52 protein-coding genes (2 of these 52 running past the window's edge) are annotated in these 57,671 nt (G+C 38.3%); 47 read left to right on the top strand and 5 right to left on the bottom strand.

Annotation, left to right across the window (positions count from 1 at the left end):
• The 4 genes in view from HR060_RS08765 to dtd are tightly spaced (at most 49 nt apart) and all read left to right on the top strand, a layout consistent with a single transcriptional unit that may run on beyond the window.
• Positions 1–699, top strand: partial view of a Dyp-type peroxidase gene (locus HR060_RS08765; RefSeq protein WP_174199932.1) — the 3' portion only. It extends 237 nt beyond the left edge of the window; only the last 699 of its 936 coding nucleotides appear in the window; its start codon lies beyond the left edge, outside the window; the stop codon is at positions 697–699.
• The gene (locus HR060_RS08760) at positions 696–1,862 is read left to right on the top strand and encodes a GGDEF domain-containing protein (RefSeq protein WP_174199921.1); all 1,167 of its coding nucleotides are present in this window, start codon (positions 696–698) and stop codon (positions 1,860–1,862) included. Before HR060_RS08765 ends, HR060_RS08760 begins: the two co-directional genes overlap by 4 nt.
• On the top strand, positions 1,859–2,815 hold the full coding sequence (gene pip, locus HR060_RS08755; RefSeq protein WP_174199920.1) for a prolyl aminopeptidase: 957 nt from the start codon (positions 1,859–1,861) through the stop codon (positions 2,813–2,815). The genes HR060_RS08760 and pip overlap by 4 nt, the downstream gene beginning before the upstream one ends.
• Positions 2,816–2,864: 49 nt before the next feature.
• Positions 2,865–3,302 (top strand): D-aminoacyl-tRNA deacylase, encoded by a 438-nt coding sequence (gene dtd / locus HR060_RS08750; protein ID WP_174199919.1) that lies wholly within the window; start codon positions 2,865–2,867, stop codon positions 3,300–3,302.
• Here dtd and HR060_RS08745 read toward each other — a convergent pair.
• On the bottom strand, positions 3,299–4,213 hold the full coding sequence (locus HR060_RS08745; RefSeq protein WP_174199918.1) for a hypothetical protein: 915 nt from the start codon (positions 4,211–4,213) through the stop codon (positions 3,299–3,301). The two genes, dtd and HR060_RS08745, sit on opposite strands and share 4 nt — an antisense overlap.
• A gap of 151 nt (positions 4,214–4,364) precedes the next feature.
• On the opposite strand from HR060_RS08745, the gene tatA reads away from it, so the two are divergent.
• The 6 genes from tatA (at position 4,365) to hemB (ending at position 9,077) form a co-directional block, all read left to right on the top strand.
• Positions 4,365–4,601 carry a twin-arginine translocase TatA/TatE family subunit gene (gene tatA, locus HR060_RS08740; RefSeq protein WP_174199917.1) on the top strand — a complete coding sequence of 79 codons (237 nt, stop codon included), beginning with the start codon at positions 4,365–4,367 and terminating at the stop codon, positions 4,599–4,601.
• 6 nt (positions 4,602–4,607) lie between these two features.
• On the top strand, positions 4,608–4,925 hold the full coding sequence (gene tatB / locus HR060_RS08735) for a Sec-independent protein translocase protein TatB (RefSeq protein WP_174199916.1): 318 nt from the start codon (positions 4,608–4,610) through the stop codon (positions 4,923–4,925).
• Between the two features lie 6 nt (positions 4,926–4,931).
• Positions 4,932–5,717 carry a twin-arginine translocase subunit TatC gene (gene tatC / locus HR060_RS08730; RefSeq protein WP_174199915.1) on the top strand — a complete coding sequence of 262 codons (786 nt, stop codon included), beginning with the start codon at positions 4,932–4,934 and terminating at the stop codon, positions 5,715–5,717.
• A 74-nt stretch (positions 5,718–5,791) separates the two neighbouring features.
• Positions 5,792–6,589 (top strand): TatD family hydrolase, encoded by a 798-nt coding sequence (locus HR060_RS08725; protein WP_174199914.1) that lies wholly within the window; start codon positions 5,792–5,794, stop codon positions 6,587–6,589.
• Position 6,590: 1 nt separating this feature from the next.
• Entirely contained in the window at positions 6,591–8,033 is a 1,443-nt protein-coding gene (locus HR060_RS08720) for a sensor domain-containing diguanylate cyclase (protein ID WP_174199913.1), read from the top strand.
• A 33-nt stretch (positions 8,034–8,066) separates the two neighbouring features.
• Positions 8,067–9,077: a porphobilinogen synthase gene (gene hemB / locus HR060_RS08715; protein WP_343044197.1), complete on the top strand. Its 1,011-nt coding sequence runs from the start codon at positions 8,067–8,069 to the stop codon at positions 9,075–9,077.
• A 50-nt stretch (positions 9,078–9,127) separates the two neighbouring features.
• Here the strand turns inward: hemB and HR060_RS08710 are convergent, their stop codons facing one another.
• Complete coding sequence (locus tag HR060_RS08710) at positions 9,128–10,072, bottom strand: bifunctional GNAT family N-acetyltransferase/hotdog fold thioesterase (RefSeq protein WP_174199912.1); 945 nt, start codon at positions 10,070–10,072, stop codon at positions 9,128–9,130.
• 104 nt (positions 10,073–10,176) lie between these two features.
• On the opposite strand from HR060_RS08710, the gene HR060_RS08705 reads away from it, so the two are divergent.
• Both HR060_RS08705 and HR060_RS08700 read left to right on the top strand, forming a co-directional pair.
• On the top strand, positions 10,177–10,797 hold the full coding sequence (locus HR060_RS08705) for a spermidine synthase (protein WP_174199911.1): 621 nt from the start codon (positions 10,177–10,179) through the stop codon (positions 10,795–10,797).
• Between the two features lie 90 nt (positions 10,798–10,887).
• Positions 10,888–16,080: an ATP-binding protein gene (locus HR060_RS08700; protein ID WP_174199910.1), complete on the top strand. Its 5,193-nt coding sequence runs from the start codon at positions 10,888–10,890 to the stop codon at positions 16,078–16,080.
• A gap of 46 nt (positions 16,081–16,126) precedes the next feature.
• Here HR060_RS08700 and HR060_RS08695 read toward each other — a convergent pair whose 3' ends face one another.
• On the bottom strand, positions 16,127–17,173 hold the full coding sequence (locus HR060_RS08695; RefSeq protein ID WP_174199909.1) for a DcaP family trimeric outer membrane transporter: 1,047 nt from the start codon (positions 17,171–17,173) through the stop codon (positions 16,127–16,129).
• A gap of 351 nt (positions 17,174–17,524) precedes the next feature.
• Here HR060_RS08695 and HR060_RS08690 point away from each other — a divergent pair, with 351 nt between their 5' ends.
• Positions 17,525–18,172 carry a response regulator transcription factor gene (locus HR060_RS08690; protein WP_174199908.1) on the top strand — a complete coding sequence of 216 codons (648 nt, stop codon included), beginning with the start codon at positions 17,525–17,527 and terminating at the stop codon, positions 18,170–18,172.
• Between the two features lie 37 nt (positions 18,173–18,209).
• Here HR060_RS08690 and HR060_RS08685 read toward each other — a convergent pair whose 3' ends face one another.
• Entirely contained in the window at positions 18,210–21,653 is a 3,444-nt protein-coding gene (locus HR060_RS08685; protein WP_174199930.1) for a hybrid sensor histidine kinase/response regulator, read from the bottom strand.
• Between the two features lie 278 nt (positions 21,654–21,931).
• Here HR060_RS08685 and HR060_RS08680 point away from each other — a divergent pair, with 278 nt between their 5' ends.
• The 4 genes from HR060_RS08680 to HR060_RS08665 all read left to right on the top strand — a co-directional run bounded on the left by HR060_RS08680 (position 21,932) and on the right by HR060_RS08665 (position 26,496).
• Entirely contained in the window at positions 21,932–22,198 is a 267-nt protein-coding gene (locus HR060_RS08680; RefSeq protein ID WP_174199907.1) for a DUF4212 domain-containing protein, read from the top strand.
• A gap of 4 nt (positions 22,199–22,202) precedes the next feature.
• Positions 22,203–23,906 (top strand): sodium:solute symporter family protein, encoded by a 1,704-nt coding sequence (locus tag HR060_RS08675; protein WP_174199906.1) that lies wholly within the window; start codon positions 22,203–22,205, stop codon positions 23,904–23,906.
• A gap of 106 nt (positions 23,907–24,012) precedes the next feature.
• Complete coding sequence (locus HR060_RS08670; protein ID WP_174199905.1) at positions 24,013–25,851, top strand: DUF294 nucleotidyltransferase-like domain-containing protein; 1,839 nt, start codon at positions 24,013–24,015, stop codon at positions 25,849–25,851.
• Complete coding sequence (locus tag HR060_RS08665) at positions 25,852–26,496, top strand: 3'-5' exonuclease (RefSeq protein ID WP_174199904.1); 645 nt, start codon at positions 25,852–25,854, stop codon at positions 26,494–26,496.
• Between the two features lie 20 nt (positions 26,497–26,516).
• Here HR060_RS08665 and HR060_RS08660 read toward each other — a convergent pair whose 3' ends face one another.
• On the bottom strand, positions 26,517–28,340 hold the full coding sequence (locus tag HR060_RS08660; protein WP_174199903.1) for a GGDEF domain-containing protein: 1,824 nt from the start codon (positions 28,338–28,340) through the stop codon (positions 26,517–26,519).
• 135 nt (positions 28,341–28,475) lie between these two features.
• Here HR060_RS08660 and HR060_RS08655 point away from each other — a divergent pair, with 135 nt between their 5' ends.
• The 30 genes from HR060_RS08655 to HR060_RS08510 all read left to right on the top strand — a co-directional run.
• Complete coding sequence (locus HR060_RS08655; RefSeq protein ID WP_174199902.1) at positions 28,476–28,670, top strand: DUF1289 domain-containing protein; 195 nt, start codon at positions 28,476–28,478, stop codon at positions 28,668–28,670.
• A 53-nt stretch (positions 28,671–28,723) separates the two neighbouring features.
• Complete coding sequence (locus tag HR060_RS08650; RefSeq protein WP_174199901.1) at positions 28,724–29,602, top strand: phosphoribulokinase; 879 nt, start codon at positions 28,724–28,726, stop codon at positions 29,600–29,602.
• A gap of 139 nt (positions 29,603–29,741) precedes the next feature.
• Positions 29,742–30,134 carry a MaoP family protein gene (locus HR060_RS08645; RefSeq protein WP_174199900.1) on the top strand — a complete coding sequence of 131 codons (393 nt, stop codon included), beginning with the start codon at positions 29,742–29,744 and terminating at the stop codon, positions 30,132–30,134.
• A gap of 181 nt (positions 30,135–30,315) precedes the next feature.
• Positions 30,316–33,027 carry an SLBB domain-containing protein gene (locus HR060_RS08640; RefSeq protein ID WP_174199899.1) on the top strand — a complete coding sequence of 904 codons (2,712 nt, stop codon included), beginning with the start codon at positions 30,316–30,318 and terminating at the stop codon, positions 33,025–33,027.
• A 20-nt stretch (positions 33,028–33,047) separates the two neighbouring features.
• The gene (locus HR060_RS08635; protein WP_174199898.1) at positions 33,048–34,817 is read left to right on the top strand and encodes a tetratricopeptide repeat protein; all 1,770 of its coding nucleotides are present in this window, start codon (positions 33,048–33,050) and stop codon (positions 34,815–34,817) included.
• Positions 34,818–35,104: 287 nt separating this feature from the next.
• Positions 35,105–35,740, top strand: coding sequence for a PI-PLC domain-containing protein (locus HR060_RS08630; RefSeq protein WP_174199897.1), 636 nt, complete (start codon positions 35,105–35,107; stop codon positions 35,738–35,740).
• Positions 35,730–36,365, top strand: coding sequence for an HAD family hydrolase (locus HR060_RS08625; protein WP_174199896.1), 636 nt, complete (start codon positions 35,730–35,732; stop codon positions 36,363–36,365). The genes HR060_RS08630 and HR060_RS08625 overlap by 11 nt, the downstream gene beginning before the upstream one ends.
• On the top strand, positions 36,355–37,443 hold the full coding sequence (locus HR060_RS19650) for a nuclear transport factor 2 family protein (RefSeq protein WP_174199895.1): 1,089 nt from the start codon (positions 36,355–36,357) through the stop codon (positions 37,441–37,443). Before HR060_RS08625 ends, HR060_RS19650 begins: the two co-directional genes overlap by 11 nt.
• A complete protein-coding gene (locus tag HR060_RS08615) occupies positions 37,436–37,774 on the top strand; it encodes a cupin domain-containing protein (RefSeq protein ID WP_174199894.1) in 339 nt (112 codons plus the stop codon). The genes HR060_RS19650 and HR060_RS08615 overlap by 8 nt, the downstream gene beginning before the upstream one ends.
• Positions 37,767–38,519 carry a glycosyltransferase family 2 protein gene (locus tag HR060_RS08610; protein ID WP_174199893.1) on the top strand — a complete coding sequence of 251 codons (753 nt, stop codon included), beginning with the start codon at positions 37,767–37,769 and terminating at the stop codon, positions 38,517–38,519. Before HR060_RS08615 ends, HR060_RS08610 begins: the two co-directional genes overlap by 8 nt.
• Before the next feature lies 1 nt (position 38,520).
• Positions 38,521–39,303, top strand: a complete 783-nt coding sequence (locus HR060_RS08605) for an ABC transporter permease (RefSeq protein WP_174199892.1) — start codon at positions 38,521–38,523, stop codon at positions 39,301–39,303.
• Positions 39,304–40,572 carry an ABC transporter ATP-binding protein gene (locus HR060_RS08600; protein WP_174199891.1) on the top strand — a complete coding sequence of 423 codons (1,269 nt, stop codon included), beginning with the start codon at positions 39,304–39,306 and terminating at the stop codon, positions 40,570–40,572.
• Complete coding sequence (locus HR060_RS08595; protein ID WP_174199890.1) at positions 40,569–41,516, top strand: class I SAM-dependent methyltransferase; 948 nt, start codon at positions 40,569–40,571, stop codon at positions 41,514–41,516. Before HR060_RS08600 ends, HR060_RS08595 begins: the two co-directional genes overlap by 4 nt.
• Positions 41,510–42,805 (top strand): hypothetical protein, encoded by a 1,296-nt coding sequence (locus HR060_RS08590; RefSeq protein ID WP_174199889.1) that lies wholly within the window; start codon positions 41,510–41,512, stop codon positions 42,803–42,805. The genes HR060_RS08595 and HR060_RS08590 overlap by 7 nt, the downstream gene beginning before the upstream one ends.
• A 1-nt stretch (position 42,806) precedes the next feature.
• Positions 42,807–43,961 (top strand): glycosyltransferase, encoded by a 1,155-nt coding sequence (locus HR060_RS08585; protein WP_174199888.1) that lies wholly within the window; start codon positions 42,807–42,809, stop codon positions 43,959–43,961.
• A 17-nt stretch (positions 43,962–43,978) separates the two neighbouring features.
• Entirely contained in the window at positions 43,979–45,250 is a 1,272-nt protein-coding gene (locus HR060_RS08580) for a glycosyltransferase family 4 protein (RefSeq protein ID WP_174199887.1), read from the top strand.
• On the top strand, positions 45,247–46,398 hold the full coding sequence (locus HR060_RS08575) for a glycosyltransferase (RefSeq protein WP_174199886.1): 1,152 nt from the start codon (positions 45,247–45,249) through the stop codon (positions 46,396–46,398). The genes HR060_RS08580 and HR060_RS08575 overlap by 4 nt, the downstream gene beginning before the upstream one ends.
• 215 nt (positions 46,399–46,613) lie before the next feature.
• Positions 46,614–47,342: a glycosyltransferase family 2 protein gene (locus HR060_RS08570; protein ID WP_246283124.1), complete on the top strand. Its 729-nt coding sequence runs from the start codon at positions 46,614–46,616 to the stop codon at positions 47,340–47,342.
• A gap of 2 nt (positions 47,343–47,344) precedes the next feature.
• Positions 47,345–47,683: a DUF2304 family protein gene (locus HR060_RS08565; protein ID WP_174199885.1), complete on the top strand. Its 339-nt coding sequence runs from the start codon at positions 47,345–47,347 to the stop codon at positions 47,681–47,683.
• A gap of 146 nt (positions 47,684–47,829) precedes the next feature.
• Entirely contained in the window at positions 47,830–48,225 is a 396-nt protein-coding gene (gene gspG / locus HR060_RS08560; protein WP_174199884.1) for a type II secretion system major pseudopilin GspG, read from the top strand.
• Positions 48,226–48,230: 5 nt separating this feature from the next.
• On the top strand, positions 48,231–49,883 hold the full coding sequence (locus tag HR060_RS08555) for a GspE/PulE family protein (RefSeq protein ID WP_425487457.1): 1,653 nt from the start codon (positions 48,231–48,233) through the stop codon (positions 49,881–49,883).
• Positions 49,883–51,082, top strand: a complete 1,200-nt coding sequence (locus tag HR060_RS08550) for a type II secretion system F family protein (protein WP_174199882.1) — start codon at positions 49,883–49,885, stop codon at positions 51,080–51,082. Before HR060_RS08555 ends, HR060_RS08550 begins: the two co-directional genes overlap by 1 nt.
• Entirely contained in the window at positions 51,083–51,502 is a 420-nt protein-coding gene (locus tag HR060_RS08545; protein WP_174199881.1) for a type II secretion system protein, read from the top strand. It abuts the gene before it with no gap.
• Positions 51,489–51,908: a PulJ/GspJ family protein gene (locus HR060_RS08540; RefSeq protein WP_174199880.1), complete on the top strand. Its 420-nt coding sequence runs from the start codon at positions 51,489–51,491 to the stop codon at positions 51,906–51,908. The genes HR060_RS08545 and HR060_RS08540 overlap by 14 nt, the downstream gene beginning before the upstream one ends.
• Positions 51,899–52,600, top strand: coding sequence for a pilus assembly FimT family protein (locus HR060_RS08535; RefSeq protein ID WP_174199879.1), 702 nt, complete (start codon positions 51,899–51,901; stop codon positions 52,598–52,600). The genes HR060_RS08540 and HR060_RS08535 overlap by 10 nt, the downstream gene beginning before the upstream one ends.
• Positions 52,597–53,457, top strand: coding sequence for a type II secretion system minor pseudopilin (locus HR060_RS08530; RefSeq protein ID WP_174199878.1), 861 nt, complete (start codon positions 52,597–52,599; stop codon positions 53,455–53,457). Before HR060_RS08535 ends, HR060_RS08530 begins: the two co-directional genes overlap by 4 nt.
• 3 nt (positions 53,458–53,460) lie before the next feature.
• Positions 53,461–54,582: a hypothetical protein gene (locus tag HR060_RS08525; protein ID WP_174199877.1), complete on the top strand. Its 1,122-nt coding sequence runs from the start codon at positions 53,461–53,463 to the stop codon at positions 54,580–54,582.
• Positions 54,575–55,132, top strand: a complete 558-nt coding sequence (locus HR060_RS08520) for a hypothetical protein (protein ID WP_174199876.1) — start codon at positions 54,575–54,577, stop codon at positions 55,130–55,132. The genes HR060_RS08525 and HR060_RS08520 overlap by 8 nt, the downstream gene beginning before the upstream one ends.
• Positions 55,133–55,660, top strand: coding sequence for a hypothetical protein (locus HR060_RS08515; RefSeq protein WP_174199875.1), 528 nt, complete (start codon positions 55,133–55,135; stop codon positions 55,658–55,660).
• Between the two features lie 24 nt (positions 55,661–55,684).
• Positions 55,685–57,671, top strand: partial view of a secretin N-terminal domain-containing protein gene (locus HR060_RS08510; protein WP_174199874.1) — the 5' portion only. Its footprint extends 47 nt past the window's final position; the window shows 1,987 of its 2,034 coding nt (coding positions 1–1,987); it begins with the start codon at positions 55,685–55,687; its stop codon lies beyond the right edge, outside the window.

Raw genomic sequence — 57,671 nt, 5'->3', positions numbered from 1 at the left:
AGGGAATTAATGGCTTTTCCACAATTTGAAAATGCTAAATATCCCGTCCCAGATACCCCCGCCGATTTATTTGTTCACATTCGCTCAGATAGAGCCGACGTTAATCACCTCGTTGGCACACATGTCTGTGAGCTATTTGCCGATAAGGTCATGTTAGTTGAACAAGTAAAGGGGTTTCGCTATCTCGATGGCCGAGATCTAACGGGCTTTGTTGACGGTACTGAAAATCCACATGGGGAACACCGCCGCGCTGTCGCTTTGGTATCTCGTGAGCAAGATGAGGTTTTTGCTGGTGGTAGTTATATTCATACCCAGAGGTATCGCCATAGCATGCACATGTGGAATGAACTTCCCACTAAGCAGCAAGAGGATATTGTTGGTCGCACCAAAGTCGAGAACATCGAATATAAATCTGCAGACAAACCGCCTTGTGCTCATATTAAACGAGCCAACATTAAAGATGAACAAGGTAAGAGCATTGAAATTTTAAGGCAATCTATGCCTTACGGCACAATGCGTCACCAAGGTTTGTTTTTTATCTCTTGTGCAAATACACCTACTGCGTTTAACAAAATGTTAGAAAGGATGGTTTGTGTTGATGAACAAGGGCACTATGATCAATTATTAGATTATACTCAAGCCGAGACTGGGGCTGCCTTTTTCGCTCCTTCGATTGACTTTCTAAGACAGTATTTATGACGTATTCGACATTAGGCAGTTTTATGGCCATTGCCGGCATGTTTTTTTTGCTAGCTGGTGCCATTCATCTTTTAAATTCAAACTTCGTTAAAGATAAAGCATCTACCTATTTTAAATATTACTTTATAGGCTTGATGCTTTTTTGGTTTTTACGTGCCTCTGAAAATATGGCTTTGCAATATTCAGGCGCGATGACGTCTCTGATTGCTATGGTCTTTTTAACCTTAGGTGTGTATTCAAGAGAAGGTAAGGCCATCAATCAATGGTTATTGTGGGGCACGGCAACGTTTAGCGCTGCATTCATGGCATTGCACTTTATTATTCCAATAGACGCTTTTTGGGTCTTGTGCTCTGGTGCTGTTTTTTTTGTGCCAATTCCATTACTCACCGCTTATCGAGCTTGGCACCGCAAGCCAAATAATAACTTTGCCGATAAAGGCTTAGCCTTTTTTATTTTTGCCTTTGTTGTTGCCTACTTATTCAGGCTTATTTTGTCTTATCACTCAGACGACTTTAATCAATTTTCTTGGGCTTTTTGGCAGTTCTTTATGCCTCTAATTTCTATGGGCGTGGGCATTAATATCTTAGTGAGTTACCTATTAGAAGCGCAGCAAAAACTGCAACAAGCCGTTATTCGCGACCCTTTAACTGGGTTACTCAACCGTCGTGGTTTTGAGGAAGCGACGCGTTCTCAACTGGCATTATTGTCTCGTAAAAGTCTTGATGGGGCGTTGATTGTTTTAGATATTGATCACTTTAAACGTTTAAATGACACTTTTGGTCATGCTGCGGGGGATCGGGCTCTGATTGATTTATCCAACATTTTAGTTGAGCAAACGCGAGAAAATGACGTTGTTGTTCGAAATGGTGGAGAGGAATTTGTTATCTTTTTACCTGAGCTTGATGAGCTGCAAGCTGCAAATGTTGCTGAGCGAATTCGTTTAGCAATTGCTGCGCATCAAGTGGTATTTCAGCAGAAAGTCATTAACATGACGGCCAGTTTTGGTGTACTGAGCGACAAAGCTGAAAACATCGATATTAAGCTAAGCTTAGATCAGGTTGATCAGGCCTTGTATCAAGCTAAAAGAACAGGGCGAGATCGGGTTATTAAAGTATCTGAGCTCGCTATTGAAACCGCCCCCAATGTAGAGAAAATTAGATGATTTACCCTGAGATTCAGCCTTTTAATATCGAGTGGTTAACGGTATCAGGGGGGCATTCAATTTATCTCGAACAAAGTGGTAACCCAGATGGTATCCCGGTCGTTTACTTACACGGTGGGCCAGGTGGAGCTAGCTCTCCTTTTGTAAGACGTATGTTTGACCCCGAAAAGTATCACATAGTACTTTTTGATCAACGAGGCTGTGGTCAATCTCAACCTTTTTGCCAGCTAACTGATAATACCACTGACGATTTAATTGCTGACATCGAGCTGATTCGTCAGCATTTAAACATAAAAAGCTGGTTGGTTACTGGCGGGTCATGGGGTACAACCTTAGCACTGCTTTATGCGCAAGCTTACCCTCAGTATGTTAAGGCGCTATTGTTAAGAGGCATTTTCTTATCTAGACAGCAAGACTATGACTGGCTTTATCACCCAGAAGGTGGCGCAGCTAGGCTATTTCCTGACTTTTACCAAGACTTTATTAAAACCATTGGCCAGCCCTCATCGACTCAAAACTTGTTGAGTCAGTACCTCGAATTGTTGACGAGTAAAAATGAGCTGGCGCAGATGCAAGCCGCGCGCAGTTGGTGCTTATGGGAAACAAGAATATCTAAGTTAAATCCGTCGCCACAAGCTGAGCAAGAAGTTGCAGATAGGCATATTTGTTTACCTATGGCTTTACTTGAAGCGCATTACTTTGCAAATGACAGCTTTATTTTAGCTAATCAGATCATGAGTAATATGGATAAAATTGCGGATATTCCAGCCACAATTATTCACGGTCGCTATGATGCCGTTTGTGATGTCTCTCAGGCCTTTACATTATCCCAAGCGTGGCCTGCGAGTCAGTTGTATATTGTGCCATCAGCAGGACACTCTTTTGGTGAATTACCTATTGCTCAAGCCTTTGTAAAAGGCGCTCAGGCTTTCGCTGAATTTCTCACTGAATAGCTTTATAATCTTCAGCTTTTTTGTGTTAATTCAGTTTGAGGCTTGATAAATGAAAGCATTATTACAGCGTGTAACTCATGCTAATGTTGTCGTCAATGGAGAAACTATCTCTGAAATCAACCAAGGTATTCTCGTTTTATTAGGCGTTGAAAAGGGCGATGATGATGCCAAAGCAAAGCGTTTAGCTGAGCGGGTAGTTGGCTATCGAATGTTCGAAGATGATGCTGGCAAGACAAACCTAAGTGTTGAAGATATCAAAGGTGACATTTTAGTTGTATCACAGTTTACACTGGCTGCTGATACTAAAAAGGGACGTCGCCCTAGCTTTTCTAACGCGGCGTTACCCGAAGAAGCCGATCGTTTATACCAAGTTTTTGTTGAAAAGGTTAAAGAGCTTGGTATTCCCGCCCAGACAGGCCAATTTCAAGCAGATATGAAGGTCAATTTGTTAAACGATGGCCCAATGACGTTTTGGTTAGAAATTTAACGTTTGAATTTGCCTTCTATCCTAAAAGCAATACCAAATGTTTGGTCGAAGTCATTTTTTTCTGGGTAATGTACAAAAGGCTCTACCTCTACAAATAACCATTTTCTCATTGTTTGCCAACGAAAACGCATAAATGCACCTTTGTCTTGTAAATGATAGTTAGACTCAGTAATACCGTTGGCATAAATGCCGTAAATAACGGCATGTTTATCGTTGTATTGGTGGTAGTGTAAAAGGCTGTGACGCCATTTAGTATCTTCTTTATCTTGGATATAACCCCAACTGTTATTGAACTGGAATAAGTTCTCCGCATCATAGCTATATTCGAAGTTACCTGAAAATCGCCATCCCCAGCCTTGGTCAGCGTAGTAATAAAGTGAAGGTTGAAATACGACGTTGGTGTTTTGGGTTGTTTCTATGATGCGTCTATACATCAGTTTCGAGTAGATATCTGGCTCGCTTGCCAAGCCTATGCGCGAGGAAAAGTACTCTTTTTTATTAGATTTATGAACCCAGCGCAATGCAACATTAAAGTCATCTTCGTTTTGTTTGTTGCGATCGTCAATAACTTCATCAGTGATACCTTCTTCTCGATTTTCGTCATAGTCACTGAAAATTAAGTCGACTTTGCGCTCTAAATTAGGCAGGCGAACCCGCAAGCGCACACGTGATTTTATTCGCTCTAAATTCGTTTCTTCAGGTTCCCAAGCTAAGCGGATTTTTGCGTGAACTTTGGTTTTTTCATCATAGATATCGTTTTCATCGAAAAAATCATCAAACCAAAGTGCACTGTTATATAGGCTGTTACTGATGCCTGAATGTAAGTCGTCTAGCCACGAGTATTCAGGCTGCTCTTCTTGTGCAGAAACGGGGAAAACAACAAATGCGAGACAAAGCAGAATCGTGCGCATAAAACCCTTATAGCTATATCAGTTAACAATAAAATCAAAGTATCTAGTGCTAATTTTCAAAATCCTTACCTTTAAGCATACCTTAGGTTAATATGTTTGCTACAATGCGAATGAAAATTAAAGCAAAATTTCGACATCAAGGAGTCCGCTAGTGGGTGGTATCAGTATTTGGCAATTATTAATTATTTTATTAATCGTAGTGCTGGTTTTTGGTTCAAAAAAACTCAGTAGTTTAGGTAAAGATCTTGGCGGTGCTGTTAAGGGCTTCAAAGATGAGCTTGGCAAAGAAGGCGCCGGTGCTGAAAAAAAAGAAGCGGATGCTTTAGAAGAAAAAAGTGCTGAGCAAAAAGACGCTAACTTTAAGCAAGAAAAAGAAAAGGTAGAGTAACCCTCTATGTTTGATATTGGTTTTTGGGAGCTCATGTTTATAGCCATTATTGGCTTGTTGGTACTTGGGCCTGAAAAGCTACCCGGTGCAATACGCTCTGTGACTAGTACTTTTCGCTCGGTAAAGCAAACAGCTAACGCCCTTAAAAGTGAACTGAATCATGAATTAAGGGTTCAAGAGCTGCACAAAAACCTGAAGCAAGCCGAAGAAAAAGGCATGCAAAATCTCACGTCACAAGAATCAAAAGCCATTGCTGAACTAGAAGAAGCAGCTAAATCTGTGACCAACAGCTACAAAAATCCAACGGACTCTGAAAAGCCTTAACCATCTATGACGGCAGAACAACAACCGCTAATTAGTCACCTTATTGAATTAAGAAGTCGTCTGCTACGCATTGTCAGTGCAGTACTCATCATTTTTGTCTGTTTGGTTTATTTTGCCAATGACATTTATCATTGGGTGTCTAAACCACTTCTAGACGTACTGCCTGATTCAACCAGTATGATAGCGACAGGCGTTGCAGCGCCTTTCTTAACGCCTTTTAAACTCACCATGGTGTTGTCATTTTTCATTGCGATCCCTGTTGTCTTACATCAAATATGGGGCTTTACTGCACCTGGCTTATACAAGCATGAAAAACGTTTAATCGCCCCCTTATTAATTTCCTCTTCGTTGCTATTTTATGCCGGTATTGCTTTTGCCTATTTTGTGGTTTTTCCTTTGGCATTTATGTTCTTCACTCAAGTTGCACCAGAAGGTGTAACCATAGCAACTGATATTAGTAGTTACTTAGATTTTGTCCTCAAACTGTTTTTTGCCTTCGGTATCGCTTTTGAAATTCCAGTCGCCATTATTTTGATGGTCTGGGCTGGTATTACCACTACAGATAAACTGGTACAAAAGCGTCCTTATGTTATTGTGGGCGTGTTTGTTGTGGGGATGTTATTAACGCCACCCGATGTTATTTCTCAAACATTACTTGCTCTACCTATGTGGTTCTTGTTCGAGGTTGGGGTGATATGCTCTAAATTCTATCGACCTAGAGAAGAGAATGAGCAGGAAAATACTATACAAGCTGAAGGTGATTCTGCTAATTCAAATGAGCGCGCAGATTAAATAACGCGCTTGTGAACCAAGATTTTTAGCTAACCTTCTAATGAGCATTTTGGAAGGATTCAAGAGTTAATACAGTGAATAAACTTGTTGATATTGGTGTTAATTTAACAAACAGTCGTTTTGATAAAGACCGCCAAGCAGTTATCGAGCAATGCAAGGTAAGTGGCGTTGAAAAAGTTATCGTCACAGGTACCGATCTTACTGAGTCTGTTGCAGCTCAAGCGTTAGCTGCTCAGTACCCCCATCAATTATATAGTACGGCTGGTGTTCACCCGCACGATGCAAAAAGTATCGATGTGGTTGATGATATGTTAGCTCAATTAACCGATTTATACCGACGTGAAGAAGTGGTTGCTATTGGTGAATGTGGTTTGGATTTTAATCGCGACTTTTCACCAAGACCACAGCAACAAGCTATCTTTAAAGCTCAAGTTGAGCTTGCTTGTCAGTTAAACGCACCATTATTTATGCATCAGCGAGATGCTCACGATACTTTTATTGAAATTGTTAAGCCTTTTCGAGAGCAAATTCGCGCCGGGGTGGTACATTGTTTCACTGGAACAGAAACTGAATTAAACGACTATTTAGAGCTTGGCTTTTATATTGGGTTTACTGGTTGGGTTTGTGATGAACGACGCGGACAAGACGTATTAGCGTTAACGCGTCTCGTACCTCAAGATAGGTTGCTGATTGAAACTGATGCACCTTATCTATTACCCCGTAGTTTACGACCTAAACCTAAATCGAGTCGGAATCTTCCGCAATTTTTACCTCACATCCTAGAGACCATCGCGAATCAACGCAATGAATCTATTGATGAACTCGCCGAAGCAACTTGGCATAATAGCCACAGATTATTTGGGTTGGTTTAATATGACGATAAATTTAAGTGCGATGCGCCTTTTGTCCCTAATGGCTATGTTCGTGCCTTTTTTCAGCTTGGCTGAACCTCTCAGTGCTAATCAGCAATTTTTTAGCTCAGGTGTCAATTACGGTTTGTTTTTCGGCTTTATGTTGGCGGTGTTACTGTCTAATACCGTACTGTATTTGATGACAAAGAGTCGCACCTTTATCTATTACACGGGAGTGTTAGCAACGGCATTATTGTTAATTCTTAGCTGGGAGCCTAATCATTCAGGCTATTTGAGTAATAACTGGAGCTGGCTTAAGCAAGATGCCGCACCTAGCTTATTAATGGCGATGTTAGCTTTTACTTTACTTTTTTCCAATCGCTTACTGCATTTTAAAGCAACTGCAATGCTATTTCACAAAGGAGCCCTACTAGGGGTCCTTATACTGACTGTACTTGCAATTTTAGTAACTGTTTTACCCCACACAATCGCATTAAATATTGCTTTTGTAGGTGCTGTGATTTCAGCTCTTTGGTTAGTTGCGGGTATGCTTTATCAAATCAGAACCTTGCAACCTTCATTTAGGCTCTTGATCAGTAAGTTCTATTTAGTGGCTGTACTCTCTAGTAGTTTAGTTTTTGGTTATGTTTATTTAACAGCTGAAAAGCTACCTATGTTATCGGCTTTAATTTCTGGGGTATTCATTCATAGCTTAACTTTGATGATTATCTTAGGTTACGGTTATGGACGTGATAAGCGTATTAAAATTGAAGCGCAAACAGAGGCATTAGAACAAGCAAAACAAGCATCGCAAGCACAGCAGGCTCTACTTGAACTACAACAGTCACAACAAGAAGAGCTTGAAGCGAGTGTACAAGAGCGCACTTTCGAGCTTGAAGTGACTTTGCGTGAGTTGGAAGATAAGAATCGCGAGTTGGAAGAAAAAAATACGCTAGATTCATTAACCGGGCTTCGCAATCGCAGCTACTTTGATAAAAAGTTACTCGCTGAATACCGCCGCTCGCGCCGAGAACAAACTGTGCTGAGCTTAGTAATGTTTGATATTGATCACTTTAAAAACGTTAACGACACATACGGTCACCCAGCAGGTGATGACGTAATTCGAGTCGTGGCTAGCCTTGCCTCACAAGTTGCAAAAAGGCCAACTGATATTGTTTGTCGTTACGGCGGTGAAGAATTTTCGATGATCTTACCTTGTACTGATAGCCCGGGTGCTTATACCATCGCTGAAAAATTAAGAGCTAAGTTGGCAAGCCAACCTATCCACACTTGCGCAGGGCCGATTGATATTACCGTCAGTTTTGGTGTCGCGAGTATGCTAGGCAATCGTCAGCAAAGTGAAGCGAGTCTTCTACAATATGCTGATGATGCATTATATCAGGCCAAAAAGAATGGCCGTGATCAAGTTTGGCTGAGCGAAGAAGCCAACTTAGAAGCTAGCTAACCGTTTTTTTATAATATTCATAGGAGCAAACTTGTGACTTCAAGTATTTTTGCTAACTTTCCTGCGTCTCGAAAACGTCGTATGCGAACTGATGACTTCTCAAGACGCCTAATGGCTGAAAATAAGTTAACGGTTGATGATTTGATTTATCCGGTTTTTGTTTTAGAGGGTAAAAACAAAATCGAGACGGTTGATTCTATGCCAGGTGTTGAAAGAAAATCTATCGACTTGTTACTCAAAGAATGTGAAGAGCTATGCAAACTTGGTATCCCTGCATTGGCTTTATTCCCTGTTACTTCTGCGGATAAAAAATCTCTCAATGCTGAAGCCGCTTATGCTGATGATGGCCTAGCCCAACAGGCAGTACGAGAAATCAAAGCCGCTTTTCCTGAGTTAGGCGTGATTACTGATGTCGCACTAGATCCTTTCACGTCACATGGGCAGGATGGCTTAATTGATGAAAATGGCTATGTACTTAATGATGAAACAACTGACGTTTTAGTGCGTCAGGCTTTATCTCACGCAGAGGCTGGTGCTGATGTTATTGCGCCATCAGATATGATGGACGGTCGCATTGGCGCTATTCGCCAAGCGTTAGAAGCACAAGGTCATATCAAAGCCAAAATTCTCGCGTATTCAGCTAAATATGCTTCAAGTTACTACGGCCCATTCAGAGACGCAGTCGGCTCTGCTGGTAACTTAAAAGGCGGTAATAAATTTAGCTATCAGATGGACCCAGCTAACTTAGATGAAGCAATTCATGAAGTAGCACAAGATATCAGTGAAGGTGCTGACATGGTGATGGTTAAGCCTGGTATGCCTTATCTTGATGTGGTTAGACGTGTTAAAGATACCTTTGCTGTCCCAACTTTTGCTTATCAAGTGTCTGGTGAGTATGCGATGCACAAGGCCGCAATTAATAATGGTTGGCTTGCAGAACAAGCATGTGTGCTTGAATCACTATTAGCATTTAAGCGTGCAGGTGCCGATGGCATTTTAACTTACTTTGCCAAAGATGCGGCTAAGTGGTTAAAGCAAGGCTAATTAACCAAAACAGTAAAAAGGCGAACACTTAAGTTCGCCTTTTTTATCGATTATCCTTCAGTGGTTTCTTGCTCTAGCTCAGTGAGTAAAGATTGTTGTTTACTCGGTAACACAACGTAAATACCTTCGAACTCTGCTACGGGTAGATCGCCATCTAATATATTCACCAACAGCTTGATACGTGTTTTGCGCCCTTTTCTCAACGCTTGTAATTTCCCTATTACTGAAGCACTGTGGCAGATAGCTTTTGGCTCACTCGTAATCGGCTTGTGATAATGTATGTTGCCATCACCAAGGACGATTTCACCTTCCAAGCCATTTTCTTTTAGCATTAAGAAAATCATCCCCCAACCAGTTAGCGTGGCTTGTGAGTAAATAGAACCTGCAAACATGGTTCCGTGCAAGTTTAAGTTGGCGTTTAAGGCTGCGCGTGTTTCAAATAAATGTCCGGTGTATTGGTGTACCTTGATCCCCATTAAATGGGCAACGGGAATTTCATCATCCCAGGTTTTTTGTAACTGCTGACACCACTTCGGGTGGCGTAAAAAATGTGAACAGACTTCAATAGGTTTAATCATTTGGCAGCGGGCAATACCACCTTCTTCATCAGGCGCTTCACCTGTCATATTGTAGCCGCACTTTTCGTAAAAGCCTATGGAATCTTCTCTGGCAAAAAGAACTGCGCGTTTGACCCGCATTTGATGAGCAGCTTCCTCTAAAGCCGACATCAACAGCGACCCTAAGCCTTGTCCACGGTAGTCAGGTAACACAGCGGTATGCCTGATTTGAACTTCATCTGCATTACTCAGATGCATGCGCGCAACAGCTAAGATAGCGCCATCATCGTTACAAATCATTCTATGCTCAGAAAGGCTGTCGTACTCGTCTTTTTCTGAGCCTAGAGGAAGGTTTAAAGGTGCGCGTAATAATTGCCATCTAAATTGGTAGTAAGCAGCAAACTCTTGCTCTGTTTTTGGTTTTATTATTCGATACATAAGCAAATACGTGCTTTAATCAACTCAAAGATATCCAGAGATTAACTGCAAATATAGTGCTTGTCGACCTGAAAAAAAGCTTAGCAAATGGCCAACTTGTGGCCATGTCTAAAGAAAATGATGCGCGTTGGCAAGTGTACGAAAATGAGAATTACCTCTGGCTTACGCTCAATTCCACTGTTCAATCTGTGATGGATAAAACGCAACATGCAGCGTTGACCTTTCCCCACCAAGCCTATTTAGCCAGTGCGCTAATTGATTTACCAGCTAAAGCTGAGATCCTGGAGTTAGGTTTGGGTGGTGGTACAAACGCAAGGTTTTTACAGTCGCGCTTTACTGATGCTCATATCAAAATTATCGAAAAAAGTGGTAAGGTGATTGAGCTGTTTGAGCGTTATTTTAACCCCGAGCGGCAGACGTTTACTCTAATTCACCAAGATGGTCCGTTTTACCTCGCACATACAAAGCTGCAGTTTGATTTAATATTAAGTGACTTATACAGCCACCAAGCTTCAGCAATGAACTTTTTGACTGAAACCTACCTCAATCACTTAATTGATAGGCTTAATAACCAAGGGTATTTATATATCAATATGATGCCTGAAACCCTATTTGACGTTGAGTTGGTTAAAGCCATGCTTTGCAACTTTGAACTTGAACTTTTACACGTCAGCAAAATAAAAGGCTATCGCAATCACATTTTGTTGGCGCAAAAAATGGCTTAGTGCTAGTAAACTGCTGCTGGAATATCACTTTTATAAACAAGAATTTGGACTAGTATTGAACAGGTAGACTGACCAATCGGATAGTGCTTAATGAATGTTGTTGTAACAACAAATCGCGCCTGCTTCATCTTTTTACTGTTTTTTTTACTTCTCTTTTCCCATTCAAGTTGGGGCAATAAGCCTTTATCCGACGAACTCTATCAATGGACAGCTCAAAACCCAGTGATAACAGTCGGGTCTGATCATGCTTTTCCGCCATACGATTACAACGATGAAAATGGCTTCCCGACAGGGTTTGGTTATGACGTATTGCAAGAATTAAATGGCGTTTTACCATTTAAGCTAGAAGCTAAAAGGCAGGCCTCACTCTCTTACTTACTCAATGACATGCAGGCAGGCTTGTTGAATACGGTAAACATTTGTTCCCCCTCTGAAGCGAGAAGCAAACACATGTTATTTTCCGATACTATTGTCAGCTTCACTTCTATTTTAATTGCTCATCAAAGTGTGCCCGATATAAACAGCCTTGAGAACTTACCTGACAATATCACAGGAGGAGTGGTGCCTGGTTATATTGAATATGAATTTATGAAAGACCTTGTCGGTAAGAAAAACTTAGTTCATCTCGAATCTGTGGAGCAGGGCTATGAGAAAATTGAAAAGGGTGAGATTGATGTTTTCCTTACCTTTTTAGGCGTCAGTAATTATTTAAAGCAGACGAAAGGCTATCAAAACTACAAACATTTTGAGCTAGGTGGCTTACCGGTTATTCAAGCCGGTTTTTGTATTAATAAGGACCTCCCTGAGTTAAAAGCTTGGTTAGACTGGGGGCTTAACGAAGTGGGTTCTGAAACGTTAGTCAATCTTCAATATAAATGGGCGCATAGGAAAGTCACTGAGGACGATGTTGAGCAAGGCATTGATAATCGTTACCTATTTGTATTTATCAGTATCAGCTTTTTTGCCTTGGTTTATTTGTTAATTCGCTATGTCGGTGTTGATGATTTGGCTAAAAAATTCGGCACGACTGCTTTTAAATTTACCTACAGCTTAGTGTTATTAAGCTTAGTGCTGGCTGGTTTTTTGTTTATTCAATATTGGTTAAACGGTTTTGAAAAAAGCTTGGTTACTCAGCAAAAAGCAAACTTAACCCTGAATCAAAATAATGTCGATACTAAGTTAAATGAATGGTACCAAGAGCAAATCGATAGAATAAAGCCGATGGTTTTTAGTGATGACTTTGAACAGCTGATTGCCCAAATTATCGACCAGTATACCGATGATAGCGTGCGAAAAGAGCTAGATGAAAAGCTAGAGAATATCCTCAATGCTAAAGGTTTTCCCTCATATTACTTGATTGCAGTTAATGGCCAGAGTCTATCTAGCAGTTGGGCTTTTGCAAACGAGCAGCTAAATCGCATTGTTGAAGCTAAACCAGAAACGTTTCAGGCTGTTTTACGTGGCACTGATCAGTTTATATCGCCTTTGTGGCTTGAAATGGATTCAAACGAATCCGAAGCGGCGCGAGCCGGTATTTTTATCATGCATCCGATTTATCAAGACAATAAAGTGATTGCGGTGCTTGCCATTTACTTTGACCCTATGGGCAATTTTAGTCGGATTTTGACTTCCGCCTCAACTGGGCATACTGGGGAGACTTATGCGGTTGATAGTGAAGGGCTGATGGTTTCTGCCAGTCGTTTTGCCAATGAATTAATTGAGCTTGGTATGATTGCTCAGGGGCAAAGCAGTGTATTGAATATCGAAATGCCAAAAACGAAAACGGATGAGCTAGGGGTGCTCGATTCTGCCGAGTTTGGTGTTGATAGTGAAGGTTTTGTTGAATATACCAACTATCGCGATAAACCTGTATTGGCGACATGGCGCTGGCTGGCTAACTTCCAATTACTGATCGTGTCTGAAATACCGCTTTCCGAGGTGATGAACCCTCACCAAAAAGCCGAACAAATTATGTCGTGGATGTTACTCATCGTTGCCTGTGTATTAACGGCAATATCCGGCTTTTTGATGCTCATCAGTCAAAGAGCGCATGCTATTTTAGTTCGCTCGCAAGATGAACTGACGAGTTTAGTTGATGCTAAAACGACCGAGTTAAAGGACTCAGAGACCCGCAATCGATTAATTCTTGCTTCTGTTGGTGAAGGTTTATTTGGTTTGAATGTCAAAGGTGAGTGTATTTTTATTAATGATGCCGCTTGCCAGTTACTGCAATTAAACAAAGAAGATACCATTGATACGGATTTACTGGCTTTAATTTGTAATAGACCTGAGCAAATTACCAAAATGATGTCAGTGCTGGACTCTGCTGAGGGGTATAACAACCCAAATGCCAAGTTCAAGTCAGCCGATGAACAATTGTTTGATGTCGAATATAACGTTAGCCCCATTATTGATGATGACGAAAACGTCGATGGTTTGGTGGTGGCATTTCGCGATATCTCGCGTCGCCTAAAAGACGAGATCAGAATCAGAGAAAGTGAAGATCGCCTCGATACCGCATCGGATGGTGCAAAAGTGGGTATTTGGGAATACAACCGGCAAACTGATGCAGTGATTGCCAATCAAACTTTTTTCTCTTTGTTTCAAGGTGAATTAATACAGTCAAGCGATACCAAGTGGTCTCATATCGAAGGTGGTCACAGCGCATTTTTGGCCCTCATTCACCCCGAAGATAACGCGGATAACTCGGATATTAATCCAGACGATCTGACTTTTAGCGTGTTCAAACGTTATTTAATTCATGGGCAATACCGTTGGATGAATACAGTTGGTCGTGTACTGGAATTAGATGAAAATGGAAAGCCGCTTATCTCTGCTGGTGTGGTGATTGATGTCGATGACATCAAAAAACTGGAATCAGAACTCGCTGAATCAAAAGAAGTTGCGGAGCAAGCCAATCAGGCTAAATCGAGCTTCTTAGCTAATATGTCCCATGAAATTAGGACCCCGATGAATGCCATAATTGGTATGTCTAACTTGGCGTTAAAACAAAAGCTCTCCAGTAAAGTCAGAAACTATGTGACTAAGGTCAATTTTGCCGCTGAATCTTTACTCGGTATTATTAACGATATTTTAGACTTTTCTAAAATTGAGGCTAACAAGCTGACCATTGAACATGTCGCTTTTAATCTGAGTGATTTATTGAATAACTTAGGGAATGTAACTGGGCTTAAAGCGAAAGAAAAAAAACTAGATGTTATTTTTGAAATCGATACTGATGTACCGCTTAATTTACTGGGTGATCCGCTGAGGATAAATCAAATTTTAGTCAATTTATCGGGAAATGCCGTAAGATTTACCGAACGAGGTCATATCGCAATTCGTGTCTCTGCTGAGCAAAGTTTAGATAAAGTTACTTTAACTTTTATTGTAGAAGATACTGGGATTGGTATCTCGCCTGCTCAACAAACCAAGTTATTCCAGTCGTTTAATCAAGCTGACTCTTCGACAACAAGAAAGTATGGCGGTACTGGACTAGGACTTGCGATCAGTAAACAATTAATTGAATTAATGGGTGGCAATATTCGGATTGAAAGTGACGAAGGCTTGGGGAGCCAATTCATTTTTAATATTGAATGTGGTGTGCAACTGCCAAGTAACTTTATCGATACCCCAGATATTTTTAAAGGCACGCGAGTACTGATTATTGATGATTATTGGCCTGCTCTTAAGCAAAAGCAGGCATTATTTGAGGCTTTATCGGCGAGTGTTTGTAGCGTTGACAAATTTGAATCTGTCACCCCCGATATCGGCTTTGATTACATATTTGTTGATTGGTCAGTACTGGTCAATTTAACACCCGAGCAAGTCAGTGCAGCCAAGGTAGTACTTAATAAAGTCGTTAAACAGGCCCGGTTTTTATTGGCGGGTACTTTTGATACCGAACATGCCGAGCTGATACAAAAGCAATTTGTTATTCCAAATGTCTTAAACAAAGCATGTCCAGCTCCGGTTGCCATTACTGAATTAGCAAAATATTTCAACTTATCTTCTGGTGCTGAAACTGACATGGCGCAACTTTCTGCATCTGATGAAGCCTTAGACAAAAAGCGTTTACAAGGCAGTTATGTGTTATTGGTAGAAGATAATGAGCTTAACCAGGAGTTGGCTATTGCGTTGTTAGAAGAGGCTGAGATCAATGTTCTGTTAGCTGAAGATGGCCAACAAGCCATAGATAAAGTTATTGAACAAACAGGTAAGTTTGCTGGTGTGTTAATGGATTTGCAAATGCCTATAAAAGATGGATTTACTGCGGCAAAGGAAATTCAAGCCATTTACCCTAATTTACCTATAGTGGCAATGACGGCTAATGCGATGGCAGAAGATATAGACAGAGTGTTAGCCTTTGGCATGAAAGGGCATATTGCAAAACCAATAAATGTCGCAGCCATGTTTAAAACCATGCTTGAGCACTTTAATTTACCTGAAGCTAATTCAGCGCAAACGGTTAATATTAGTCATGATAAACCTGTCAGTTCACCTGTAAATGTAATTCACAAAACCGATTCGCTTGAGCAAGAGCGTCCCTATACAGCACTAATTGATAGTGACAGCGCTCAAGATGCTACGTATCCAGAACCTTATCCCGAACCACATCCTCAACAAAGTACAGAATCACACAGGGCTGATGAACCTGAGAATTTATCAGAGCATCAGACTTATTTGCATTTGGATACAGAAGCAGGCTTAAGAGTTTGCAATGGTGATAATAAGCTTTATCAAAAATTACTCGATAAGTTTACCGCTAATCAAACTGACTTTATTAAGCAATATCAACAAGCAATCAAACTTGATATTGATAATGCGAAACGACTGGCGCACAGTTTAAAAGGTAATGCCGGAAATATTGGTGCTGAGGCACTATTTGAACTTGCCTTTGAATTAGAGCAGGCTAGCGCACGAGAAATTGAGCAAAGTATTAGAGATGGTATTACTGATAACCTCAATTCCGAACTAAAGTGTGTGCTCAGCGCGATAAGTGATTATTTATCTGAAGTGGTGACCAGTAAAGAATGTACTGAAACCAAATTAGTAACAAGTGATGATGAATTCGATAGTGATTTATTGATGCAGCATTTGGCTAAATTAACTGCGTTACTGCAAGCTTATGATAGTGCGAGTTCAAGTATGGCAGAGAAAATTAAGCCTTTATTAACAGAAGATGCGCAACTGTCGTTTAATGTAATCGAACAAGCCATTGATAACTTTGATTTTGATAGTGCGTCAAACGCTCTAAACCGATTTATTGAAAGTCAGAAATAAAAAAGCCCCATTAAATGGGGCCGAATAATCAATAATAAAGGGACGATTAAAGCGTGTATTTAGCAGATACTTGGAAGTAATTTGAATCGGCATCTTGGTCAGCCATCTCAAAGTTACCAAATTCAGCACCTACTGCTAGTGATTTAGTTAGGTTTTTAAATACGTTCACACCCCAGTGTGTTCTATCATAATCGGCTACATCTGTTTCAGTATTACCGTAGAAAAAAGTACTGCGAACATCTTCTGTCCAGAAGTGACGGTACGCTACCATGATAGATGTAGTTTCTTCAACTTCTTCACCGATTAAGTCTTTCGATGCAGTTACACCTACATAACGACCTACTTCACCTGCGTGTACTTGGAATTTAAAATCATCTTTACCCCAAGCGTTAATTTTACCCGCAATACCATAACCAATTGCCGTTTCTTCTTCACCGCCGAGTGTATTAAGTTGACGTGCTACACCTGAAACCGAGATATTACCCCAATCACCTTTAAAGTTATAACGTGCGATAAAGTCAGGCAAACCATCATTACCTGTTTCACCACCGTATGATTCTGGGTTTTCAATAGCAACTTGGAAACCGCCCATTGTGTAACGTACTTGGCCTTGGCGAATGAAGGCAATTGAGTTTAATGGGCCAGCAAAGTCAGCCGCTTCAGGGATGGCACTTGTATTGACGAAAGTCGACCAAGTTTGACCTGCTAATACATCTTTATATTTAACAAATGCGTGACGAAGTCTAGGGTTAGAGGAGTTAGAAATAATTTCATTACCACCACCTTTTACCGCATCACCAAAAAAGTCCATTTCAATAAAACCAACAACGTCATCATGGGTATATTTCATGTTGAAGCGCGACTCATTAACTGACATACCAAAGTTTGATTTGTCTTCTTCTAATACCGTACCACCACCGTACCAATAGTCTGTCGCTTTGATGTTGCCGTCTACATAACGGGCATCTGCTTTAATATAACCACCAAAGCTAATTTTATCTTTATCTGATAATTTGAATTCGTAAGCAGCATTAGCAGAGCCAGCTAAAGCTAATAAACCGCTCGCAAGTAAAATTTTATTTTTGTTAAACATAAAGGGCTCCATTTCTTAAGCTGCAAACTAGTGCAACTAAGTTAGTGATTGGTATGGTTATTTTTGTCCAGTATTCGTGACTACCCAAAGAGGTGCAATTAGGCTTTGGTCTATTCGACTAAAGTCGAATAGGGTGGTATAACATATGACCAAAGTAGAAAACGCTGGACAGTGTCATGTGAATCGACACTGTTTTATAAAGGTGAGCTTTATACCGTTTGTGACACTTTGGTTACAAATCTTAAGTGTTTCAAGATTTGTAAAACTGTTTGTTTTTCAATCGGTTGGCTGTTTTTGATTAACCTTTAAACAAATATTTGATATTAATCAACAGGTCAGGAAGAGCCTGAAATGACGAAATTTTTAATTGCAGATGATCATCCCCTTTTTCGTGAGGCACTCACAGGTGCATTGGAAAAAACGTTTGATGATTTAGCTATTCAAGAGTCTGAAAATTTAGAAAAGACTTTATCTTTGTTAGAACAAGATGATGACTTAGATTTAGTTTTACTTGATTTACATATGCCAGGGAGTGGTGACTTTTACGGTCTTATTCGGGTACGAGATTTGTATCCACAATTACCGGTTGCTGTCATCTCTGGCAGTGATGATGCTGAAATTGTGTCGAAAGTCATGGGATTTGGTGCACTTGGCTTTATTTCTAAAGCATCTTCTTCAAAGCAAATTGCCGAGGCTATTGAGCAAATTTTAGAAGGGGATACTTATGTGCCTGAGCACTTGATTGATCAAATAGAAAATTTATCTGAAGAAGACCAAGCACTTGCTAGTAAAATTAGCGAGCTGACGCCTCAGCAATATAAAGTACTGACTTTTGTTCATCAGGGATATTTAAACAAGCAAATTGCTTTTGAATTAAATATCTCAGAGGCAACGGTTAAAGCACATATGACGGCTATTTTTAGGAAGTTAGGAGTGACTAACAGAACGCAAGCCGTACTTATCGCTGAGAAGTTACAGCTCGAATCTGCGGCGCTATAACGCCGCAGTTATCTAAGAGTTAAGTATGCTCTGACTGTTAAAAAGTTTTAGCTTTTAACCAAGACTTTAATACTGCCGGTTTGACCGGCTTAGCAATATAAGTTACGCCCGTATCTTGTGCATCTTGTTTTAACCTCGGCTCTTTGACTGCTGAAACTAATGCTGCAGCAATCGGCTTATGCCAGTTTTCGCGAAGTTGCTCAATCAAGTCTAATCCTGTTACCGCTGACGGTGAAAGTTGATAATCGACAATCATAATGTCTGGAGCGTCATGGGTTTCACTATAATTCAAAGCTTCATCAACACTGTTGATGCAGTGCACTTGGCACTGCCACTTTTCCAATAAACTTGAAAGCGAATCCAAGTTAGATAAATCATCATCAATACACAAAATACGCAAGCCATTAAAGGCGTTGGTATCAGCCTTGGCTGGTTTATTGCGTTTGGTGACTTTGCCTTTTTCACCTAAAGGCACGGTAACACCAAAACAAGAGCCTTTGCCTGAGCGAGAGGCAAATTTAATCGGACAGTTCAGTTGTTGACTCATTCGTTGCACCACATTGAGCCCGAGTCCGACCCCGGTAACCGAGCCTGTATGAACACGGTAAAACTCGTTGAAAATTTTCTCTTGTGCCTCAGCTGCGATACCTGGTCCGTTATCCCATACTTCAATGCGAATGGCTGGTTTGTGATTGAGCATTGCCGGCCTAATGCCCACTAATACACTACCTTGTTCGGTATATTTGACGGCATTAGATAAAAAGTTTTGTAAAATACGTCTAAGGTAAGTGGTATCACAATAGACAATACAATCTTGCCAATGCTGGGTGAATTTGAGCTGGTTGTGTTCAGCTAACGTCGCATATTCTGCGCAAAGGGGCTTTAATAAATCTGCTAAATGGAAATGTGTCAGGTTTGGCGTGAGCGCACCTTGTTCTAGCTTGGCTATTTCCAATAAGGTTGAGATCAGTTCCTCAGTCGCTTGTAAAGATAAATCGGTTTTTTCAAGCAAACTCTGCTGTTTTTCATCCAGTGAGTTGGCATCCATTGCCGACATATAAAGCCTGGCAGCATTTAACGGTTGCAAGATATCGTGACTAGCCAAAGCGAGAAAGCGCGTTTTAGATTGATTGGCTTGTTCTGCATCTAATTTAGCTTTTTTTAATTCAGAAGTGATGTCACTTATCTCAGCTTTTCTGTCTTCAACTTTTTTCTCTAGGTTGATATTGGCCGCTTCCAGGGCTTTTTGCGTTTCTATGTGGTTGGTGATGTCATTAAAACTCGTTACTAAGCCACCGTTAGGAAGAGGGTTACCTATCATTTCTATCACCCTACCATCACTGCGTTGTCTGATGTAATGGTGACGTTTAGCTTGTTGCATGTAGCGCAAGCGCTTTTCGACTAATTCGTTAATATCACCAAAGCCACATTCGCCACGTTCAGCATTAAATTTAATTAAACTAGCAATCGGCTGACCGACTTTGACCATGTCTTCTGGATAATCGAACATTTCTAGGTAACGTTTATTCCAAGCCACTAAGTTTAAGTCGGCATCAATTACACTTACCCCTTGGCTTAGTGATTCGATGGAACTAAACAAGATCTCCTGATTGGTTTTTAGCGCTTGCGTGGTGTCATCAAAAAAGTTAACGACCTCTTCAAGTTCGAGCTGCTTTCGAGACAGTACAACGTTAACCAACGAGCGGGCAGAAGATGAACCTAATACACCCGATAAAGCGCGTTCACAGTAACGAATAAAGCTGGCACTGGGTTTAGCTTGAATATCTAAAATTTCATGCTGTTTTTGCTCAAACTCAGCCAGTAAATCTTTGCTTCTTTGTTCTCCTAAAAACGTGGTTAATAAGTCTGCTAAATCTTGCACTTGTGCCCGAGTGCGTTCACCTCTATGAGGCTGATCTTCATTGGGTAAATTGGGCTCTACAAAGGCGGTGGCTTGAATGCGGTCAACTAAACGCTCTCTTGAGAACAGTGATAAGCCAATATAGCCAAGTAAATTAAACGTCAAGCTGATCAGTACACCTTGGGTAATAATACGCGTTGGGTTCGCTTCTTCATTAGCAAAAGCTAATGGCATTAATAAGAACATTAACCAGCTGATAAAGCCCAGTAGTAAACCGGCATAAACGCCGTAGGCATGACCCCGCTTCCAGTAAAGACCACCTATGATGGCCGGTAACAATTGAATGACTAATGAAAAGGCAATCAGGCCTATGCTGTGAAGAGCTGCTTGCCCTGTCCACAAGAAGTAGTAAGCAAAAGCCATTGATAGAATGACACCAATGGTGATACGGCGTAAGCGAATAATACTTTGGCTATCTGCATATTGTTGTCGGTTACGACGGTTTTGCTGTTTCAAAATAAACGGCATTAAAACTTCATTGGTGAGCATGGTACTCAATGTCAGTGTTGCGACGATAATCATTGCCGTTGCAGCAGATAAACCACCGACAAATACCAGCAGTGCGACCCAAGTTTGGTCCATCATCAGCGGTAGTTGCATGATGTAGGTATCTTGGTTGATATTCGAACCAGCAAAAAAAGTATTACCAGCCAAAGCAATTGGAATGATGGCTAATACTGTAAGTAACAAATAACCGGGGAAAAGCCAGCGAGCTGTTTTTAAGTGTTTTGGGTTTGGGTTATCGACTACTGTGACGTGAAATTGCCTAGGTAGGCACAAAAATGCGGCCGCAGCCATAAAGGTTTGCACAACAAAATCAAAGTTGAGCATGCTAGCAAATTGCCATTCGCTGTTATGGTTAAAGGTGGCTATTTGAGTACTGACTTGATCGTTTTGATTAATTAAAAAAAGCGCCAAGCCTGCGGCGACCAATAAACCTAATATCTTAAGAACAGATTCTAATGCAATCGCGAGCATTAAACCTGCGCGATATTCGGTTACATCTGCTTTTCTTGCACCGTATAAAATTGCGAACACACCTATGATACAGATAGCAATTAAGGCTTTGAAATTCGATAAGCTGAAATGCTCAGTTTCGACCGAAAATGCGGTAAAACTGGCATTGATCGCTTTTAATTGCAGCGCAATATAAGGAATAACGGCCATCGAAACTATGATGGTGACAATTAATGCAGTTTGGGGCCTTTTGCCATATCGAGCAGAGATAAAATCAGCAATTGAAGTGGTGTGTTGTTTTTTGCTGACCAGTACTAATTTTTGAATAACGGGGTAAGCTAAAACAAACAGTAACAGTGGGCCGAGCAGGATAGGGAAAAACTGCCAGCCACTTTGCGCCGCTGTACCCACAGCGCCGAAATAGGTCCAACTGGTACAGTAAATCCCAAGCGCTAGGCTGTATATTACTGGGTGGTGAGTAAGTGGTTTTTTGACAGCTTCAGGTTGAGCTAAGTATCTGGCTGATTGCTTATCACCCCATTGTGCAATAAAGAACATTATCGCGACATAGATCAGTGAGACAAATACTAACAGCAGGGTCATTTCCATTACTTCCACCTAAGCTTTTTCGTTTTTCTTCGTGCCGGTGAGGTTAGATAGCTTGGTGGCTATATCGCCTCACTAAGGACTCTAACACAATTTTATACCTGACCAACAAAGCTTTGTTACTGCCCAATTAACAGTAAATAAGCCTTTAAAAATACAATTACGACTAAGGTCGAATATTTTTCTTGCCATGCCCTTGCTAGTTTCTACCTTGCACTAAAAAGCAACGCATTGCGTTGAGTTTTGCTCAAATATAATAAAAAGGGGAGCTAGCGATGGCTTTTGAAAGTAAAGATAAAGCAACCGCTTACTGGCGTGAAAACATCAGTTTGTTATTGAAGTTGCTTACAGTTTGGTTTGTCGTCTCATTTGGTTGCGGCATATTATTGGTCGATGTACTGAATGAATTCCGTTTCTTCGGTTTTAAATTGGGCTTTTGGTTTGCACAGCAAGGTTCAATTTATGTCTTCGTTGCACTGATCTTTGTTTACGTTCAGCAAATGCTAAAACTTGACCGTAAATACAACGTAGAAGAGGAATAAGAATATGGATATTCAAACGCTTACCCTACTTATCGTCGGTGCTAGTTTCTTACTTTATATTGGTATCGCTATTTGGGCTCGAGCAGGCTCAACACAAGATTTCTATGTAGCAGGTGGTGGTGTACATCCTGTTGCAAACGGCATGGCAACTGCTGCAGATTGGATGTCTGCCGCATCATTTATTTCTATGGCTGGTCTTATTTCATTTATGGGTTATGACGGTGGTGTTTACTTAATGGGGTGGACTGGTGGTTATGTACTACTTGCACTTTGTTTAGCGCCATACTTGCGTAAATTTGGTAAGTTCACTGTACCTGATTTTGTTGGTGATCGTTATTACTCTCAACTTGCAAGAACGGTTGCGGTTGTTTGTGCTATTTTCGTATCCTTCACTTATGTAGCCGGTCAAATGCGCGGTGTTGGTGTGGTATTTAGTCGCTTCCTAGAAGTGGATATCACAACGGGCGTAATTATCGGTATGGGTGTAGTATTTTTCTATGCTGTATTAGGCGGTATGAAGGGTATTACCTATACTCAGGTTGCTCAATATTGCGTACTGATTTTCGCTTATATTGTACCTGCTGTTTTCATTTCGTTAATGATGACAGGCCACGTGTTCCCTCAACTTGGCTTCGGTGCAACAGTCACTGGGTCTGAAACCTACTTACTTGATAAACTCGATGGGCTTTCCACCGAACTCGGATTTAATGAATATACCAACGGCTCTAAGAGCATGGTTGACGTATTCTTTATCACTGCAGCATTAATGGTCGGTACTGCCGGTTTACCACATGTAATTGTTCGCTTTTTCACTGTACCTAAAGTACGTGATGCGCGTAAATCTGCTGGTTGGGCGTTATTGTTCATTGCTGTTTTATACACAACAGCACCGGCAATTGGTGCTTTTGCTCGTGTAAATATGATTGAAACAATCAATGGCCCAGAATCAACAGGTACCGCTTATGCTGAAGCTCCAAGTTGGATCACTAACTGGGAAAAAACAGGTTTAATTAAGTGGGAAGATAAAAACCAAGACGGCAAGATGTTCTACTCAGGTGATGAGCGCAATGAAATGAAAGTGGATCGCGATATTATCGTATTAGCGAACCCTGAAATTGCTAACTTACCAAACTGGGTTATTGCTCTGGTTGCCGCCGGTGGTGTTGCTGCTGCTTTATCAACATCGGCAGGTTTATTGTTGGTTATCTCAACATCGGTGTCGCACGATTTACTGAAACGAAACCTAATGCCTCAGATCACTGATAGGCAAGAGCTATTTTATGCACGACTTGCTGCAGCTGTAGCAATAGTCATTGCTGGTTATCTAGGGATTAATCCACCAGGGTTTGTTGCGCAGGTGGTCGCTTTTGCCTTCGGCTTAGCTGCGTCCTCTTTCTTCCCAGCCATTATTATGGGCATCTTCTCTAAGAAGATGAATAAGGAAGGGGCAATTGCTGGTATGTTAAGTGGTATTACGTTCACTGCGCTTTATATCATTTACTTCAAGTTTATTAACCCTGCGGCTAACGTACCTGAAAACTGGTTCTTCGGTATTTCACCTGAAGGTATTGGTACATTAGGTATGATCTTGAACTTTGTTGTAGCGATTGCCGTTAACAAAGCAACAGGTGATGCACCTGAAGAAGTTCAAGAAATGGTTGAGAGTATCCGTTTCCCTAAAGGTGCGGGTGGTGCACAAGCACACTAAACCATGGCAATAAAAAGTTAGACTAAACTGAATAGGCTCAAACTAACTCGTTAGACTGAGCCTTTTTTATTTATGTTCATATTTGATAAACGGATTTATTTTTATCATGTCGGCAATCAATCGTGATGTCCTACAATTTTTGGCGGCAAGCGCTCCTTTCCATCTTCTACCAGAGCGTTTACTCAATTTCACCGCGCGTCATTTAAAAATAACTTACCTCAGTCAGCAAAACCAAAAGCATTTAATGAGTGAACTCGATCATGGCTTGTGTCTGGTCAGAAAAGGTGTTTTTGATTTTTACAACGAGCAAGGTCTTTTTTTAGATAGATTAGAGCAGGGTGATTGCTTTGGTTACAGCCGTTTATTAACAGGCCAGGCAGAGCAAGAAACATTGAAAGTTGTACAAGATGGTTTAATTTATTTTTTACCCGCAGCCGATTTTGAATACCTCAGACATGAAAGCAGTGATTTTGAACATTTTTTTATTGCCGCAGTGAGCCATGATGCGTTAACGGTTTATAAGCGAAGTGAAAATGAAGATAGTTCTTTAGCTTCAGTTTTGTCGGTTGCCAATCCTAATCTCATTACTATTTCTCAGCACGAAAGTGTTTTACAAGCGTGTCAGAAAATGTCTCAAGCTGGTGTATCCAGTTTATTAGTCACCAATCAAAATCAAGCGCTAATTGGCATTATTACCGATCGCGATCTACGCAACCGGGTATTAGCAAAAGGGTTGGACAGCCAGGTGCTGGTTAACGAGGTGATGACCCGTGAACCACTAACTTTAGAAGCTGAAGCGAGAGTATTTGACGCTATTCAATTGATGACTCAACACAATATCCATCATTTACCAATAGTCAAAGCGGATAAAGCAGTTGCTATGCTGACCAATACTGACTTGGCTCGGTTACAGCGCAGTGAGCCGATTTTTTTCACCCAGCAACTCAATCAAGCAAAAGATCTAAATGCGCTGAGTGAATTAGCCAGAAGTATTCCTGAATATGTGTTTAAACTTAAAGCACAGATGGGAGATGTGACTTTGGTTAGCCATTTACTGGCTACCTTTTATGATGCTATTTGTAAGCGTTTAATTGATATTTTTCAGCAAGATAATGGTGAAGCGCCTGTTGCATTTGCTTGGCTATTATTTGGCTCACAAGCAAGAGAAGAGCAAACGCTGAGCTCTGATCAAGACAATGGTTTATTAATTGACGATGTCGCAACTGAGCAAGACAAAGGTTACTTCTTAGCGATGGCCGATTTTGTTTGTAATGGTCTTGCACAATGCGGTTTGGTGTTATGCCCTGGTAATGTAATGGCCAGTAACAGTGATTATTGTTTGACTTTGTCGCAGTGGACAGCGCAATTTAATCGATGGACAAAAACACCGACACCTGAATCGGTTCTTGCTTCTAATATCTTTTTTGATAATCGCCTAGCTTTTGGGGATAGCCATTTATATCAAGAGTTATTGGGTGATATTCGTGCATATGCTACTGATGGGCTTTTCTTAGCTCAGATGGCAAAAAATACTGTCAATATTGCCTTACCACTAGGGCTCTTTAATCAGTTTCAATTTGAGCGACAAGGGCTCAGTTACATCAACATTAAAAAACAAGGCCTTGCTATTGTTAATGATATTGCTCGGATTTATGCGCTAAAAGCCCACTTATCGGTTAGCAGCACTTATCAAAGGTTGTCTGCGTTAGCATCTGATCAAAGTAATTTACTCAGTGCTGAAGATGCAAAGTCGTTAATGAGTGCCTGGCAGTTGTTTATGGGGTTGAGGCTAATGTCTGATCCCAGACTAGATGAAGTGCCTAAAAACTGTATTTGCCCACACAGCTTAGATGCGTTAACTCAACAGCAACTAAAATGGGCTTTTAAAGTAATTCGCAATGCGCAAGAGGCTATCGCACTTAAATTTTCTCGCGGGGTGATGTAATTGTTTGATTTTATTTTTAAACAATTAAATCGCCTGTATAAAAATGAAGCGATAAGTGGAGAGTTAAGGAATGACTGGCGTGCATATCAGTACTTAGTTGTTGATCTTGAAATGACGGCTTTAGAGATCGATAAAGGAAAGGTTATTTCTGTCGCCTGGATGATTATTGAGCCTCCTTTTATTCAGCTAAGTAAAGCTGAACATTTCCATATTAAAGGTGACATAGAGCTGAATCAAACCAGTACTATTCACGGGGTAGTGCAAGCTGATCTCGCTGATGGTGAATCACTTTTAGTGATTATGGAGAAACTCAAAGCAATTGCTGAAGATAGGATCCTAGTATTTCATCATGCAAATTTAGATATGGCTTTCATTGAGCAAAGTATGGCTCAGGCGAATGTTAATTTTCAGCCTAAGTTAGTGTTAGATACCATGCAGTTTGAATACGCTAGGTACAGCCGGTTAGGCCAAATTCCAACCGGACTAGATTTAGCCACAAGTTGCAAGCGATACAACCTAGCGGAGCATACAGAGCATAATGCGCTGAATGACGTGATGGCTACGGCTGAGCTATTCCTTGCTCAAATCGCCAGTGCTTTTGCATCGGATAAAGTCAGCTTGGCCAAATTAAAAGGCTTTTTTTAGCTGACTTAGCTTTTTAATGACTAACTGGTTGCTAATGATAGCGCGCAATTCGCATTGGCTGGTTGAGTAAATTGTTCCACCACACGTTTACCTTCATCTAGGTTGGTTTGTTCACAGTGCAAGTAAATTGAACTGCCCAATCGCTTTTTAGCCTCTTTTTTGGCTTGGGTTGCAAGGCTTGCGACATCATGATGTGACTGACAGTTGGCAATACTTGCCCAAACAACGCCTGCCGATAAACTCAAAATAGGGAAGAAGTCTCTTTGGCCACTGCGGTTTGTTGCCCAATAACCACCGTCTTTGAGGTGCTGCGGATACAGCAGGTTTTTCACCTTCTCGTCAAAATCGGCCAGTAGTTTTAATAACATTTGATGCCAGTTTTCTTCCCGATAAATAATAACAAAATCATCACCACCAATATGGCCTATACTGGTCGATTTGCTAGGACAGTGTTGTTTGAGTAAATCGGCTACAAGCTGAATAGCTTGATCACCCTTACTGTAGCCATAAAGGTCATTAAAAGGTTTAAAGTTATCAAGGTCTAGATAAGCAAGATGGAAACCATGCCTTTGTCTTAATAGGCTATCGATTTCTTTATCTATCGGTACATTACCTGGCAGTAGCGTTAATGGGTTTGCATATTTTGCGTGTTGAATCTTAGTATCCGTAATGCGTTTTAGCAGCATTTTTACTGAACCTATACCTAAGTATTTATCGTTGTCTGATATCACAAAGTGAGCTCTGATATCTTCTCTTTGTGTTTCTGTGACCATTTTTGATAGATCATCTAACGAAACATCCTTATCTACTACGATAATGTCTTTACGCATTAAAGATTCTATTGGTTTGTTGTCATAGAGCGCGTGACCAAATGGCATGGCAAAGTGCTCCATCATATCTGCACGCAGAGCAACACCTACTGGCTTTTCACCATCTAAAACGGGGATGACATGTAAGGCTTTATTGTCGCGAAATAATGACATCACTTGTTGGGTCGTTAGGTTTTTTTGTACCGCTAAATTGCGCTCTAATAATTGAGCAACTGTCTCTTCGAGCAATGGTTTTTGAATATAACTCGTTTGGTTTGATTCTATCTGGATATTATCTGTTGAAGGTGTTTCACTGGGCATCGACATTAAATACCCTTGCACTTGAGTAATGTTGAGCTGTTGAACGAGGTGTAATTCGTGCTCTGTTTCTATACCTTCTGCAATAATTTCGGTTTGCGTATCTTCACCGATTTTTTGAAAAGAGCGCAAGAAGGCTTTTTTAACGGGATCATCAATACAGTTTTTAATGAAGAAACGGTCAATTTTGCAAAATTCAGGCTGTAAAATCGCCCATTGGATCAGACCTGAGTTTCCTGAGCCAAGGTCATCTATCGCAAATTGTACACCTAGGCTTCGGATCTCATCCATATGATATTTGAGTTGATTTAAATCTTTCGCCGGATTGACCTCTATTAATTCAATGACCAGTTGATGACCAGAAACTTGATAGCGTCTCAATAGGGTTTGCAGGTCATATTTATCGTGAAAGCATTTGATCAATGTACTTGGGCTAATGTTTACGAATATTTTACCCGGCAAATTTAATCGTGTTGCGTTAGCCAGTGCTCTTTCAACACACAAACACTCTAACTCCATTCTTTGATTTTGCTTGTGTGCAAAACCAAACAGCGTATCGGCAAATTCAAGTTCTGAACCATGGGGCCCGCGACTTAGTGCTTCATAACCTAAAATAGTATTGTGCTGGAGGTTATAGATTGGATGGAACAAGGTGCGAATAGACTTGCTACTAAGAATTTTGTTCAGTGTGAGCTCAAGAGAGCGTTGGTTAGCCATTGATTTACCTCGTAATACCTCTTCTTATATCAACGATTCCATTCGCACGTATGTTTTGGATGGTATGAGGCTTAAGTTAAAAAAATATGAAAATAAGTCGTATTAATTACAATCTGACTTTTATTCAGGTGTCAGATGAATAAACAAAAAGCGTGTGCGCAAAACCCTTGTGTGCGTAACTGTTGCTTGGATGATGAAGATGTTTGCATTGGGTGTGGTCGAACATTAGAACAAATTTGCCAATGGCAAAGTTACTCAAAAGATAAGCAAAAGGCGATATTCACTCAATTACAAAATAAGAAAAATGCCGGCAAGACTTCACAAAGCTAGTGATAAACCGCTAAAGTAAAGCTATTCAATCTATTAAGGTTTTATTGCTCTTTATGTCAACTAAGCATCCTATCATTGCTGTAACGGGTTCATCTGGTGCGGGTACATCAACGACGGTTACCGCATTACGCCACATATTTCGTAATTTAGGTATTAAAGCCGTCGGCATTGAAGGGGATAGTTATCACAGGTTTACCCGCCCTGAGATGGAAGTTGAAATCCGTAAAGCGCAAGAGCAAGGCCGCCATATTAGTTACTTTGGACCAGAAGCAAATGACTTTGGTCTGCTAGAAGAAACCTTTAAAAGTTATCACGAGACAGGTACAGGGAAATTTCGTAAGTACTTACATACCTTTGATCAAGCTGTCCCATATAATCAAATGCCAGGTACTTTTACGCCTTGGCAAGATTTACCCGCAGATTCAGACTTACTTTACTATGAAGGTTTACATGGCGGTGTAGTCACTGAAGAACACAACGCAGCGCAATACGTTGACCTGCTAATTGGTTTAGTACCGATCGTAAACCTTGAATGGATACAAAAAATCATTCGCGATACCTCTGATAGAGGGCATTCTCGTGAGGCGGTGATGGCCAGTATTGTTAGAAGTATGGATGATTATTTTAATCATATTACGCCGCAATTTAGCCGCACCCATATTAACTTTCAGCGCGTGCCTACTGTCGATACCTCAAACCCGTTTTCAGCTAAAGATATTCCATCTTTAGACGAGAGTTTTGTGGTCATTCGGTTTAGGGGAATAAAGAATGTTGATTTTCCTTACTATCTGCAAATGATTGATGGTGCCTTTATGTCTCGAATGAACACATTAGTTGTACCCGGCGGAAAAATGGGTTTTGCAATCGAACTTATCCTAACGCCTCTAATTGACGAGCTCATGGCTAAAAAGAACGAGCTCGTAAAAAAGTAACCTTTAATTTGAAAGTGCTAATACCGTCATAATTTATTAACAAAAAACATTTTGACAGTGAGCGAATCACAGGCTAAAAACTGCATTAACTAATCAATAAATTTTTGTTTGTAATACAGTAATTAGAGTGGAGTTTCGTATGGCTGCGCCTACCAAGAATAGTTTATTAGCACGGTTGTTTTCTGATTTTAAAAACTACCCGCAAGGTTTCCATCGCTCTGGAGACTTTTCCATCAAAGAAGCCGATGCATTAGAGAAATATGGCAACCTTCTCGATGCATTAGAAAAAGGCCAAATTCAGCCATCTGATGATGATGACTTACATTTTGTTTCTGTGTTGAGAAGCGAGTGTGAGCCGAGCCACATTGCTGCCAAAGCTTGGCTGAAATATATCAAGCGCATCAATCGACCGAAAATGGGCAGTATCTATGGCTCTAAAAAAATTGTTTCGGATGAAGTTGATGACTCTGCAGATGACATGGATAACAGTGATTTAGCTGATGTATCTGTCAATCCAGAAGTAGAAGAATAACCATTTATAGCACCAGCTAACGCTTCAACGCTTTTGGCTGGTGCATATCGTGATAGTTACTGCCATTTCGATTAATTTCTGATATATTCTCGCCCACTTTATAAAGGCTAAATATTTTGTTTAGTCCAATTAAAAAATAAACCCTAATTTTTGCTAACGCTAATTTTTTAACGGAATAATTATGATCAAATCTAGCTGGTTGATTTCTTTGTGCCTGCTTTTATTTTCTAGCCTAGTTTTTGCGGTAACCCCGTCTAAAGAACAAATTGAGCAATTTAAGCGTCTACCAAAATCCCAACAAGAAGCTTTAGCTAAGCAAATGGGTATTGATATTTCTGAATTAGAAATGATGATGGGGACTCAAGGTGAAACCTCCGAAACTGACAACGAGCTGACTCCAAAGTTTCCAAGAGGAACTGAGTTTGATGAATTTGGTAACCCTATTACCGATGAAGAGTTACTCGCTGAAGAAGAAGAAAAAGTAAAAGAAGAACTTAAACCTTTTGGTCATGACGTATTTGCCAATGCTCCAGCTACTTTCTCACCAAATCTAGCCATTACTATTCCTGAAAACTACATTATTGCACCAGGCGATACTTTATCAATACAGTTTTACGGTAAGAAAAACGCTTTACATGAAGAAATGGTTTCTAGAGAAGGCTTGATCGTTTTACCTGAATTAGGAGCGATTAATGTTGTTGGTTTAACTTTTTCAGAAGCTAAAAGTTTAATCAGCGAGCAAGTTAAAAGTAAGTTAATTGGTGTAAAAGCTGTAGTTGGATTATCTGAATTACGTTCTATTCGTGTGTTTGTTCTAGGGGATGCACATAAACCAGGCCCTTACACTATTAATTCACTTTCTAGTATGACGCATGCATTATTTGCTGCTGGCGGTTTAAGCGATATTGGTTCAATGCGTAAAGTTCGTTTAAAAAGACAAGGCAAGCTAGTCACCACTTTAGATTTATATGATCTGCTAATTAACGGTGACTCATCTAATGACATGATGTTGCAATCGGGTGATGTTGTGTTTGTTGAACCGGTTGGTTCAAGTGTCATTGTTGATGGCGCAGTTAGACGTCCTGCGATATATGAAGTTAATGATGGTGAAACATTTTCTGAATTACTCAAAATGGCAGGTGGTGCGCTACCTTCTGCTTACTTAAAAGCAGCTTCTGTTCAGAGGGTAAATGATCAGCAACTAAGAACGGCTATTAATGTCGATTTATCAGATAAATCATCTTCAAACCAAGTCGTTCGTAATGGTGATATGGTCTATCTTCACAAAAACTCTGAAATGTTCTCTGAATCAATTACTTTATTAGGTGCAGTCACTCGTCCCGGTAAGTATCAGTGGCAAGCCGGGAAAAAATTAACTGAAATATTACCGAGTATCCGTTCTCATCTACTTCACTATGCTGACTTAAACTACGGTATTATCGTCAGAGAAGTTGATTTAACAGGGCGCATTGAAGTTCATCAATTCTCAATCGCCAAAGCACTACAACAGCCAAGTGGTTCAGATAACATTGAACTTAAACAAAATGACAGAGTAATTATTTTTTCTCGTGTCAATAAGCTCGCTCAAGAAAATACATCTTTTGATGAGTTAGCGTTTACTCAAGAGTATTTACTAGAACAAGAAAGAAAGTTAGCCAAAGAAAAGTATATCGATAATCTTTTCTGGGAAAAATATGGGGATGGTTCTGAAATTCAGGATGAAGATATCGATGAAGAACTACAAGAATTTGTCACTCAATCTGTTGCATCCATAACAGGTGGAGAGGTAGAAGAAGAAATTGATCCCAGAGAGCTAGGGTTGTTTTCTCGTATTCGACTGTTAGCACCAATTGTTGAGAAATTAAAAAGACAAGGGGCTGCAGGTATGCCAATTCAACTTGTTGAAGTTGATGGTCATGTTAAGTTCCCTGGGGTTTATCCATTAGCTGTTAATGCTACTGTATCTGACTTAGTTGCAGCGAGTGGTGGTGTTGTAGAATCGGCATACTTAAAGCGAGCTGAGGTTACACGAAATGTAATGCGAAATGGCATGGCCACAGTTGATTCGTTGAGTATCGACTTAGGTGAAGCATTAGCAGGAAATGATGATGACATCCTTTTAAAAAGCCGAGACCGTTTGAACGTTCATCAAATTCCTGCTTGGTCTGAAAACCATATCGTGGAACTACGAGGAGAATTTGTTTTCCCGGGTAAATATACGATTCGCCGTGGTGAAAAGCTTTCAGACCTTGTTGCTAAGGCTGGTGGCTTTACTGAGCACGCTTATCCACAAGGTTCAGTTTTCTCTCGTGAGCAGTTAAAAGAGATGGAACAACAAAACCTAGTTAAACTGGCATCAGATTTACGTGTCGAAATGGTACTGAAAACCATCACAGACTCAGGAAGTAATGCTTCTCATGCTGAGTTACAAAAGTTACTGGCTGATTTAACTAAGGTTGAACCTGTAGGACGCCTTGTTATTAATCTTCCATCTATTGTCGCTAAACAAGAAGATGATATTTTACTGGAAAATGGCGATGTGCTTTATGTGCCTACCATGAAAAACTCAATCAATGTGATTGGTCAGATTCAGGTAACCTCGTCGCATATTTTTGATCCAAATTTAACGGCGGATGATTATATTTCGCAAAGTGGTGGGGTTAAAAAACGTGCTGATGTTGAGCGTATCTATGTAATTTCAGCTAATGGTAGTATCAAGATGCTAGATCAAGGTAACTGGTTCGTATCTAACTCGTCAGCATCTTTGAAACCAGGTGATACTGTTGTTGTTCCTTTAGATACAGAATATATGAATAACCTCGAGTTATGGTCTACCGCGACTGGTATTTTATATAACACAGCTGTTGCTATAGCCGCTATCAGTGGTATTTAATATAAAGTATGAATTCATGGATGAATAAAACCGAAAAACAAGTGGGTTTGGGCTTGATTAAAGCTACCCACTTGCTCTTGCTTACCGTTATCATAATTTGTGCATATTATAATTCGCTTAATGTTCCTTTTCTTTTTGATGATGTAAGTTCGATTCTTAATAAGGCGGATATTTACAAAGGAAGCTTGAATGACCTTTATAGTACATTCGGGCAGCGTGTTGTTGCATACACCAGCTTTAAAATTGATTATTTATTATATGAAAAAAATGTAACTGGCTATCATGCTACGAACATATTGATACATGTTTTATGTTGTTTTACCGTTTACTTTCTCACTTTTCAAATTGTCTGTTTAAATAACTCAATAACAGAAAAATCTTTCTTAAACCCTCATATTACCTCCCTTTTAGTTGCGCTATTTTTCGCTTTACATCCTTTGCAAACTCAGGCGGTTACATACATTGTGCAAAGGATTACAGCTTTAGCAGCTCTTTTCTATTTAGCTACAATGCTCGCATTTATAAAATTTAGAATGAGCAGTAAAAAAATTGAATTGGTGATGTGGGGAAGTGTTATTTTTATTAGTTCATTGTTGGCCTTTTATACTAAGCAAAATACTTTTAGCCTTCCTGTTGCCCTCTTTTTAATTGAAGTTTGTTTAATAAAGCGAATCAACCCTGTAAATTATTGGAAAAGAATAAGTAAACTGAGTATATCTCTCTTTTTATTGGCAGTATTTGCCGCATTTATATCCTTTTATTTAATCCCTGATCTTGGCTCTTACCTTGATAGAGCTACAAGGGAAAATCAATCCATATCGAGACTCGAATATTTTGAAACTCAGCTCCATGTGCTTTTAAAATATATTCAGCTTTACTTCATACCCCTTGGTCAGCAAGTTGAATACATATACTCACTGAGAGACGGTACTTTTAGCACTAGCTATTTTACTATTCTTGTCTGGGGATTTTTACTCACTCTAGCTTTAGTAAGTGCACCAAAGCACCCTCTTATTTGTTTTTCTGTGTTCTTTTATCTAATTGCGCATAGTATTGAGTCATCTTTTATCCCTATTTCTGATTTGGTATTTGAACATCGAACTTACCTTCCTAATTTTGGTTTAATCGTTTTAAGTGTTTATTGCTTAATATTTATCAAACAAAAATTCACTCAGTTGTTTTTCGTTATCTCTGCTGTAATTTTATCGTTATTATTTTTCCTGACCAAGGAGAGAAATGAGTTATGGAGCCAACCAGAACAACTTTATTTAAATGAACTTAGCCACAATTTTGATAAACCAAGGATACATGGAATGCTTGGTAAGCTGTATATAAATAAATTTCATTTTGATAAGGCTGAAGAAAGCTATAAAAATGCATTTAATTTAGCTGGAAATAAAGGTGACCTTGATACTCAGGCTTATTATGATAAATATGCTTATTTCAATAACTACATTTCTGCACTCAAGAGACAATTCAAGTATCATCAAGCAATAAAAGAGGTAAACGAGCTAATGCCATCACTGGCAAAAAGTAAGTATTACCCTTATTTACTCATTAACCTCGGATTCCTTTATTTTGAAGTTGAGAATTATCACAAGTGTCAATTTTATTTGATGAAAGCTTTGAAGTATGAAACTGAAAAAGGGCAGGTATTTATGGGGCTTGGACAATGCTCCGCAAGTGCGGGAGATAAAGATATGGCAAGATGGTTTTTTTCGGAAGCTAAACGCTATATACCTAACTCTTTTAAATTAAAAGTGGCGATGTCTAGAGCTAAAATTCAGTAAAGTATCTTGTTTAAATGGCTCCCTGGAAATACTTTTATTTTCTGTTTGAAAGGAAAAAATAAAAAAGAAATCAAGGTTTGTACCTAACTATGTTTTATAAGCAGGTGTTGATGGTTACATGTCTAATGTGAATTTTAACCTTACGCGTAAGTTCTCTCTAAAGTTAATAACAAGAACGATTAATGTGTGGCGCCTCTAGACGCAGATTTACTATTAGTTATCTAGCTTCACATAGCGGAGTGGCACGTTATAATATCCAGCGTCGTTGAGTATCTAGGTTAAAAAAAGTGGTTAAGATAATAGCCCATCGTGGATGGTGGTTAAAAAAGGAAGAGCAAAATACGGTATGTGCATTTCAAAGAGCCATAAATAATGGTTTTGGTATTGAAACTGATTTTAGAGACTTCAACTCTGAGATAGTTATAAGTCATGATATTCCAACATCAGGCTCATCACCTATTCAATCTTTTTTTGATGTTGTTGGTGATTCAAATTTGACTATGGCTTGTAATATAAAGTCAGATGGCTTATCTGCGATATTAGCCAATGTCTTTGAAAGAAAAAAAGCTAATTATTTTTTCTTTGATATGTCCATACCTGACACTTTGAGCTATTTAAAACGAGGTTTGCCTGTCTACACTCGACTTTCTGATATTGAAAGGGAACCTATATTTTATGAAGAGGCGATAGGTGTCTGGCTGGATAATTTTAAAGATAATAGGTTGAACATTGAGCAGTTAGATTATTGTATTCGACATAATAAAAGTGTGTGTATTGTTTCTCCCGAATTGCATGGATTCTGCTATCAGAGTTTTTGGTTTACGCTTAAACAATACATTTCGTGTAATCCTAGCAGTTTAGGCTTAATTAGTATCTGCACAGATTACCCGATGGAAGCAAAGGATTTTTTTAATGGGAACTAAAATAAAAGCAGTAATATTTGATATGGATGGAGTGTTAATCGATGCAAAAGATTGGCACTATGACGCGCTTAATAAAGCTCTCGAATTGTTTGGTTTAAGCATTAATCGACATGAACACTTAACCACATACGATGGGTTATCTACTGGTCAAAAGCTTAAGATGCTATCTAAAGTATACCACTTGCCTATTGGATTACACCCTTTCCTCAATGAAATGAAACAAATGTATACAATGGAGCTGATAAATGAGAAATGTAAACCTGTATTTCAGCACCAATATGCACTAAGTGAGTTGAAGCGCCAGGGGTATTTGCTTGCCGTAGCATCTAATTCTGTTAGGAATAGCGTTGAAGTTATGATGGAGAGGTCTGATCTTTTTCAATATTTAGAATTTATTTTGTCTAACCAAGACGTAACCAAACCAAAACCAGACCCAGAAATTTATGAGCTAGCGATATCTCGGCTTGGATTAAGCCCTGAAGAATGTGTAATAGTTGAAGATAATGAAAATGGTATAAGAGCGGCAATAGCCTCTGGGGCAAACGTCTTGAAAGTTGAAAGTATAGAGGATGTAAATATTCAAAATATTTGCTCATTTATTGGAGAGGTTGAAAGTGGGAATTAATATACTATTGCCTCTAGCAGGTGAAAATACATATGAAACAACAAACAGCAACCAGTTTCCTCGTTTGCTCTCAGAAGTTGATGGGAAACTCTTACTCGAAAGAGCAGCTGAAGGCTTAATTGATATAGAGAGACGCAATAAATTTATTGCAGTTATCCCAAAATTAGCTGTGAAAAAGTTCAACCTTGACTCAGTGCTTTCTTTAACTTTACCAAACCTTGACACATGTATCGTCAATGATAAAACCAAAGGCTCAGTTTGCTCGGCTCTTTTAGCTATAGATAAGCTTGATATTAAAGCCCCTCTCATAATAACCAGCCTTGAACAAATCATTAACTGGGATTTGAATTGTTTTATCGACACTATTAGGAGTAAAGGTAGTGATGCTGGAGTTTTAACTTTTAATAGTGTTCACCCTAAGTGGTCATTTGTTAACCAAAATGATGATGGAATTGTAACTCAGGCTGCAGAGAAACGCCCTATTAGTAATAATGCCATTGCCGGTTTTTATTATTTTGAGCAAACAAAAGATTTTATTGAGGCCGCGAAAAACCTTATTAGAAAAGATGTGAAATTTGACGGAAGCTTTTATGTATCCGAGACGCTGAATGAGCTAATTCTTCGAGGTAAAAAAGTTTTATCTTTAAATATACCAAAAGAGCGATACCATCACTTTCATGATGAGCATTCTTTAGACTCTTTTCAATCAAACAGGCTAAAAAAATCAATCCTAAACTCGACTATCTACGAGCTTACTAGAGGCTACATAGATGCATTCAATTCTATGGATATTGATAAAATAAAATCTTATTTCTCTAATGATTTTTCATTAAGAGATCCAGAGGTTTATATTGAGGGTAAAGAAGAGGTTTGTAGTTACATACGGAGTATATTTAATAGTGTGCAAAAGCTAGAGTTTAAGGCCGAAAATATAATTGTTGAGAAAAATAAATCAGTAATAGAATTTATACTCAGGATAGATAATGAAACCTTTATTGGTACTGATGTGATTTATTGGCAGGATGATAAAAAAATGCACAAAATGAATGCTTATTTATTTGGAGCCGAAGATGAATAAATACAATCTCGAAGAATTTATTCGTGGTTGGTTTGTAGGTGGTTTTAAGCCAACATTATTTAATACTACAGATGTTGAAGTCGCTATACAGAAGTTTCAAAAAGGGGAGCTTGAAGCCTCACACTGCCATAAAATAGCAACTGAAATCACAGTTATTGTGAGTGGTAAAGCCAAAATGAAAGATATGATTCTCGTAGAAGGAGATATTTTGAAAATTGAACCAGGTGAATACACTAATTTCGAAGCATTAGAGGACACTGTCACTGCAGTAGTCAAGCTACCAGGTGCGCTCAATGATAAATATCTAGAGGAGGGAAAAAAAGATGCTTAATATTGTAGTTCCAATGGCCGGTCGAGGTAGTCGTTTTGCTAAGGAAGGATATAAAGATCCAAAGCCATTAATTGATGTTAATGGTAAACATATGATTGAAGTTGTAATAAACAACTTAAAGCCAAATTGCGAGCATAGGTTTATCTTTGTTTGCCAACGTGAGCATGTAGAAAAATACGACTTAGATAACGTTTTCCAAGATAATTGCGAAAACTATGAGGTTGTCTGCATTGATGAAATAACTGAAGGTGCTGCAATTACAGTATTGAAGGCAAGAGTGTTTATTAATAACGATAACCCTTTAATGATTGCAAACTCGGATCAGTGGGTTGATATGGATATAAATTCATATCTAGCCGATATTAAACAACGAAAGCTTGATGGTTCTATGCTAACGATGAAGGCAGATGATCCAAAATGGTCATATGCAAAAGTTTCTGATAATGGCTTAGTGACTAAAGTTATTGAAAAAGAAGTTATTTCAGATGAAGCAACAGTTGGCATTTACAATTTCAATAGCGGCGAACTATTTTGCGAATACGCAGATAAAATGGTTAAAAATGACATAAGAAGTAATGGCGAGTTCTACGTTGCTCCTGTATACAGTTTCATGGCAGACAACAATTTAAAAATTGGTGTATACAATATTGGCGAAGAAGCAAATGGAATGTACGGTTTAGGTATCCCTTCTGATTTGGAATTATTTTTAAGCCTACCCCACTGTATGAAAGCAACGGATTTTTAAAATGGATCTCCCATTAAGTATTAACCTTGTCAAAAAGGAGTTTAATGCGAAGTACAGCAAATCATTAGCGGGTCTAGTTTGGTTTTTTCTTGAACCATTATTCCAGTTGACGATCTTTGCAGTTGTATTTACGCTCTTCTTAGGTATGAAAGTTGAAGGGGAGTATGGTGTTTGGTCTTATAGTTTATATTTGATCCCTGGAATTATCTTATGGAACTTTTTGGTGGATGTAATCACTAGATTGAGTCACGCTCTTGTAAAAAATAAGGAGTTTTTAAAAAAAACTACCATTTCAACTTCAACGATTTTTCTAGCTGAGATTATTTATAGTTTAATGGTAAGTTTAATTTATCTGGTTCTTTTTATCTTCCTATATTTCACGATATCATTTTTCCTCACAGATACATTTCCCTCATTATTTACACTTGTCCCTCAAGTGTTTTATTCTTATCTTTTAGCTATCTTATTGGGAGCGAGTGTAGGAATTTTTTTCTCTTTCATTACGCCATTTTACAATCAACTTACGCTGACTGTTCAAGTAATCATGAACTTAATGTTTTGGTTTATACCGATCGTTTACACTGCTGATAAAGTACCGGAACTATTCATTAATATAGTTCTGTCTAACCCTGTATACTTCCCAATACAATCATTTCAAAGCATCACAACTGCAAACGCTCAAGACTCTAATATTGTTTCCTACATAACATGTTTATTGATTTCTAGCTTACTATGCTTGTTTATGTATAAAAGGTTAAATCTTGCAATAAAAGAGGTTCTATAAATGAGCACTATTTTAGAGTTGGATTCTATATGTAAATCTTTTGTACAGGCATCATCTTTAGCACATTTAAAATACTTAGTTTTTGGTAATAAAAAAAAATTGACGTATAAAAGTGCCTTAAAAAACATATCGTTTTCTATGAAAAAAGGGGAAGTCCTCGGTATCATTGGGCATAATGGTAGTGGTAAATCTACATTACTGAAGGTTATTGCTAATTTACTACAAAATGATTCAGGAACTATTAGCAGGCCCCATTCATGTAATGCGATCATTGAATTAGGGCTGGGGTTTGATAGCGAGCTTAGTGGCTATGATAATATAAAATTAACAGCTGGATTCTACAGTGTTGATCATAAGCATCTCTCTGATTGTATTGCTTATGTTGAATCTTTTTCTGAGCTAGATAAAGCAACACTAAACGAACCAATTAAAACTTATTCTTCAGGGATGCTGGCAAAGTTATCCTTCTCTATTGCTACTTACGCCACAACAGATCTTCTAATTGTAGATGAAGTACTGTCTGTTGGAGATATATATTTTCAGCAAAAGTCTTTTAACAAAATTAAAGAAATCATTAATCAAGGCACGTCTGTTTTGTTTGTTTCACATGACCTGGGAGCTGTATCTCAGATATGTTCTAGGGTTATTGTTTTAAATAACGGAGAAATGGTAATTTCTGGTGAACCAGATGATGCGATTAGCGCATATCAAAGTATACATTACGCAAGGCTTAGAAATAGCAATAAAGAAAAAGAAAAAGAAAAAGAAAAAGAAAAAGAAAAAGAAGGCTGTAATATGGATCTTCATGAAGCTGAAGATAATTGCTTTCCATTTAATCTAACTTCTTACAGTTGTATCAACTTAAACAGGGTAAATTGTTACTCATTTTTTGTCGTGAGAGATGTATGTGAAATATCTTTGAACTTGAAAGCAATTAGAAGGCTTTCTGATCCCCATATTGGAATTGTTATTAAAAATAGAATGGGGGAGCATGTTTATGAAACGAATACTTATTGTCAAGGTGTAATGATTGGCCCTTGTGAGCCTGATAATGCAGTTGAAGTTAAGATTACTTTTCCTGTACTCCTACAACAAGGGGAATACACTATATCTATCGGCGCCGCAAATGATGGATTTAATAAAGAACAGTTCAAAGAATATTTTGGTTTGAAAACGAATATAGATACAATAACTGTATCAAAAAAAGTAGATTCAAAACTCTCTGGTGGTCTTGTTGATCTCCAGCCAGAGTTTGTGGTGGGCAGATGAATAAAAAAGATCCAGATCTTGCTGTAAGACAAATAACAAAAATAATTAGAAATGAAGACATATTCGACTCAATCGATGGTATCCATCTGATAGTTGAGCTCCTTAGGCAAGCAGCGAATAAAAAAGAGTTGGCTAAAGAGCTCTCTCTGATATCCGCATTCACTCTCGGGGGAAGTTACCACCAGAAGAAAATTATTGAGAATATGGCATGCTTTGAAGATAAAGAAGATAAAGACTTATCGCATATAGATCTACGCATTATGCAGTTACTTGAAGAAGGTATTATAGAAGTGTGTAATGTTGGGGGCATAGTAAATACATCTTTATACACTGATTACCACTTTAAAGCAAAGTCATCTGATTTCCCTATATCAATTTCTAGAAAAGAAATTGATATTATCTATAATACCATGTTGGTAGATATCCCTCATGGCCGCTGCATTTTAGAAATTGGAACCGGTTTCGGTTTTAGTTCAAGTGTTATGGGGTTAATGCTCGATAAGCTTCAAAAAGATAACCAAATTTATACGGTAGACTCATTCGTTGAAAGCGGGAATACTGATAAGGTCGTTGAAAACAGGAACGTTATTCCTCCTTGCTTTTTAGAATCAAATATTGCATATCAGACAGCTTGTAAAATTCGAGAGCGATGGGGCATTAGGAATGTTAAGCAGGTTTTAGGTATTTCTCCATTTATATTTGACGAATTCTCTCCTCAAGAACCTATCGGTGTTGCTTTTATCGACGGGGGACACTTTTATGAACAGCCCACCAGAGACTATTTAGCAATAGAAAAATTTTTGGACAAAAAATCTAAAATTGTTCTACATGACTCTCAAGCTGCTAGCGTGCAAAAGCTCTTAGACTTACTTTTATCTAAAGGCTATAAATCCAAATCTGCAGATAGTAGCTGCAAAATTCTAATATTGGAAATGCCATGTTAAATTATGAATCGCTTTATCTTAATTTACCAGCAGAGCATCAAATTTGGTTTGGTAAGCAACCTCCATTTTATATGCACTCCGTTTACATTGAGCATTCCTCCGGTTTCAGGCTGCATAGTTCTCTTCATACTAAATTTAAACAGGTTTGGATATATGAAAAAAGCCTCGCCACTTATGAGTCATGGGAGGCTATTCTTGATGAAGCTATCAGGTGCCTTGAAGAAAGCGGCAATATAATTATTCGCTTTAATCAGACTGATGAGTGCAATGTTATTAAGATCAAGCGATACCTATACCGACATAAGTTTTTAACTGCAGAAGTATCCGAAGAGTGCTTTGATGGTAGCTATTTTGAAATAAATTTTACTATACACCGAAAGGCCCCTCACATATATAAAGATCGCTCGTGGACTATGGCCCTCCTAACAACTGGTAATAAAGTTGATAACGTGGTCTCATTTTGTAAGTCCATACGGCAATTTGGTGGCCAAGATATTCAAATATTAATTTGTGGGCCAAAGAATATTGCTTACTCCGAATTTAATGTTGAATACGTCGATGTCGATACTAGAGAAGGCTTGGCCGAAATTTCAAAGAAAAAGAATGTGATCGCCCAACATGCTATACACAACAACCTATTAATCGCACATGACCGATACATTTTGAATCCAGATTTTATTAATGGTTTTGAAGCTTTTGGATATGATTTCGATTTTGTCACTATAAATCAAAATTATGAATGCGGTAGCAGCTTCCCATGTATCGCCAAATTAAGAACAGCACTTGCTTGGTGTCGCCCGATTATAGTTGAAAAACCAGAAGACATTGACAATCGTTGCTACGCAAATGGTGGACTGTTGATATTCAAAAAGAGCTCATTAGAGAGTATCAAAATGAATGACCTTCTTTTCTGGAATCAAGCAGAGGACGTTGAAATTAGCCGGGCGTTTTATGATTGCTCTATTCCTCTAAGATGGAACGTACTATCCTCTGCGACCACAATTGGAATTACACCTGATTACACTTCTACTTTTATAGTTGAATCTAAAAAGCAAGATGATAAGTTCCAATCAGAGAGTGCTCTTAATAACTATATTCTAAAACATTATCTTTACTTTCTTAATCGAGAGCCCGATTCAAGTGGTTATGAACACTACTCGTCTTTCTCAAAAACATTTTTTGGGAAGCTTAAGTTTATAGTTTCTATCGCATTTAGCCCAGAATCACTAGAGTTGAATGGTGTGATTGGTGCCATAAAAAAAATCATTAAATGTAAGGCTAGAAAATAATATGAAAATTGGTCTCTTAGTCGAACCTGATTTTTTAACGAAGCATGTTGGTGTTAGAAGTGTTATTTATACTATTTATTCTCAGCTTAAAACTTTTTCTGAAGTCTGCTTTATTTCAAACTTAGATGGTATGTGGTTTGAGATGCACATTCCTTATGAGATGATATTAAATAACAACTTTACCTCTTCTTGGTATATAGAGGGCAAGCCAGAACATATTCCAGAGGTGTATAATCGTGCTGGTGGTAAGAGACTTTACGAGACTAAATGTTCCTATAAGTGTTACTTCAGCCAGATAGGTAGTGATATATCAAGCTTGAATTTGGATTGGCTTTTCATAACTGCTCCCTGGGTTATTTCCCCTTCACTTCATATACCTAAGAACATAAAACTAGCTGGAATAGTACATGATTTAATACCAAATCGTTATGTTTTTGAGAAACGAGCAACTCAAAAACCATTTGAATTCGCTTATGAACATCATCTGGGTTATTATTTTTACGATCGAAATGTGGATATTGTATTCACAAACTCAGATTTTTCTAGGATTGAATTCTTAAAGTTTTATAATCATAAGAATGTCGTAACCCTCTCTCCTCTGACACCTAATAGCTTATATGAAAGAGACGATAATGAAAAAACTGCAAGGGTAGGAAGAAAAATAATTCTAGGTAACTTTTTAGATGAGCGTAAAGGACTTGGTATACTTAAAGAGCTTTTTTCTAAACCTAACATTTGTGATGAATTAGTATTGTATGGTGCTATACGTTGCCCTGTTGAAAAATTTTATAGTTTCTTCAAAACTATAAATATGGAATCAGTGCGATGGTACCCAGAAATATCTTCGAAACAACTGACTAGAGAATTTAAAAGCTCAAATTTATTTCTATTTCCGTCCCAGAATGAAGGATTGGGGCTACCTGTAATTGAAGCTCAATGTAATGGCGTTCCCGTCTTAACTGCACCATTTGGTTCTGTTAGAGAGGTCCAGCTTAATGATTCGCATACAATTTGCTGGGATGATATCGATCTTGTCATGGAAAAAGTTAAATCTACTTTTAGAGATAACCAACTACCTGAAACTATAGAAACTCTATCTAGGAGTACTTTCTCACATAAAAAACTGAGAGATAAGCTAATTAAACATTTATCTTAGAAAAGCAAGTAATTTTTATGAAATTAGTCGGCCATTATTGTGTTGCACTAACTTCAATTTCTATAACTAGTTTTTTAATTAATAAACGCAGTTTGATGCAAAAAATGGTAACCTTAATGAGGATAATTTTAGGCTGTGACCCTTTACTTCAGCCACTTACTGGCATTGGTAATTATACCAAGCAACTTTCATTGAACTTGTTGAAAAGTATTGAAGTGGAGGAGCTTTTTCTTTTTGCTCATGGTAAGTTTTTCCCAGAAATAAATTTGCTAGGTCCAGATATTGCCCTAAATAAGACAGTTTCGAAAAAGGGAAATTTTTTGCAGAGACTTAGAAAGAGCCTTGCAGCTTCTCCTTCAGCGGTTAAATGTTATCAATCAGTGATGCCTACTATTAACCGTATTGCTTTACGGGATTATTCGGATTGCATTTATCATTCACCTAACTTTGTGCTTCCCCCTTTTGATGGAAAAAAAGTTGTAACTGTACACGATCTTTCTACTATCAAATACCCAAATTTCCACCCGATAGCGAGAGTTAATTTTGTAAATAACGCTTTAGAAACCGTTTCTAAAGATGCTGATCACATTATAACTGTTAGTGATGTTGTCAAAAGAGAAATTATTGATACCTTGGGGGTAAATGAAGACAGAGTGTCTGCAGTTCCCCTTGGTGCCAGTATGCACTTTAAAGTCAGAACAGAGCGTGAAACCAAGGCCTTATTAAAAAGCTATAACCTAGAATATAAGAAATTTTTTCTATTTGTATCCACATTAGAACCAAGAAAAAACTTAGAAAATTTATTAGATGCTTTTGAAGCGTTTAAAGAGAGAACGAATTCTCCTATACCATTTGTACTTGTTGGAGGTAATGGTTGGAATAACTCAGCAATAGAAAAGCGTATTAACAAGCTTTCATCTAAAAGGTGGGTAAAACACTTAGGTTATCTACCCCAAACTGAAATACATCTCTTATATTCATCAGCTAAGGCTTTGCTATTCCCTTCAGTGTATGAAGGCTTCGGGCTTCCTGTTCTAGAGGCTATGCAATCAGGGACTCCTGTTTTGACTAGTCGGAAAACTTCTATGGACGAGATAACGAATGGAAGTGCAGTTTTAGTTGAGCATGACGATGTTGACGATATAACTGATGGGATAACTCGTCTTGCAATTGATGATGTTCTTTGCCAGCAATTAACTGAATCTGGGCTCATTAGAGCGAAAGAGTTTTCTTGGCAGAACTGTACACAGCAAACCATAGATTTATATAGTCGTCTAAAGAAGATATGAAAATTCTTCACCTTGGCAAATTTTGTCCAACTTTTATGGGCGGTATCGAAAACTTTATGTTTGATCTTATCAAAACTCAGCAGGCTATGGCCGATGAGGTTTCTGCCATTGTTCATCATCATGATACAAATAAAGTGACATGCTTTGAGCAGAATAAAAGAGGCTTGTTGTGTCGAGTTAAGAGTTTTGGTCAATTCGCTTATGCTCCGCTTTCACCTAGTTTTGGTTTAAATTTAGTAAAGATGGTTGAGCAAGTCAAACCTGATGTAATTCATATTCATATGCCTAACTTATCAGCCTTTTGGTGTTTGCTTTACCCTTCAATAAAAAAAATCCCTTGGGTCATTCATTGGCATGCAGATGTAATAGGCAGTGTGCCCGATTTTAAAATTAAAATGCTTTATCCATTTTATTCAGTTTTTGAAAAAGCTTTGTTAGCTCGAGCAAATGCGGTAATCGCAACATCACAAACCTATATGGAATCAAGTAGGCCTTTAGAAAATTTTAGAGAGAAAACTAAAATCATACCGTTAGGGATTACTGATGATCAGTGTAGTAATCGTTCGCATAGATTTTCGTCGGATAAAGATAATATCCTTAAGTTACTTATGGTAGGGCGTTTAACTTATTATAAAGGTCATAAGTATTTAATTGAAGCTGTCTCTGAACTTATCGCTAAAGGTTTTGTATTAGAATTAAACATTGTTGGCACGGGTGATCTTGAAGTCGATATAAAAAAACAAATAAATAATTTGAACTTGGAAAGTTCAGTTCACCTGCTGGGTAAGTTATCAAATGAAGAGCTAGGACAAACTTTAAGTGATGCTAACTTGGTTTGTCTACCTTCAATTGAACGTACAGAAGCCTTTGGCGTTGTTTTGATGGAGGCCGCTAGGGCTTCAAAAGCCTGTTTGGTTACCGATGTTGAAGGTAGTGGTATGTCATGGGTTATTCAAGATGGTGAAACTGGTAGTGTTGCTAAAGCAAACTCCGTGAATGCTCTAGTCGAAAAATTAGAAATTTATCTAAAAACTCCTGAATTGTTGCAAGAGCATGGTTGCGCAGCTAGAAAGCGATTCGATGAAACTTTTAAGATTAATCGAGTCGCTGAAAAAACAAAGTTGCTTTACGAGCAAATTTTATCCTGATTATATTCTCTGTGTTTATTCTATTTTAAGCGCTATGTAGCTGAATAACGATCTTTATTTGGGAGGGGTTAGAGGTACTGCATTAGGCATATTCATCGTTACCGTTGTAAGTAATAAAACTAGACAAAAACCTGTAGGAATATTATCAAGTAAGAAGTAATAAGCTATTGTATGTTTGCAGAACAAACATATACAATCATGTAAAAGCAGATAAATTGTTTTATTTTTTACTTATGGAATCTACCCTAGTTGTCATTCCTGCCCATAATGAAGAGGCAACTATTGAACATGTTATCGAAGACTTAAAACATCACGGTTTTCAGCGTATTTTAGTAGTTGATGATGCCAGTGATGATACAACGGCTCAACGAGTATTAAAACATGGAGTGTATCTACTCTCTCTCCCATATAACCTTGGAGCTTGGAAAGCTACGCAAGCTGGTATTCGTTATGCACATGATCAGGGTTTTGAAAATGTCATTACATTTGATGCTGATGGACAACATTTAGCTTCTTCACTATCTTCCTTATTGTCTGCACAAAAAGAACTACAAGTTGATATTGTTATTGGCTCTTGTCCAAAACGTGGCTCATTTGCTCGTCATGTTGCTTGGAGAGGGTTTCGCTTTATGTCGGGGATAAATGTTAAAGATTTAACTTCTGGTCTCAGGTTATACAATAAAGCCGCAATTTCTGTATTATGTAGTGAGGCAGCCACTTTACTGGAATATCAAGATGTAGGTGTATTGTTGATGTTACGTACATTTCGGTTAACAAAAACAGAAGTAGCAGTGGATATGAAGAAACGTGTTTCTGGGATTTCACGTATTTTCTATTCGTGGTGGGCTGTGGCTTATTATATGGCATACACTACTATGCTTTGTTTAAGTAAGGTAGCTAAAACCAATACTCATGAAAATATAAAATTACCAAACCGAGATTAATTGTGCACGACTTCCAAATATTTACTTCTGTTATTGTCTCTATTTTTTTTATAGTTGTTTTTGTGCTAATTCGCCGTGATGCTATTTTAATGGGAGCTGCCTTTAGGTGGTTTGCAATTGCTTTTATTACTCTAATACTAGGTTTTTTTCCCAGTATAACAGACATAGCTGCTGAAAGTTTAGGAATAGCCTACTCTCCAATTTTACCAGTCGTTCTTGCGTGCATGATACTTTTAATCAAATCACTTTTGGCCGATATAGAGAGGGCTAAGTCAAGAGTCAAAATGGACCGACTAGCACAACGAATGGCGATACTTGAATCAAAACTAAAGCAACAGTAATCGCCAGTCTATTTTGTTCTTATGTCGCCAGTTTTCTAAATCTCTTGTTAAACCTGTATTGCAGGCATATTAACCGTTTCAACTTTAAGCTATAAAGTTTGCTGTGGTAAACTCTAAAAAATTTCAAATTTACAAGGTTCTTAAATATGAATAAATATCGTGGCTTCACAATGATTGAGTTATTGATTGTCATTGTTATTCTGGGATTGCTCGCTTCTTTAGTCGCTCCTAAATTCTTTGGGAAATTAGGTACCGCAGAGCGCGGTATTGCAAAAACTCAGATGGCCGCATTTGAAACGGCACTTGATACTTATCGCCTTGATATGGGCTCTTATCCTGAAAACCTTACTGAGCTAAGGACTAGTAATAAGCCTCGCTGGGATGGTCCATATTTACCAAAAGAGTTACCGAAAGACCCTTGGGGAAATGATTATGTGTATAAATTCCCAGGTAATGATGGAGCACCATATACCTTAATGTCTTATGGTGCAGATGGACAAGTTGGTGGTGAAGATAATAATGCTGACATCTTGCACAAGTAATGCAAATGAAAGATTTACTTATCAATAACTTTTCTGTTTCTGAAGCAGACTATACGAGAGCTGAAAGTTTTCAAAGAAAATTTGGAGGCAGAATTGAGCAGATTTTGGTTAATATGGGAAGTTTACCAGACGACCAACTAAGTACTCTTTATTCCCAATTTTTATCACTGCCTCAGATTGATGTATCCGATTGGGAACAATTAAATGCTGAGCAGATTGAACTTTCTAAAAGTGATATAGACTTTTTAATTTCTCGAGGCTGGATTCCTTTGAACGTCGAAGGGAAAAAATTGTGTATTGCATGTAAATTCCCCCTAGATATTGAAGCTAATGACTTTTTAACAAAGATGGGGTTGGAGCCAATAATATTATTGGCAAGTGATACTGAAGTACAAACTTTAAGTTCAAAGTTCAATATAGGCTCTCAAGAAGTTGAAGATGAACAATTATTTGGAGATGAAGAAGAAAAGTTAAGGGAACTAGCGACTGAAGCACCAACTGTTAACCTTCTAAACTCATTGATTACACGTGCTTTAAGGCAGGGAGCATCTGATATGCACCTAGAGCCTTATAACGGCCGTTATCGAGCTCGATTTAGAGTCGATGGTGTTTTACACGAAGCTGAAACACTGGCTCCGCGGATGCAGTTACCAATTGTGACCAGGCTAAAAATACTTTCAGGAATGGATATTGCTGAAAAAAGAAGGCCACAAGATGGGAAAATTGAGATGAAAATCGCTAATCAGGAATTAGATATTCGTGTTTCATCTTTACCTCTAAATGATGGTGAATCAGTTGTTATGCGTTTTTTACGGAAAGATAACGTAAAGTACGATATGTCTGTTCTTGGGCTATCTGACGATATTGATTCTTTAATAAGGGAGGATATCAAAACGACAGCAGGTGTCGTTTTGTTAACAGGCCCAACCGGTTCGGGTAAAACGACCACCCTATATACGTTTCTAAATGCTCTTAATAACGATGATGTAAAGATCATTACTTTAGAAGACCCTGTAGAATATCAGTTAGAAGGGATAAACCAAGTGCAAGTTAATAGTGACATTGGTTTTGATTTTTCTGCCGGTTTGAGGAGTATAGTCCGTCAAGACCCAGACATAATAATGCTTGGTGAGATCAGAGACAAAGAGACGGCTCAAATAGCGCTTCAATCTGCATTAACTGGGCATCTAGTTTTCTCCACTGTTCATACTAACGATGCTGCTAGTGCATATACTCGATTAATTGATTTAGGGGTTGAAGAGTTTTTATTAAATGCTGCACTGGTCTCTATTGTCGCTCAACGTCTAGCGAGAAAAGTTTGTCCTCATTGTGTTGCTGATGAACCTAACGAGCAGGAGCTTACTGCGAAATATCGATTAGATGACCTTGCGGCTCGATTTGGTTTAGAAAAAATTAACCTAGTCCGCGGAAAAGGTTGTGAAAGCTGCGGGATGACTGGCTACAAAGGGCGAATGGCTGTCACTGAATATCTACGTTGTGATGATCAAATAAAGGCTATGCCCAAAGATTCAGACTTTATTCCACAAGCAAAATCGCATAACAAGCAATTGAATCGCCGTACATTGGTTGAGGATGGCTTATATAAGGCTATGCTAGGATTGACTACAATTGATGAAGTTTTGAGAGTTGCTGGCTAGTGAATACATTCCAATATCAAGCTTTCGATAAATCGGGAGCTAAAATAGATGGTCAAGTTGAGGCAAGTGATGGCGATGAAGCTTATAGAAAAATCGCTGCACAAGGGTTGTTTCCAGAGGAAATCAAAGAGTTAAAAGTAGGTGCTAAATCTTTTCATCTTTCGAAAAAAGTCTCTCTATCTGATCTTGAATTTCTTACCGCAGAATTGAGTTTATTACTTGAGTCAGGAGTTCGAATTGATAGAGGAATCGATATTATAAAAAGAACTAAAGCTAAACCTGCATTGGCTCTGTTACTTAACGACTTAAGTGCTCAACTAAAAAAAGGGAAAAGCTTATCTGCTGCAGTAAAAGAGCATGACTCTATTTTCGATTCTCTTTATGTGAACCTAATTGAGTTGGGAGAAGCATCTGGCAATTTAAGTGATATATTTAAAGACCTCGCTGCTGATCTGAAGTTTAAAAGAGACCTCAGGGGTAAAATAATAGGCTCTTTGACTTATCCTATTGTGATTTTCTTTGTTTGTATTTTGAGTATTTTTTTCATATTTAATTTTATTATACCCAAAATGGCGGGTATGTTCGGTTCGTCAAACTCAATCCCTTGGTATACTCAGCTAATGTTGGATTTAAGTAGTTGGATGACTCAATACCAATCGTTGCTTGTTGTTTTCTTTTTCCTATTTATTTGTGCCGCTTTTACTCTTTTTAAAAGGCCATCTGTCCAGTTATATTGGCAAAAAATAAGCCTAAATATCCCCATTGTTAAAAGTGCAATTATTACAATTGAGCGTATAAGATTTAATAGCGGCTTAGCTATGATGGTTAAAGCGGGTGTTGCTATTGACAAGGCATTGGAATTATCAGTAGGCAATATTAATAACTATCTACTCAGAAGAGAGATGGAAATCGCCAAAAATAAAGTTAAGAGGGGTAGTGCACTAACCCCAGCATTGCAACAAACGTCTATATACCCAGCATTCTTTATTTCGTTATTGGAGGTTGGAGAAGAATCTGGAAATTTGGAACGTGTTTTTGATGAAATTGCCAAACGTTCTCGTCAAGAGTTTGAGGCTTGGACACAAAAAATGACCACATTAATCGAACCTCTTATGATTTTATTTATGGGGGGATTTGTTGGAGGAATAGTTGTTACTATGCTTTTGAGTATGGTTTCATTGAATGATGTCGGGTTCTAGATGAATAGACCAAGAGGTTTCACTCTTATCGAACTATTAGTGGTATTGGCTATTTTAAGCCTTTTAATGTCAATTGTTGGGCCATTGACCATTCAACAAGTTGATAAAATGAAAGCTAAAGAGGAATTACAAACTCTTTCGAGGTGGTTAGATGCCAGGCAATATCAGATGTTTGCAAGGGGATATGAAGGTTTGGTTACCTTTGACTCTAGAAAAGTGCTTTTACAGAGAGCAATAAAAGATAACGATTTATTAAAACTTAAAAATGAAGCTTATTTAGAACTTGATTTAATATCGTTTCCTAAACAGCAGATAAAAATAAGCCCTTTTGGTTTTACAGAATACACAGAAATTGATTATGTCCTTTTGGGGAAAAGGAATATCTTAACGGTAGGTGAGAAATACCATGCACCAAAATAATGGCTTTACACTCGTTGAAGTGTTAGTAGCTGCAGCAATTCTTTTCTCAACAATAGCAACCGTTAGCGTAATATATAGCTCTGCTTTATTATCCTCAGATAAAGCATCGAAAACGGTTGATTCCCTTATCACTGTAAAACCTGTGATTTACCTTATTAAAGAACAGCTTCAGCAAAGCAGCAAAAAAAGTACTGAACAACATGAAGGTAAAGGAGATATTTGGGGGTATAAATATTCTTGGGTTGCTAAATTGACCGCATTTAAAGCTCCGACTGATAAGTTTAATTCTGATACTGGAGCATATGATAAGCACCCCAAGCGTTTCAAATTATGGTCTGTGCAGTTAACTATTACCAACACGAGTACGACAAAAGTATTCGAATATGAAGAGTTAACATGGCTTTAAAAAGGCAAGATAAAGGTTTTACCCTCGTCGAATTACTCATTGTAAGTTCTATTTTATCTATGCTTTTACTCGTGGGTAGTTATTCTTACAGTCTCTTTGCTCAACGGTGGAACAAAGAGCTTGGTAGCTTTAATCAAAATAATCAATTAATGATTAATCTTGCTAGATTTCAAACCTTATTAAATAATCAACAATATAACGTTGTATTTAGAGATGATGCCGAACCAGGTTTCTTTTTTGTAGGGAACTCCAATTCTATTTTATCGATAACTAATCAAGGGTTATTTAACCAGAAATTTGCAGAGGCTTTCAGACTTACTTTAGTTAAAAATAATAGGCAAAAGCTAGATTTAGTATATCAATCTGCCCCCCTAGATAAATTAGCCTTATCCAAGGCAAGTACTGAATTAGTATTTCAGTATGAATTCAAGCTATTGACAGACTTAGATGACGCATCCTTTGAATATTACGGTTTTGAAAGCTTCGAACAAAAGTCAATATCAAATAGGCCAAATGTATTTCTTAAACCGAAGTGGTTCTCTCAATATTCTGGGCTTGACAGCCAACTATTTCCCGAGAAAATAAAATTCAGTTTTATACATAGCGGTCGCAAAATCGAATATTATTTTTCCATGATAACAAATAGCGAAGAGCTACTTTCCGATTATTTTCCTGAGGAACCTGAGCAATGAAACAGAAAGGTGTTGCACTGATTCAAGTTCTTATTATTACAGCTATTTTGTCAATTATTGCTCTTTTTATGACTAAGTCAGCTAAGCAGCAAGTACAGATAGCTCAATGGGGGCTGGATAAAACGGAAGCTTTTCTGGAAGGGTATAGCGTTGAAAACAAAATTATATTTGAATTGTTGACTAATAATCTAGACTCTTTAGCTCAAAGTGGCATATCTACAAATAAAGATTGGAATCTTTATGGAAAGGCTTTCAAAGTAGGCCAATATAGCACAGTTAGTATTCAAGATAATGCTGGCTTATTGAATTTACAGTACCCGAACCCTGAACTTTTCAAAGCTCAGCTCAGATCACTTGGTTTAAACCCTGCAGAGCAGGGGCTCATCTTATCAGTATTGTTAGACTGGCAAGATGGTGATAGACTGCCGCGAAATAATGGTAGCGAAAGAGCATATTTCAGAAATGCTCCAATGCTTGACAAACGAGAGTGGTATATTCACAACAGCCTAAGTGAAGAGATGCTTGATAGAGTTATTGATAACTTCACAATACCAGGTTTATCTTATATTAATTTTATGAATAGCCCTGAGTCAGTTCTCAAAGTTCACTTCTCGCCTCAAGTTGTTTCGCGAATAATAAAAGCTAGGGAAGCAAAAGAGCTAACCAGAAGAAGAATGAAAGAAATTACTAATATCGTAGAAGATGAAGACGTGTTTTTTACTTCCTCAGATCAGTATCAAATCTCTATTAATGTGGATTTTCATCAAAGTAGCTATCGCAGGTCCATGCTAATTGATCTTGAACCATATGTATTAAATTCTCCCCCTTACTCTGTGTTTTCATCAACAGGTGGGTAACTAGTGCAAAAAGAAAAACTGGTCAGTAAAATTCTTGTTACTTGTGCTTGTTATTATAAGGGTGGCGTTTTTTACCACTTTGAAGAGTCTAACGGCACTGTAAAATTGGTTAAGGGAAATTCCAGTAACCAAAAACCTAGTAACCAAAAACCTATATGTATTTTAGGAAGAGAATATTATCGCGAAGTTGTTAAAAATTACCCTGTAGATGACCCTAAATCTTTAAGCAAACTATTAAAACTTGAGTTTTCCAACAACACTAACATCTCTCATATCATAACCAATAAAGATCAGGGGAGTTCGTTGGTAAATGTATGGGATTTTGAAGAAAGTGGGCTTGATAAAATTATTTTATTACCAGAGTCATTTCTGCTAGGGAAACAACTCAATAACGGTGATGTACTTTTGTTAAGTGCTTTTGAGCAAGATGTTTTTATCACCAATAGTCAAAAGGCAACACATTCTGGTATTGCTAATAGTCTTATATCGTCGGTTTCACGTTTTACCTCTTCTGTTGGTGTTTCATTAGGAAAAAAAATTGATTTAAAGGAAGAGTCTTTGGTGCCTGCTTTTGCTAAAGGTCTCAGTCTTTGTTCAATCAAAGAGCTTTTAAGCTTTTCCAGAATTAGCGTTTCAAAATCGGATTATCCGCATATTTTCAAAGCTCTAGGTGTACCTTCAGTTTTGGTCTTAAGCTTATATTTGATGATGAGCTCTGCTTATGTTGCTTATCAATCCAGTCAGCTTACAACCAAAAACGCAAGTCAAAATGAGCAAATATCTTTAGCTTTCAGTCTGCAAGACAAATATAGTAATACTTATTCTCAGCTTGATAAGCTAGAGCTTTTTACACAGTCACAAAAAAGTAAATCTGAAGTGTGGCTTGTTTTAGCTATGTTATATGAGCATGCTGAGATCTCATCTTTAAGATATCAGAATGAACGTTTTGTGATTTTAGGAAAAGCAGCAAAAGCTACTGATTTTCTCTCTAGGCTTTCTAATATCCCTGGTATCTATGATGCTAAGTTTGATTTTCCAACTAGGAAAAGTAAAAAAACAGAAAGCTTTAATATCAGTTTTTTAATTCAGCCTGAAGTTTTAGGCAGGAGTGAAGGCAATGGCTGAATTGAAAAAATATGAAGGCTTACTCTATGTATTATTAGCACTTTTATTTCTCAAATTTGTTTATGTCCCTGTAATAGAGTGGCAAGATAGACTAATTGCTAAAAACTACCTCGAACAAAAAAAGATAATTAAGTCTCAGTTTGCTATTGATAACCAAGCATTAATTGTAGCCTCACTGGATAAAATGCAGCAAAAGCGTGAAGTACTTACTGAATTACTATTTGATTTCAAAAAGGATAATGTATTCCAACTGGAGCAGCAACAATGGTTAGAACAAGTTTTTGAAAAACATGAAGTTGAGATTTCTAACCTTGGTTGGCAAGCGTCTGAAAGTATTCAACGATGGAATGTCATACAGCACCAGGTAGATATACGATTTAAAGGGAAAGTAATAGATGTAAAAAAAATACATCTATTGATAAATAGCCAATCAAAGTGGGTTGACCTTTCTGAATTTAACTTTAGATTTTCCAAGAAGAGGAAGAGCAACCTCGGTCAGATTACCGGACGAATGACTTTGTATTTTTATACTCAGGAGCAGGACAAGTAGATGTTTATATTAAAAATGATTGTCTGCTTTTTGTCGCTCGTTTACGTCGTTACCGATGCGATAGAGCGTTTTGACTCAGATGAAAGTCTAGGTGTAAAAGACAGCGAGCTGGCTAGTTGGAAAAGTACTGATTTAAACAAACCACAAATATCACCCGAGCTACAAAAAACAATTGAGAAAGCTTATGCGGGTTATCTACCTGAAAAACTTGTTACCAAAAATAAACAAAATAATTCTAAGGGTGAGAGTGCTCCATCGGAAGCTGAATTGGCCACCGGAGAGGTTTTAGACTTGCTCGATGGTCGTTGGCTTTTCCATTTGCTGGCCATTGTTAAAGATGAAAAAAATAAAAACTTTGCTGTTTTAAAAGCAAAAAATATAGAAACAGGAAAAAGCGAGATAAAAAAACTGCATAGCGGAAAAAAGCTATCCGATTACAAAATGGAAATTGTTAGCACTAAAGCAATTCGCTTCAGTCATCAAAAAAAGGCTCATTCAGTAGAATTAGCTATGTTCAAGTTAAACTAAAACAGTCAGAAAAAAAGGCTTGTTGTGAAAATCAAATATACCATTGTAAGTTTAGTTGTTACATTCATGTTATCTGCATGTGCTACTCATGATCCAACTTTGAAAGCAGATAAATCATATTTAAGTAGCGAACACTTACCTAAATCGATTGAAAAAGATAAATCTATTGGCTCAGAAGCAGAAGGAGCTGGAGTTAGCGTAACCGGTGATGTTGAATACTTAAAGCCTCTTATGTTCAAGCATGAGGAGCAAAGTAGTACTTTAGTCGAATCTAATTTTAGTGATAATAAAATGGTTCAACTATCTTCAGAAGAATTACCATTAAATAAATTCATTCACTATGTCATGGGTGAAATCTTAATGGTCAATTACATTCTTGGCAAAGATGTAAAAAAAGACAAGGCTTTACTTACGTTAAATATTCAAACGGCAGTTTCTCACAAAAAGTTATATTCTTTATTTGAAGACTTATTGTCTGAGAGAAACTACATGGTGCACTTCAATGATGGCATTTATTACATTAACAAAAAAGAAACGGCAAAAGGCAAAGCAAATGTAGTTTTTGGTTTTGGTAATAAAGTCAAAGATGTACCTGTTACGACTCAACAAATTTGGCAAATGGTACCTTTTGATTATGGCTTTAATGGTCAGCTGCAGATGTCACTTAGCCAACTTGCTAAAGTTCAAGTATTTCCTGATGCAAAACAAAATATGTTTGTTTTGCGAGGGAAAAGAAGAGAGATAATAAAAGCTGTAGAGTTTATACGTTTAGTTGATAAACCTAAATTATCTAGTAGAGATATAGCTCTTTACAAGTCTATTTATGTTGATACTGAGACATTAATCGAACGATTAGGAGTATTGCTTCAACAAGAAGGTATCTCTGTTGGTGTGGATAAGAATACAAACTCTGCCTTATCGATTGTCCCTTTACCAAATATCGGTGCATTAACGCTTTTTGCAAATAAAGAAGATGTTATCCAGCGTGCTCTTTTCTGGATAAAAACAATCGACCAACCTGAGGAAGGTGATGAAATTCAATATTTTATCTATCAGCCTCAATTTTCAAGAGCCGCAGATCTAGGCGACAGCTTGGAGGCCTTAATCGGCGCTCAACCCAGACTGGATTCAACAACAAGTGCTAATTCTCAAAATAACCAAAAGAATTCAAGGGCAGCTTCTAGGGCGACTGGGCTTATAAACTCCAATGTCGGGTTAGTTGTTGATGAAAGAGCGAATAGCTTAATTTTTCAGACGACAGGTGAAGAATACAAGAAGCTTCGCCCTCTTATTAAGCGATTGGACATTATGCCCAAGCAAATCATTCTAGAAGTGCTTATTGCCGAAGTAAAACTAACAGAAGAGTTCAAACAGGGCGTAGAGTTTGGGCTTACTAACTCGGGGGCTGATATAATTGGTGGTTATGACTTAACCAGTGGTACAGGCGGTTTGTCCTATATACTTACCGGTACTAAAGGTAGTATTGATGTAAACCTTTTCCAAAAAAATCAGAATGTAAATGTTTTATCTCGGCCAAGCCTACTTGTCAGAGATGGTGTAGAGGCAACGATCACTGTAGGTGACGATATACCAACTGTGGGTGAAATATTATCTGATCCTGTGAGTGGCAATAGACAGTCTGTGGTTTACAGAAAAACGGGTGTAGATTTATCGGTTACACCTACTATTAATGCGCAAGGTGTCGTAATAATGGAGATTAGTCAAAAAATAAGTAACCAAGCTCCTGGTGATGACTCTGTTGCAGGTTCGCCAATAATCTTTGAAAGAAATATTAGCACTGAGGTCGTTGCTGATAGTGGGCAAACAATTATCTTAGGTGGTCTTATCGCTGAAGATAGAACGGTAAGTGACACTGGCGTTCCTGGCTTATCAGAGATACCTTTGCTAGGTGGCTTATTTGAATCCTCATCTGATGTAAATACTAAAACAGAGTTGATTATTTTAGTAACACCAAAAGTTGTCGAAGAGAGTGCTGAATGGCAACACATTA

The sequence above is a fragment of the Marinifaba aquimaris genome (assembly GCF_013328345.1).
GTDB classification, from domain to species: domain Bacteria; phylum Pseudomonadota; class Gammaproteobacteria; order Enterobacterales; family Alteromonadaceae; genus Marinifaba; species Marinifaba aquimaris.
This window is presented reverse-complemented; position numbering and strand designations above follow the sequence as displayed.

Coding starts and splice junctions, on each gene's coding strand:
- HR060_RS08745 (WP_174199918.1), bottom strand. CDS start 4,213: ATGCGCACGATTCTGCTTTGTCTCGCATTTGTTGTTTTCCCCGTTTCT.
- HR060_RS08600 (WP_174199891.1), top strand. CDS start 39,304: ATGAGCACTATTTTAGAGTTGGATTCTATATGTAAATCTTTTGTACAG.
- HR060_RS08615 (WP_174199894.1), top strand. CDS start 37,436: ATGAATAAATACAATCTCGAAGAATTTATTCGTGGTTGGTTTGTAGGT.
- tatC (WP_174199915.1), top strand. CDS start 4,932: ATGACGGCAGAACAACAACCGCTAATTAGTCACCTTATTGAATTAAGA.
- HR060_RS08595 (WP_174199890.1), top strand. CDS start 40,569: ATGAATAAAAAAGATCCAGATCTTGCTGTAAGACAAATAACAAAAATA.
- HR060_RS08700 (WP_174199910.1), top strand. CDS start 10,888: ATGAATGTTGTTGTAACAACAAATCGCGCCTGCTTCATCTTTTTACTG.
- HR060_RS08720 (WP_174199913.1), top strand. CDS start 6,591: ATGACGATAAATTTAAGTGCGATGCGCCTTTTGTCCCTAATGGCTATG.
- dtd (WP_174199919.1), top strand. CDS start 2,865: ATGAAAGCATTATTACAGCGTGTAACTCATGCTAATGTTGTCGTCAAT.
- HR060_RS08705 (WP_174199911.1), top strand. CDS start 10,177: ATGTCTAAAGAAAATGATGCGCGTTGGCAAGTGTACGAAAATGAGAAT.
- gspG (WP_174199884.1), top strand. CDS start 47,830: ATGAATAAATATCGTGGCTTCACAATGATTGAGTTATTGATTGTCATT.
- HR060_RS08650 (WP_174199901.1), top strand. CDS start 28,724: ATGTCAACTAAGCATCCTATCATTGCTGTAACGGGTTCATCTGGTGCG.
- HR060_RS08660 (WP_174199903.1), bottom strand. CDS start 28,340: ATGGCTAACCAACGCTCTCTTGAGCTCACACTGAACAAAATTCTTAGT.
- HR060_RS08675 (WP_174199906.1), top strand. CDS start 22,203: ATGGATATTCAAACGCTTACCCTACTTATCGTCGGTGCTAGTTTCTTA.
- HR060_RS08655 (WP_174199902.1), top strand. CDS start 28,476: ATGAATAAACAAAAAGCGTGTGCGCAAAACCCTTGTGTGCGTAACTGT.
- HR060_RS08580 (WP_174199887.1), top strand. CDS start 43,979: ATGAAATTAGTCGGCCATTATTGTGTTGCACTAACTTCAATTTCTATA.
- HR060_RS08585 (WP_174199888.1), top strand. CDS start 42,807: ATGAAAATTGGTCTCTTAGTCGAACCTGATTTTTTAACGAAGCATGTT.
- HR060_RS08555 (WP_425487457.1), top strand. CDS start 48,231: ATGAAAGATTTACTTATCAATAACTTTTCTGTTTCTGAAGCAGACTAT.
- tatB (WP_174199916.1), top strand. CDS start 4,608: ATGTTTGATATTGGTTTTTGGGAGCTCATGTTTATAGCCATTATTGGC.
- HR060_RS08690 (WP_174199908.1), top strand. CDS start 17,525: ATGACGAAATTTTTAATTGCAGATGATCATCCCCTTTTTCGTGAGGCA.
- HR060_RS08685 (WP_174199930.1), bottom strand. CDS start 21,653: ATGACCCTGCTGTTAGTATTTGTCTCACTGATCTATGTCGCGATAATG.
- HR060_RS08635 (WP_174199898.1), top strand. CDS start 33,048: ATGAATAAAACCGAAAAACAAGTGGGTTTGGGCTTGATTAAAGCTACC.
- HR060_RS08695 (WP_174199909.1), bottom strand. CDS start 17,173: ATGTTTAACAAAAATAAAATTTTACTTGCGAGCGGTTTATTAGCTTTA.
- HR060_RS08590 (WP_174199889.1), top strand. CDS start 41,510: ATGTTAAATTATGAATCGCTTTATCTTAATTTACCAGCAGAGCATCAA.
- HR060_RS08640 (WP_174199899.1), top strand. CDS start 30,316: ATGATCAAATCTAGCTGGTTGATTTCTTTGTGCCTGCTTTTATTTTCT.
- HR060_RS08680 (WP_174199907.1), top strand. CDS start 21,932: ATGGCTTTTGAAAGTAAAGATAAAGCAACCGCTTACTGGCGTGAAAAC.
- HR060_RS08535 (WP_174199879.1), top strand. CDS start 51,899: ATGGCTTTAAAAAGGCAAGATAAAGGTTTTACCCTCGTCGAATTACTC.
- HR060_RS08520 (WP_174199876.1), top strand. CDS start 54,575: ATGGCTGAATTGAAAAAATATGAAGGCTTACTCTATGTATTATTAGCA.
- HR060_RS08610 (WP_174199893.1), top strand. CDS start 37,767: ATGCTTAATATTGTAGTTCCAATGGCCGGTCGAGGTAGTCGTTTTGCT.
- HR060_RS08760 (WP_174199921.1), top strand. CDS start 696: ATGACGTATTCGACATTAGGCAGTTTTATGGCCATTGCCGGCATGTTT.
- HR060_RS08545 (WP_174199881.1), top strand. CDS start 51,083: ATGAATAGACCAAGAGGTTTCACTCTTATCGAACTATTAGTGGTATTG.
- HR060_RS08530 (WP_174199878.1), top strand. CDS start 52,597: ATGAAACAGAAAGGTGTTGCACTGATTCAAGTTCTTATTATTACAGCT.
- HR060_RS08575 (WP_174199886.1), top strand. CDS start 45,247: ATGAAAATTCTTCACCTTGGCAAATTTTGTCCAACTTTTATGGGCGGT.
- HR060_RS08710 (WP_174199912.1), bottom strand. CDS start 10,072: ATGTATCGAATAATAAAACCAAAAACAGAGCAAGAGTTTGCTGCTTAC.
- HR060_RS08645 (WP_174199900.1), top strand. CDS start 29,742: ATGGCTGCGCCTACCAAGAATAGTTTATTAGCACGGTTGTTTTCTGAT.
- HR060_RS08540 (WP_174199880.1), top strand. CDS start 51,489: ATGCACCAAAATAATGGCTTTACACTCGTTGAAGTGTTAGTAGCTGCA.
- HR060_RS08515 (WP_174199875.1), top strand. CDS start 55,133: ATGTTTATATTAAAAATGATTGTCTGCTTTTTGTCGCTCGTTTACGTC.
- HR060_RS08670 (WP_174199905.1), top strand. CDS start 24,013: ATGTCGGCAATCAATCGTGATGTCCTACAATTTTTGGCGGCAAGCGCT.
- HR060_RS08605 (WP_174199892.1), top strand. CDS start 38,521: ATGGATCTCCCATTAAGTATTAACCTTGTCAAAAAGGAGTTTAATGCG.
- HR060_RS08625 (WP_174199896.1), top strand. CDS start 35,730: ATGGGAACTAAAATAAAAGCAGTAATATTTGATATGGATGGAGTGTTA.
- pip (WP_174199920.1), top strand. CDS start 1,859: ATGATTTACCCTGAGATTCAGCCTTTTAATATCGAGTGGTTAACGGTA.